Genomic DNA, 57,671 nt, shown 5'->3' with positions numbered 1-57,671 from the left:
GGGTGAGCCCTACCAGGACGGCTACGTCTTCGGCTACGGGCACGACTACAAGCAGGGGCTCGCGGACCTGGCCACCTTGACCGGGCCGCCCGCACTGCTGCCTGCGTGGGCCTACGGTGTCTGGTACTCCGAGTACATCGACCGCACCGCGGCGGACTACGAGAACACGATCCTGCCGGCCTTCAGGTCCGAGGGCGTGCCGCTGGACGTCCTCGTCACGGACACGGACTACAAGGCCGTCAACGACTGGAGCGCCTGGGAGATGGACACGGCGAAGTTCCCCGATCCGAAGGGGTTCTTCGACTGGTCCGCCGCACAGGGGTTGCACAACACCCTCAACGTGCACCCCAGCATCCTTGCCTCCGACCCCCAGTTCGCCCAGGCGCAGGCCACGGCGAAGGGCAAGCTGCACAAGGGCGGCTGCGCCTCGGGCGCCGAGGTCGAGGACAACTGCTACACGTTCGACTTCGGCGACCCGGACCAGCTCAAGGCGTACATGGACCTGCACCGGTCCCTGGACCGGGCGGGCAACGACTTCTGGTGGCTGGACTGGTGCTGCGACGCGTCGCAGTCGTCGCTGCCGGGCGTCAGTCCCGACGCGTGGATCAACCAGCAGTACGCCACCGCCGACGCCCAGACCCTCGGCCGTGGCTTCGTCCTCTCCCGTGCGTACGGCTCGCTGCAGGCCGGCGGGTACAGCGGCCAGCAGGCGCTGCCGACCGGCCCGTGGGCGGACAAGCGCACCACCGTCCACTTCACCGGCGACACCTCCTCCACATGGGGCACCCTGAAGCTGGAGGTCGGCTACACCCCGGGCGAGTCGGCCGCGACCGGGATGGCGGCCATCACGCATGACATCGGCGGCCACAACGACACGACGGGGCTGACCGGTTCGGAGACCTACACCGACGGCGGGCGGACCCTCACCACGCACAAGCTGCCCGACGACCTGTACGCCCGATGGGTCCAGTTCGGCACCTTCCAGCCGGTCGACCGTCTGCACAGCAACCACAGCGACCGACTGCCCTGGCAGTACGGCGACGCGGCGCGGAAGTCGGCCGACGCCTTCCTCAACCTCCGCGAGAACCTGCTGCCGTACACCTACACGCTCGCCGCCGAGGCGAACCGCACCGGCGTGCCGATCGTACGGCCCACCTACCTGGAGTATCCCGACGAGGCGCAGGCGTACGCGCGGGCCGACGACGAGTACTTCTACGGCTCGAACGTCCTCGTGGCACCCGTGACCACGCCCGGCGACTCGGCCACCACCTCGGTCTGGTTCCCACCGGGCACGTGGACGGACTACTTCACCGGCAAGACCTACACCGGCGGGACCACCCGGGACATCACCACCAGCCTCGACTCGATGCCGGTGTTCGTCAAGGCCGGCGGCATCCTGCCCACGCGCACCCACGACGTCACGGACAACGACCGCAACCCGTTGACCGACGTCACGCTGAGCGTCGCCACCGGTGCCGACGGCTCGTACAGCCTCTACGAGGACAACGGGGCCGGGCCGCAGCAGAACCGGAGCGCGACGACGACGGTCCGCTACCGGCACAGCGGTGCGCGCGGCACGGTGTCGATCGGTGCGGTGAAGGGCTCCTTCCCCGGCCAGGTGAAGGACCGCCGGTGGACGCTCTCGCTCATGGGGACGCACGCGCCCACCAAGGTCACGGCGACCGGGGTACGGCTCTCGCCGCACGCGTACCACTGGGACGGTGCCACCGGGATCCTGACCGTCACGCTGCCCCGCCACAGCGTCCACGCCCCGATCACCCTCACCTACGAGTAGCGGGGGGAAGAGCGCGGGAGCGACCTGGCGCGAGGACCGGGCGGGCCTGGGCACCGTGTGTCCCGGCCCGCCGGCTGCCCTTGGTGGGGGTGCCGCGGAACGGACCTGGCACCACGGTGGACGGACCTGGCACCACGGTGGACATGAAGCAGGTGGTGGTCCTGGGCCGCGGCGGTGCCGGGAAGCCGGCCTGGCGGCCCGTCCCGCCTGGGTGAGACCACCGGGCTTCCGGTCATCGAGCCGGACAAGCACTTCCGGCGGCCGGGCCTTGGAGCCGCGCCTTTCGACCAGTGGGCGGCCGCCCAGCGGGAACCGGCCGGTCCCAAGACCTGGAGCATGGACGGCGGCCTCGGGCCCCACGACGTACCCGACGTCCGCCTCCAGGCGGCGGACACCGTCATCCTGCTGGATGTTCCGTTCCGGCGCCGTGCCTGGCGGGCGATCAGGCCGTCCCGGGAGCGCGCCGAGTTCCGGCTCCGGACGTGGGCCTGGGGCCGCCCGGGCCGGCCTCTGCTTCGCACGGCGATCACGGGCCGGGCCGGCCAGGCAGATCTGCATGCACTGCGGGTTCCGCGGGCGCGGCGACGCTTCGTCGCGCGCGTGCCGGTCGACCGTAGCCCGGCCGGCCCCCTCAGGCGTCAGCCGGCCTCGGGCACCGGGACGGCGACCGGCAGCTCGGGGTCGGTCGCGGTGACGGCCCGGACGATCCGCCGGCGGTCCTCGGGGCGCTGCGAGAGCCACGCCCCGAGCTTGTGATCGGCTCCCTCCAGCACCATCTTGGTGAAGGCGGCGCGCCGTCGCAGTGATTGCTCGATGCGCGAGGTGACCCCCGGAGGAATCACGTCGTCTCGCTCGGGCAGCACCAGCACCGCCCGACCGGCGAAATCGGCGTAGTCGTCGAAGGCGAGGCTTTCCGCCCAGCTTTCCTGTTCACGCAGAACCGCGGTGAAGCCCTTGCCGAACGGCAACTCCCAGGCCCTGGGGGAGTAGACGCCCGGGGCGCACAGGCACAGTCCCGTCACCCGCCCTCGAAGGCGCGCGACCAGGTCGGCAACGGTCTGTCCGCTCATGCTGAAACCGACCAGAAAGAGTGGCGCGCCATCCGGCGCAAAACGATGCAGGACGCCGAGCGCCTGATTGAGGCGCCGTTGCAGACTGAGCTCCGACAGGGCACCGGAACTGGCCCCGTGACCGGAGAAGTCGAAGGCCAGAGTCTGATGGCCGGCCTCGGCGAAATCCCGGGCGAGAGGCAGATTGCGCTGCTTCGATCCGTTGCCCGCGCCATGCATGATCAGGATTCGCTCCGCCGCGGAAACCGTGTACGGGGGCGTGGCCAGGGCGCAGCTCAGCTCCTCACCGTCCACCTGCCATGTGAACTCCCGAATGCCGGTCACGTCCGATCTCCTCGTGTGCGCCGGCCGCGGGGCGTCCGGTGAGGGCCAACTCATGCGCCGCTGCCGGGATCGCGGCGCCTCGGCGGCGGATGACCGCAGCGGTTGCGGCCGGTGATCCACGGCTGCCGCAGCAGCTTACAAGGCGGTCGGCAGGACGGTGCGGTGTACCGAAAGGCTCTCCTCAAAGCTCTCCTCGCTGCCTCCCGCGTGCTTTCTTTGCCCCGCCCCCGGTGCAGCACGGTTTTCGAGTCGCTGTTACCGAGATCACATGGAAGCCTGTGTTGGCCAAGGCAACTCTCTGGGGCCCGCCCCTGCAACGGAGCCCCGTCAAGGAGGCGGTGCGCCCGCCGGATGTTTCGTTCCCGCTGCGACCTGCTCGGCCAGGGATCGAGGCGACCTTCAAGGCGGGACCCGGGGCGCGCCGCGTTCCCTCCGGGGTGAATTGAGCGCAAGCCCAAGCGGTTGTATACAGTTGGCGATTTCGACGATGTCGGGCGTTTGGTCCCTTCGGCGCGAGGCGCCGCTCGTCGGGGAATCTGTTGATCGGCATCGGCTGTACAGGTATAGTCGCCGACGCGTTCGAGAAGTTTCGAGGACTGAAGAATTCACTCTCCAGAGAGTCTTCCGTTTGCATGGTGCTCTTTTTGCATACCTGCAACGGCGTAACATCCATGCGTGTTGTTGCTTCGATCGACAAGATGACCCCAGTCGGGTGACTGGCGCGCAGGGAGGGGCTATGACTGGTTCTACGGGATCATTAGGAACTGATTCCGCAGGGTCATTAGAGGGAGTGGATCCCAGGCTTTCGACCTCCCGTTTTGCTGTTTTTTTCGGGGGTCAGATATTCTCGCTCATGGGCGACGGTCTTGCTTTCCTGGCAATACCGTTGGTCGTTCTGAGCCTGACGGGAAGCCCCTTCGCGGCTGCTCTCTCCTCGGCACCGCGCACAGTCGGCTACCTCGCGGTCGGTCTGATCGCCGGGGCCCTGGTGGACCGCTTCCACCCACGCCTGGTCATGATGCTGATGGACGTCGTGCGCCTTGGTGTCTTCCTGAGCCTGGCCCTGCTCGCCCACGCCGGAGCACTTCGGGTCTGGCTGGTGCTGGCGCTGGCCCTGCTGGCCTCGAGCGCGGGGGTTTTCTTCGACACCGCACTGGCCGTGATGGTACGGGACCTGGCCCGCGGTGAGCGCCTGGTACGCGCCAACTCCTGGCTGGAAGCGACCAATCAGACGTCCTTGGCGGTGGGGCCCGGCCTGTTCGGCCTGTTGACGGCGGTGTTCGGACTCCACACCGCACTGTTCGGCAACGCGGCCACCTACCTGTGCTCCCTGCTGGCGTTCTTCGCCATCAGCGGCCGGCAGGTACGGGTCATGGCCGGCGAGACCGGCAGGGCGCGAAGCTCCCTCGCCTCTCTGCGGCACGACATCGCGGAAGGACTGCGCTACCTGCGCTCCAGTCGACTGGTGTCACTGCTGACCATGAGCCAGGCATTCGCCAACTTCTTCCTCGCCGCGACGACGCTCATCCCGTACTTCGCACACAACGTGCTGGGGCTCGGCAGCTCAGCCGTGGGCCTGGTGGTCGGCGCCGGCGGTGTCGGAGGGGTCGCCGGTGCGCTTGCGGCGAGCCGGCTTGGGACGCCCCTGCGGCAGTTGCGGACCATCGTCGTCAGCACCGCCACGATGGGGCTGTCGCTCGGTGCCATGGGCCTGGTCGGTTCCGCCGCGGTCCTCGCGGCACTCAACTTCGGCGTCTGCGCCTCCTCGGTGCTCGCTCTCGTCCTCATCCGCAGCACCCGTCAAGCCGTGGTGCCGCGTGCACTGCTGGGGCGGGTCACCGCAACGGCTCGGATGACCGCACTGGCCGCCAGCCCGCTGGGAATCATGATCGCCGGCGGGCTGGCGGGCCTGCACGGCGGGAATCCGCGCCTGGTGTTCGTCGGAGCCGGCGTCCTCGCCGCCGCGGCTGCGCTGTTCGTATGGCTGGCCGGGCTACGCACCATCGCCCGCGCGGCGCAGCTTCCGCAATAGCACCTGAAGCACGCCCCCTCGACGCACGTCACCACGGGAAGGCCTGATGACGCACCTGCTCGCGCCCGGTTCCGGTAACGGCACGTATCCGACCGCTGACTGCGGGCTCTCCTTCACCTCGGCTGCGCAGCAGACGAGGTGGGTGGGTGGCGCAGCCCCGGGCAGCCGCGCGGCGGGCGACCCGGCGGCCGGAGGGCCGCCGTCCGGTTCCGCACTCCCTCACCATCCGCAACGACAGAAGACCGGGGATCTGTCATGACTGTTGGGCTGATCGACTCAGGGCTCGGCCTCGTGCCCACCGCCGGCTGGATCAGATATCTGCAGCCGGCGAGCGACATGGTTCTCGCGCTCGATCCAGCGGGTGCGCCGTGGGGCCCGCGGCCGGCGGGATTCATCGTGGACAGGGTGCTGGCCTGTGCCGAGCAGGCCGTTCTTCACGGGGCCCGTGCCTTGGTGCTGTCATGCAACACCGCCAGCGTCACGGCGCTCGAGGCACTGCGTCGGGAGTTCGAGCCGGCAATCCCGGTGATCGGGACGGTTCCCGCCGTCAAGCCTGCCGCGGAGGCAGGGCGGCCGTTCGCGGTGTGGGCCACCCGGAGGACCACGGCGAGCAGCTACCAAGCGGAGCTGCTCCGGCGCTTCGCGGCGGAGCAGACCGTGGTCCAGGTGAGCTGTCCGGGGCTCGCTGAGGCCGTGGACAGCGGTGACGCGGGTGCCGTCGACGCGGCGGTCGCGGAAGCGGCCGACCGGACGCCCGCACACTGCCGTTCGGTCGTGCTCGGCTGTACGCACTACCCGCTGGTGGCCGATCGGATCCGCCGTGTGCTTCCCCCGGAAACCCGGCTGTTCGACACCTCGCAGGCGGTGGCGCGGCAGACGCTGCGCCGACTGCGGAACACGGCTCGGGCGGTACCCGGGGGCGGGGGCGGCGTCAGGGTGCTGCTCAGCGGCGAGGAGGGCGCGCTCCCCCCTGCGGCGCGCGCCTATCCGCTCGGTTCTGCCCTGGCGGAAGGGGCGGCGGTCACCAGGGACCTCCTGCTGCCCACGCGCTCCAAGGCGCGATCCGGCGACGGAATCAGGGCGACACTGCACGGCTCTCCCCTTCTCGAACCCGAGGACGGACTCCTCGCACAACACAGAACAGGAAGGACATGGTGATGGCGTCAGGCGAACTGGACCGTCCGAGGCTTCTCTTCTTCGATGTCAGCACGGGCCCCCGTCCCGCCTTCTACCTGCCGCGGCTGTGCGCTCGTTACGACGTCCATGTGATGTGGATTCCCAGCGGCAACGAGGTCAAGGACCGGGCGAGGGCCGCGGAGTTCGACAAGTGGTGCGGTCATACGACGATGCGCGACCAGCAGGAGGCGGAGAGCCGACTCGTCGCCTTCGGCCGCTCCTGGGGAGCCCACGGCATCATGGGATTCGGCGAGATGACCATGGAGCCGGTGCACGCGGCGGCCAACGCCCTCGGGCTGCCGGCGAACAGCGCGTGGTCGATGCGCGCCCTGCGGAACAAGCTGGAGCAGAGGCGGATGCTGGCCAAGGCGGGTGTGCCGGTTCCCGCGTTCGCGGAGGTGCACTCCCTGGACCAGCTCAGGGAGGCGTTCGACCAGGTGGGTGCGCCGGCCATCCTGAAGCCGCTGGCCGGTGCGGGCAGCATGGCCACTTTCCGGGTGGACGATCCCGCCGAGCTGGCTGCCGTCTGGACGGCGGCTTGCGCCAGCTATGCGTCGGACCCCCGCGGCGGGGACGCCCAGGACTTCATCCTCGAGGAGTTCCTGATCGGTGTCAGCCCCTACACCGATCCGCGCTACGGTCCCTACACCAGCGTCGAGTCGCTCGTGCAGCAAGGCCGCATCCGGCATCTGGCGGTCACCGACAAGCTGCTGCTGATGCGGAACTTCCGCGAGAACGGCGGGATCCTCCCTTCGGTGCTGGGCGGTGAACTGGTCGAGGAACTGTACGAATGCGCCACCAAGGCCATCAACGCCATGGGCATCACCAACTCCGGGGTCCACACCGAGATCATGTTCACGGCAAAGGGGCCGCGGGTCATCGAGGTGAACAGCCGTCTGGGCGGCGGGGTCACGGAGATGCTCCACGACTCCTGCGGTTTCGACTCGGTCCTCGCACGCGCCGCGATCGCCACCGGGCGTCCGCAGCCCGAGTTCCCGAAGCCCGTCCGCAGCGCCGGTTACTACACACTGCAGGCACCTGACTTCGAGGCGGTTCTCGTGCAGGCACCGAGCGCCGACGAGTTGCGTGCCCTCCCGGAGATCACGGACGCCGAAGTCCCGTACGCGATCGGCTCGCGCCCTGCGTGGCAACAGGGAACTCCCGGCGGAACGATCGCCAGGATCACCGCAGTCGCCGACGGTCCGCAGCCGTTGCTGGATCTGTACGACTCCCTCAAGCCGGGAGGGATGTTCAAGTTCCGCCCCGTCGAGCCCTCCGTATGAGTCAGCCCCCGTTCACCAGCCCTGCGCAACAGCAGTACGAGTCCCACGACGAGAAAGGCCGCTAATGGCTACTGAAGTTCTTCGACTCGAGCTCACGTCCGAGGAGGCGGCGAAGACGCGGGAACTGCTGGAGGAGATCCTCGCGGATCCCCGCATGACCGATCAGTTCTTCTTCTTAGAAAAGGCCGCCGTGCTCGCCCACGAGCTGCCTCGCCGGGTGAGAGAGACCCTCTACGACTTCAAACGGCACGAAGCCGAGAGTGTGCTTCATGTCGTCGGTAGCCCGGTGCTGCTGAACGGCGCCGAGCCCACGCCGACACGGCACATCGAGATCGAGCCCGGGTACCGGATCAATGAGGCGCAGGTGCTGCACGGCCTGTACGGGTCGCTGCTCGGCGAGGCCATCGGCTTCACCTCGCAGCGGGCCGGCAGCGTGTACAACACGGTCGCCCCCCTCCCGAGCCTGGCCGGCGTCTCCAATTCGAGCTCGGGTTCCACGTTCGACTTCGGATTCCATGTCGAGGACGCGTTCCACGAGGCTCGGGCCGACTTCCTCGGCCTCGTCTGCATGCGCAACGACGAGCAGGCGGGGACGACGGTGTCCTGCGTGGACGGCATCGACAATCTGAAGCCCCAGGAGCGGGAGGCTCTCTTCCAGCCCAGGTTCGCCATCCGGCACAACCCCATCCACGAGAACGTGGAGGCACGCCCCGACGACCTGAAGCCCGTCTTCTTCGGCCGGCCGGACCGGCCTTATCTGAGGGTCAATTTCGCCGCGATGGATCTCACGCAGTACTCCGGCGTCGAACTCAGTGCCCTGGAGCGGCTCAGGGAACACCTTGAGCGGAACAAGGTGACGATCACCCTCCAGGCGGGTGAGTTCGTCTACGTGGACAACTTCCGCTGCGCGCACGCGCGCGACGCCTTCGACCCGCTGCCTCCGGGGCGCTCACGCTGGCTGTCCCGGGTGGTGTTCACCAGTGACCTGCGCAAGTCGGCGGCACTGCGAGCCGACACGATGAGCCGGGCCATCGCAGCCTGACGGACGGGGGACGGCGCACGCCGCGCACTGCCGCGTCCTGCGCCGTCCGCTTCCCCTGCGCGTCCCGGCCGCCCCGACCGGCCACGCTCGGGACTACGAACGGCTCGTCCCGCACTCCGAGACGCTGATCACCTGGGCCGCCGTCACCCTCATGACCAGACGGCTCGCCCGAAAAGGCGCCACCCCCAAGTGGCCAAGGTAACCGGCCTCCGCCACCGGCTGCACGTCACTCGCACTCAGAAGCTGTGTCAGGACCACTCATCTGTGACGTTCTGGAACGGCTGGACGGCGATCTCGTCAGCCCAACCGTTCGTCGCCGATTACTCGGCCGAAGGAGGAACAAACAAACAGAATTCATTGCCTTCCGGATCAGCGAGTACAACCCAGCGGAAACCGTGTTCAGCCTGTTCTCCGGAGAGCTGTCGGGCCCCGAGCCGTTCGAGTCGGTCGACCTCCGCGGCCAAATCGGCGGTGCCGACGTCAAGGTCGAGATGCATCCGGTTCTTGCCGCCCTTCCGCTCCGGAACCTTCTGCAAGAGCAGGGTCGGCGACGAAGCGTGCCCAGTGATGCTGAGGTAGGGAGGTGCGTCGAAGGCACGCCGGTACTCCAGCGGCGCGAGCGCAGCGAGCCAAAACTCCGATTGCGCTTCGGTGTCGACACAGTCCAGCGTCACGACAATCTGCATGACCAGACGATAGGGGACCCACGTCCGCGATCACGACCAAATTTCAGCAGCGGCGCATACAGGCACAGCCCCGACTCACGTGACATGCCCGCGGTGCACAGTGAGGTCTTTCAGCGTTGGCGCTCCAGAGTGAGGACGGCTTTGGCGATTGACGTCATCCGATTCGGGCTGCATCGCGCTCTGCGGAAGATCCGCCAGGACTTCAGACGGGCAACGCCACGCTCGACCGGGGCCCGCGCCTTGGAGGACGCGGACCTGGAGCCGAACGGGGCGAAGCGGCGATCCCGCAACCGGCTCAGCTTCACGGTCCAGCGGGCAACCGCGCGCTGTCTCAGGGCGTTCCTGGGCCACCCGACTGCTCCCCGGCCTGCCGTTCCTGCGCGACAAACACGCCACCGACGAATGCCCCGAGGCCGACAGGGCGGGCCGGGGGTCGTCACCCTTGCGACATCAGTTCTGCTTCCAAAATACAATATGTAACTGATCCAATACTTCTTGTGTTCGTCGTCCAATCTACGACGCCCGGACCGAGGAGAACCCCACGCAACGCGTGCTCACCAAGGCGGCCGGCCTGGCCGCCGTCGGCCTGCTGGCCTTCACCACAGCACAGCCCTCCGAGGCCAACACCCTCAGCAACCAGCCCGGCCGCGCCGCCGCCGGGAGCGCCCCGTACTTCGTGATGACCGACATCACGCGGGAGGAGTTCGTCGTCAAGCTGACCAAGCCCGGGACCATCGAGCACGCCCGGGAGCTCGTCAACGGGCAGACCACCGACCGTCCCCATCTGGCCGCGCGGATCATCAAGCGGACGGCCGTCTACAACCCGCGCTGGAGCTACCACATCAACCCCGACACCACGGAATTCTTCGACCAGCACATCGAAGTCTGTGACGCGACCATCCCGTACGTCGACGAAGCCGGCGACCCTTTCCTGCCCGGCCTGGTCTGGTGCGACTGGTCCTCGCGTCTCACGAGGGAAGTCCCCGCCACGTAGGTGACCGACCAGGCCGGCCGGCACCGTAGGCACCGCCCTACGCAGGACTGCTCGGGCCGACCGTTCACAGTCGGCCCGAACGCATGCGCCCGAGGGCACCCGCCCGACCAGACATTGAGGTCTTCCAGCGTGGCCACCACTCGGGTGACGGGCCTCGTGGCCAGAACGAACAAGGTTCCTGTGCCGTTGACAGAGGTGTTCAAAGGCTCAACCCAGCAGGCTCAGGAGCATTGTTGGCCCCTCATCCTGCCGCACTCGACCTGCCCCACGCGCTCGTCGAATGGCTCGCAATGCTGATCGTCACCCGCGAGGGTGACCGTCGCTGCAAGCTCCCCCCACACCAGCGCGCCCTGGTCGCTCTGGCGTACCTGCGCAAGCACGAGCCCCTCGCACGGATCGCCGCCGGGTTCGGCATCTCGGTGGGCACCGCACACGCCTACACCACCTCGGTCATCGATCTACTGGCCGACCGCGCGCCCGGTCTGCTGCGCGCCCTGCGCCAGGCAGAGCCCGAGTTCGTCCCCCGGCAGGGGTGAACGTCCAAGTGGTCACCGCCCCTGACGGCGAGGTGCTGTGGTTGTCCCCAGCCCCGCCGGGGCGCTGCCACGACCTCACCGCGGCCCGCGCTCACCGGATCATCAGGATCTGCGAGCGCCAGGGGGTGCCGATCCTGGCCGACCGCGCCTACATCGGTGCCGGTGCATGGGTGACCACACCGGCCAGACGGCCTGCGAGAGGAGAACTGGCGCTCACCCAGCAGACCGTCAACCGGGCCCTGTCAAAGGCGCGAGCCCCGGTCGAGCGTGGCGTTGCCCGTCTGAAGTCCTGGTGGATCTTCCGCAGAGCGCGATGCAGCCCGCATCAAATGACGTCAATCGCCAAAACCGTCCTCACTCTGGAACGCCAACGCTGAAAGACCTCAGTGCGTCACACCGCGCTCGGAATCAGGCTTCTCACGCGATCCCAGACTGTGACCGCACCGTCCGCAGGTTTCTTCAGCTCCACCCGCACTCGCTCTCGGACTCGCCCCTCCATAACGGGCCCAGCGATCCCTTCACCAGGCGCGTTACGAACCATGAGATCAGAAACGCGCACTCAGACAAATCGACGGCGGCCTCACGGATTTCCTGTGCCGCCACCATAGGCCAAGCTGTTCGAACCGGGTGTCAGTACGTCAAGACCCACAACTGATAGTACGATGTCAGGCTGCCGTACCGGCAATCCCAGTCCTGGTAGTATTGCGGGACCATGGAGTCGCCCACGTTATCGCACTGATACTCGAAGAAGTACTCGTTCGTGGTGTTGATCCATCGCGCTGCAGAAGGACCCGAGGGGGCGGACACCTGCGCCGGGGTCGCGTGAGCGGGCAGCGCGACAGAACCAAGAGCGAGGGTACTGCCGAGAACGGCGGTCACGAGGGTTCGGTGAAAACGCATGTACCGGCTCCTTGTCGAGAGAAGTTGATGCCTGGCTGTTCGCTATCCAGGATGTCGAGGGCGACAGCACCCGGCTTTGTCATTGCGCGCAGGGGTGTTGGCAATTCGCGCACGTCACAGCCGACAGGTGTCTGTAGTCGCGGGGTGGGATGCCGTAGGTGGCTCGGAAGAGGCGGCTGAAGTGTGCCGGGTCGGCGAAGCCCCAGCGTGCGGCTATGGCCTGGACCGGGACGGCGCGGAGGCGGGAGTTGGCCAGGTCGAGGCGGCAGCGTTCCAGTCGTCGGTGGCGTATCCAGGCTGCCGGTGAGGTGCCGTCGGCGGCGAGGAGCTGCTGGAGGTGGCGCAGGGAGACGTGGTGGGCGTCCGCGACCGTCTGGGGGTTCAGGGCCGGGTCGGCGAGGTGCTGCTCGACGAAGGCGCTGATCTGAGCGCGTAGGGCGTTTCTGCGGGCCTCTGGGGTCAGTGCGGCTTCGGCGTCCAGGCAGCGGGCGATAACGGACGCTAGGAGGTCCAGGGTGACCGAGGCGAGAGTGGGGATGTCGGCGGAGTCGAAGTCGTCGGCATCGCGTGTGTTGAGGTCAGTCAGCCACCGGGTGAAAACTCCGCCCATACCGTTGCGGCCGCTGATCGGGACCGCGAGTAGGGGGCGCACTCGCCTTTCCGGTAACGGAAGCAGGCTACGAGGAAAGTGCACGGTCACATGAGACCATCTGTTCGGGCTTGCGTGGACGTCTCCGCGATAGGGAATGCTGCTGTCCGTCACTACGAGGTCACCGGTGTGCAGCGTGGTGTCGCTCCCGTCCAGGGAGATGGCCCCGTCCCCGGCGAGAAAGTAGTTGATCAGGTATACCTCCGGGTCCGACTGCCGTATCAGCTTCGCCGTCCGCATTATCCCCAGATGCGGGTAGGCCAGAGCGGACACCTGCACCTCGCCCAGGTCCAGGCCACGCATCCTGGCACGGAAGTCGTCCTGGTCATTGCTGCGCATCAGATTGCGCATGTGCGACCGTGCCGTGGCCTCTTCCCACAGCGCGAACCGCTCCAGCGCCGCCACGACGTCCGTGCTGAACTCCGTCACCAGCATTCCCAGTCCTCCGTAGCCGGTTCCTTTACGGCTTCGAACGTGGCATGGGGAGATACGCCCAGTCCAGCAACACTTCGGGCAGATGCGCCGCCACTCATGACCTGGCAACATCGACGCCTCGAGATCAAGAAGCATGGGATCAGAAACACGCACTGAGCTTGTTGTTTAACGTCTCAGCCTTTGAGTGCTGTTGTCAGTGAGGGGTGGGAGGCTGCGCCCATGAGCTATGACCTTGCTGTGTGGGAGGGGGAGCGGCCGGCGGATGACGCTGCTGCGGCCCGTTGCTTCACCGATCTGTATGACCGGTACATCGACACGGAGGAGCCTGCGGTTGCTCCGGTGGAACGCATAGAGGCCTTCGTTGCCGTGCTCCTGGAGCAGTGGCCGGACCTCACCGAGGACGAGGACGACACCTCACCGTGGTCGACCGGGCCGCTGATCGGTGAGGCCCGCGGCCCGCTGATCTACTTCCCCATGCGCTGGAGTATGGCCGAGGAGGCCTCTGCTTATGCGGCAGGGGTCGCTTCGTCGATGGGCCTCAACTGCTTCGACCCACAGGCACGGAAACTCCGACCCTAGCTGGGGTTTGCGGCGTCCTGAGTCTCATTCCATCTTGTCGCCGCAGGTCGTATCCCCACCCGCGGGCCAGATCGGCGGGAGACATGACATCGGCCTCTGGGATCGGTGCGACAGCGGTGCGGCCTTGGTGTGATCATGTGCGTTGTCGAGACGCTATTGATCATGCCAAGGCCGCGAGGGTGAGTCTGCTGCACGACGCTGTCCGCGTCGAGTCCCTGGCCGTGTTGTCCCGGTTCCGGACCGACTTCTACGACTGCCTGACCGCACGCGCCGACGCGCTGTTCGAGCTGACCGACGCGGTGCTGTGCACCTGGACCGGTGCGGTCGCTGGTCGATCTCGCGCTGGCACCCGAACACGGTCGGGGCCACGGTGCCCTCTATGCCTACCTCAACCGCGGCGGGCTCGACATCGCGCGGCTGCGGCGGTCTTGCCGGGGTGCCGCTGCCGCGGGCGGCCGGCGGGCGGCTGGTCCTGGCGGTGGACGAATCGCCGTGGCTGCGGCCCGACGCAGGCACCGTGCCGGACCGATCGTTCTGTCGCACCTACGGCCGTGGCAACGCCAAGCACCAGATGATGCCCGGCTGGCCGTACTCGGTCGTCGTCGCCCTGGAGACCGGCCGCACCTCCTGGTCCGCTCTGTTGGACGCGGTCCGGCTCGCCCCCGGTGCGGACGGGGCCGCCGCCACGACCGACCAGATCCGCGAGGTCGTTGAACGCCTCAATCGCCGCAGGCCAGTGGGCCGAGGGCGATCCGGAGATCCTCATCGTGCTGGATGCCGGATACGACGGCCCTGCGCATCGCTCACCTGCTGGTCGGCCTGCCGGTCGAGATCCTGGGCCGGACGCGGTCGGGCCGGGTGATGCGCCGGCCGACCCCGCCGCGGGTCTACGACCCCAAGGGCGGTCGGCCGCCCAAGCACGGCGGGGAGTTCGTCCTCGGCGATCCCGCCACCTGGGGCGAGGAGCGGGCCGTCACGGTCACCGACACTCGGCTCTACGGCCAGGCCACCGCGCGGGCCTGGGACCGACTGCACCCGAGGCTGACCCGGCGGGCCGCCTGGCTCGACCACGTCGGGCCGCTGCCGATCATCGAGGGCACCGTCATCCGCCTGTCGGTCGAGCATCTGCCGTCCGACGGGGTGAACAAGCCGGTCTGGCTGTGGTGGTCGCGCACCGGCGCAACCGAAGCCGACGTCGACCGCTGCTGGCAGGCGTTCCTGCGGCGCTTCGACATCGAGCACACGTTCCGCATGCTCAAGCAGACCCTCGGCTGGACCCGGCCCCGACTGCGCGACTCCGCAGCCGCCGGCCGCTGGACGTGGCTGATCATCACCGCCCACACCGAGCTCCGCCTCGCCCGCCCCCTCGCCACCGACCTGCGACGGCCGTGGGAGAAACCAGCGCCACCCTACAAGCTCACCCCGGCCCGGGTCCGGCGCGAGTTTCGGAACCTCCGCACGACGACCGGTTCGCCGGCCGGTGCACCGAAAGCCACCCGCCCCGGCCCAGGACGCCCACCCGGATCGAAGAACCGCCGGCCTGCACCCCGCCACGACGTGGGACGAGTCCTCGTCGGCAGCGAGCCACACCAGCGACCGGGCGAGCACGACTCTCCCCGGGACCTTGATCCAGACCTGCCGGCCAGGGCTCCACATCATTCCGGCATCACCGGCGTCCGAGGCACGAGCGACGGGACGTTGAACAACAAGCTCACTGCTTCTCCCACACGGGCACCGATGGCAGACCGAGTTGCGCGCGAGCACGGTCGGTGAGTTCCTGCACCAGCGCCGTCTTGGCTCGCGCATACTCACCCGGTCCTGCACCAGCGGCGACGATCTCCCGCTTGAGCTGCGCGTACCGGGTCGCTTCCTCGGGATGGGCGCGCAGATGGTCCCGGAGGATCCGCTGGTTCCGGGTAGGCCAACTGTCCAAGGTCACCACGTGCAGGACATGGCTGCGGACTCCGCCGTCTGCGCGGACGTACAGCAGCCGGTCAGTCATCCCGTTGTCGTGCGGGTGAAAGCCGAGGTCGGCGAGCGCCGCCTGGTGGGGCGCGGCGTGCGTGAGGCCATGGACGGCGGCCATCAGATCGATGACGGGCTTGGCCGCCAGTCCCGGGACAGCCGTCGAGCCGATGTGCTCGATCCCCACGAAGAGCCCAGGTGCCGCTGCCCGGAGTGCGTTCATGGCGCAAGCGGCCTGCCGGGGCCAGCTCGGGTCATGGTCGGCTACCTGGATGGCGCTCTCGGACACGGCAGTCATCCTGGTCAACGCAGCGCTGCGATGTCCACCGGAGCGCCGCGAGCCACCACTTCGGCCCTCGCCGTCCGGGTGGGGAAAGACTCAGTGGCCGACCTTTCGGCGTAAGGTCGGTGCCGTACGTGGGATGCGCCGACGCCATGGTTCGGGCACCGAGGAGCCGACGATGCCGGACCGGAATGTGCTGCGTGCCGCGCGCCTGGCTGGTTACGGGACCGTGAGCACTCAGCTCTCCTTACTGAGCGACCACCGGCTCGGGGAGGTCGTGGCAGCCGCTACCCCGCTCGGGTCGGGCATCGGCGGCAGGTCGGCGGAGCTGGACGTCGGCGGAGCGCGCGTCTTCGTCAAGCGGATTCCGTTGACGGACACCGAACTGCGCCCGGAGAACGCACGGTCGACGGCGAACATCTTCGAACTGCCGATGTACTACCAGTACGGGGTGGGCTCGGCCGGGTTCGGTGCCTGGCGGGAGCTTGCCGTGCACACCATGACCACGAACTGGGTTCTCGGCGACGAGTACGCGGGATTTCCCCTGATGTACCACTGGCGGGTGCTGCCGGACTCGCCTCCCGAAGGATTCACCGACGAGTTCGGGGGCCTGGAGGGGGCCGTTGCGCACTGGGAGGGTTCACCGGCCGTTCGGGACCGGCTTGAGGCCATCGGCCGGTCCTCGTTCAGCCTGGTGCTCTTCCTGGAGCACGTGCCGCAGACACTCGCCGGATGGCTGGCCGACCACGGCAGGACCGGCGTGCCGGATGGCGGGGACGGCTCGCTCCTGCGCTGGGTGGAGGAAGCCCTGACGGGCGGAGCTGCCTTCATGAGTTCCCGCGGACTTGTCCACTTCGATGCCCACTTCGCCAACATCCTGACCGATGGCCGCCAGCTCTACTTCGCTGATTTCGGGCTCGCCCTGAGCTCCCGCTTCGACCTTTCGGCGGACGAGTCCGACTTCCTCTCGGACCACCTCGCGTACGACCACTGCTACACCGCGAGCCACCTGCTCCGACACCACGTGCTCGACGGTGTGCGCGGTGACACGGAGCACGAAGTCTTCCTGCACGACTGGATCGCGGGCCGGCGGCCCGGCGGCGTCCCGCCCGAGATCACGGCCTTCATCGACCGGCACGCCCGCTCTGCCGTCGTCCTGGACTCCTTCCACCGCCGTCTGCTCACCAGGAGCAAGCAGACACCGTTCCCGGCAGCGGAGATCGAGCGGCGGCCGGGCGCCGGCGCCGGGGGCCCGAGCTGATCAACGCCCCGTGTCCGGCCCGAACCGGCCGTACCGATGGCACACGGCGCCGGAACAGCGGTGACACCGTCCGACGGGCACGGCTCCCCGTCGTGTGGTCACCGCCGCGTGACGGACGTCCGGGACGGAGCGGACCGGGTCATGCGGCAGGGCCCGTGGAGTCACGGACGTTGAGGGTGGTCGCCAACTGGAGGTGCCGGGAGACGGGCTGCACGCCGTCCGCCATGCCGAGGGCGGTCTCGACGGCCATCCGGCCCATCCCGACGAGGGGCTGCCCGACGGACGTCAGCCGCGGAGTCGTCCATTGGGCCTGCGGCGTGTCGTCGAACCCTGTGACGGACAGGTCCCCCGGGACGGTGATGCGCAGTTCGTTGGCCGCCGCGAGCACGCCGACGGCGATTTCGTCGTTGCCCGCGACGATCGCGGTGGGCCGCTCGGGCAGCGCCAGCATGTCATGCCCGTGCCGACGCCCCGCTTCGACGGAGAACGTGTCGTGGCGGATCAGCGCGCTGTCCGGCGTGATGCCCGCCGAGTGCAGCGCGGCCTGGTACCCGTGGAAGCGTTCCGCCGAGGGAGTGGATCCCAGCGGGCCGCCGATCCAGGCGATCCTGCGGTGGCCCAGTCCGATGACGTGCTCCGTCGCCGAGCGACCGCCCGCCCAGTTGGTGGAGCCGATGCTGACGACACGCGAGTCGGTGGTGTCGATGGGGTCGATCGTCACCACCGGCAGATCGGCGTCCTCCGCGGCCATGAGCACCGAGTCGGGCACGGCGACGGCGAGCGCGACGATGCCGACGACTCCTGACCCCTGCAACTCCGCGATCCGGGCACGGGCCGCTGTACGGCTTGTGCCGGTCCAGCCGTCGGGCGGCAGACGTAGCAGGAGTTCGGCCTGCGCAGCGGTCGCGGCCGTGAGGATCCCTTGCAGCACCGTCCCGGCGTAGCGGGACTCGACGAAGTCGAGCACGGTGACGAGCGTCCGCTCCCGCTGCAGATCCTGTCGTGCCGTCGTCGGCTTGTAGCCGAGCTCGGCGATGACACCGAGCACGAGGTCGCGCGTGTTCGCCCCCACGTCGCTGCGCCCGTTGAGGACCTTCGAGGCGGTCGCCGGTGAGACACCGGCCAGCCGGGCGACATCCGCGAGGGTGGCTCGTTTGGAACGAGCTCGCTGACTCATCGTGACTCCGTCCGCGTCCGAAACATTTTCGTATGCCTGCGCACGTTACACACGTCCCGCCCTCGACGTCCATCGCGTCAGATTCCTTGACGCTCCTCGACGGCGCCGAGTACCTTGCCACGAGCTCCGAAAAAGATGCGAAATACTTTCGAGTCATCTCAAGGAGGAGGCGGCTCATGAGGTCCCGCAAGAAAGCAAGGTCCCTTTCCGCGGCGCTCGGGCTGATGCTCGTACTGGGCGCTTGCTCGAGTGGGGCGGCAGATGGCGGCAACAACCAGGTGAAGCTCACGGTCTGGAGTTGGGACGACACCGTCGCGAGGGCCGTTCCCGGTTTCGAGGCGGCGAACCCGAATATCAAGATCAAGGTGGTCAACGCCGGTTCGTCGTACGACGAGTACACGGCGCTCGACAATGCGATCCAGGCCGGTTCCGGCGTGCCGGACCTCGCCATGTTCGAGTACTTCGCGGTGCCCTACTTCGCCATCCCCGGCAAGCTCGAAGATCTCGTGGAATTCGGCGCCAAGAATCTTAAGAAGGACTACATCGACGCCTCGTGGAACGATGTGACAGTCGATGGCAAGGTCTACGCACTGCCTTCTGATTACGGTCCTTCGGTCATGTTCTACAACGAGGCCACCCTCAGGAAGGCGGGGGTGAAAGAACCGCCGGCCACGTGGGACGAGTACTACAACGACGCCAAGAAGGTTCGCGCGCTCGGTGGCGACTACTACATCGCCCAGGACACCGGGGACCTCTTCTTCCTGCTCTCGCTGATCTGGCAGGCCGGCGGCCGCCCGTTCAAGGTGGACGGCAACAAGGTGCACATCGACTTCACGGAGCCCGGCACGACCAGGGCCGTGGCGTTCTGGCAGAAGATGCTCGACCAGAACTTGCTCAACACCAAGGTCACGGCGTGGTCCGACGACTGGAACCGCACGCTCAACGACGGAACCCTCGCCTCCCAGATCATGGGCGGCTGGCTGACCTCGTCACTGCCGCAGCGTGCACCCAAGGCCGCGGGTGACTTCAGGGTTGCGCCGATGCCGCAGTGGCACCGGGGCGACGAGGTGGGGGCCGAGAACGGCGGAAGCAGCTTCGGTGTCCCGGCTGCCGCCGCGCACAAGGACGCGGCGTTCAAGTTCCTGAAGTACTTCACCCACGGCGGTGGCCTCGCGAAACGCGTCGACGCGGGTGCCTTCGTGCCGAACACGTCGGTACTGGCGAGCACGGACTCCCAGAGCAAGGTCAACAAGTACTTCGGTGACCAGAAGGTCGGCCCCGTGTTGGCGAAGGCATCGAAGAGCGTCGCGAGCGACTGGCAGTACCCGCCGTTCTTCGAGTGGGCTCGATCGACCTACGGCGACCTCGTGTCGCAGTTCTACACCACGGGCAAAGGCTCGCTCGCCGAAATCCTCGCGCAGTGGAGGCAGCGCATGATCAAGTACGGCAACGAGCAGGGTTTCAAGGTGGACTAGCGGTTCCCCGTCAGGGCGGCATGAGAAAGCGAGCCCGGCAAGGCGAAGCACCGAAAGGAACACCGCTCATGGGCCACGCAAAACGTCTCGACGCCACCGCCGGGATGTCGTCGAACACAGCGCAACACCGGGCACCGGCCAGAAAGCGCGGCAGGAAACAGATCGGACTGGCGTTCATCGCGCCCTTCGGGCTGCTGTTCGTGCTCGTGTACATCGTGCCGGTCGTCTACGCGGGATACCTCAGCCTCTTCCAGCAGAAGCTCATCGGGGGCAACACGTTCACCGGGCTCGCCAACTACACCAAGCTGTTCCAGGACGCGCAGTTCTGGGACGGTGTGGGCCGGGTCTTCTGGTTCACACTCGTCCAGGTGCCGGTCATGCTGGTCTTGGCCGTGGTGCTGGCGCTGGCACTGGACTCCGGGCGTCTGCACGGCGCCAAGTTCGTGCGGGTGTCGGTGTTCCTCCCCTATGCGGTGCCGGCGGTCGTGTCGACTCTCATGTGGGGCTTCATGCTGGGCGTCAAGTACGGCCTGTTCGGCAGCCTCAACAACGCTCTGGGCACCGATCTCAACCCCTTCGCGCCCAGTACCACGCTCCTCTCCGTCGGCATGATGGTGACCTGGGCGTTCACCGGCTTCAACATGCTCATCTTCCACGCCGTGCTCAAGGCCGTCCCGCGCGAGTTGTACGAGGCCGCGGCACTCGACGGGGCGAGCGAGTTCCAGGTGGTCCGCAGAATCAAGCTGCCGGCGCTGCGCAGTTCCCTGGTCATCGCGGTCATCTTCTCGATCATCGGTACGTTCCAGATCTTCAACGAACCGCAGATCCTGCCGTCCATGGTGGCCAACAGCGGCATCACCACCCACTACACGCCCAACCTGTACGCCTACAACCTGGCCTTCACGGGATCTCAGCAGGGCTATGCGGCAGCCCTCGCGCTCGTCATGGCCGCGATCACGATCGCGGTCGCCTACGCCGTCCAGATCAGAGGACTGAGAAATGCCTTCGATCACTAGCACGCGAACGGAAACAGGGGAATCCGGCATCGCGACCCGCGGCACATCGTTTGGTCATTCCCGCAGCCGCCGTCGCCTCCACACCGTGGAGAACCCCAGGAAGAGCGTGACCCTCACTGTCATGACGGGGTTGTCCGCCCTGTACTGCCTGCTGCCGCTCGTGTGGCTGGTCATCAACGCAACCAAGTCACAGGCCGACTTCGTCTCCTCGTTCGGGCTCGCGCCCGGTCACGGGTTCGCTCTGTGGGACAACATCGTCGAGGTGTTCAGGTTCCAGGACGGGATTTTCTCCCGGTGGCTTCTCAACACCGTCGTCTACGTCGTCGTGGGCGCGGCCGTGTCAACGTTCCTGGCCGCCCTCGGCGGGTACGCCCTGGCGAAGCTCCACTTCATCGGCAAGCGCCTGCTGCTTTTCGTCGTCCTGGGATCGATCGCGGTGCCTGGCATCGCCCTGGCGATCCCGCAGTTCCTGCTGTTCGCGCATTTCGGCATCACCAACACCCCGTGGGCCGTTCTCGTGCCGAGTTTCGTCAACCCCTTCGGGTTGTACCTGATGTGGGTGTTCACGGCCGAGGCCGTACCGACGGACCTGCTCGACGCAGCAAAGGTCGACGGCGCCGGCGAGTTCAGGACCTTCGTCCAGATCGCGCTCCCGATGCTCGCACCGGCAAGCGTGACGGTCCTGCTCTTCTCGTTCGTATCGATCTGGAACAACTACTTCCTTCCGTTGATCATGCTCAAGGATCCCAACTGGTATCCGCTGACCATCGGGCTCAACGAGTGGAACAAGCTGGGCTCGACGGCGGGGAACGGTGCCCTCATCCAGAATCTCGTGATCACGGCAGCCCTGCTGACCATCGTGCCGCTGATCATCGCGTTTCTCAGCCTGCAGCGGTATTGGCAGTCGGGCGTGTCGCTCGGCGCCGTCAAGGGCTGAGGGGCGATGTCTCGGCAACCTGATATCGATCCCGGACGGCGTGGACAGCCACCCGCGCACGACCTGGCGTCCGGACCGGCGCGCACGCCGGTACCGCCGCGAAGCAGAAATCCTTCATGAACGACTCCGCAAAGAATGTGAGACGATGACCGACCACGCTCCGAGCGAATCTCGGATCCGCATCGACGGCGACCTGCGCGACGAGAGCCCGCTCCCGCACATCTGGTCAGAGTGCGTCGGCGCCGGACGGGCGAACGAGGCACTGCGCGCGGACTGGCAACAGCAGTTCGGCGAGGTCGTCGATGCCTGCGGATTCCGTTACATCCGCTTCCACGGCGTCTTTCACGACGACATGTTCGTGTATCGGGAGAGCTACGGCCACGGCTTCGGCCCGAACACGCCGCTCGCCTCCCCGATGTACACCTTCAGCTACGTCGACAAGGTGTTCGACTTCATCCTGGAGTCCGGCGCCCGCCCCTTCGTCGAACTCGGATTCATGCCGCGCGAGTTGGCGACCGCACACGAGACGGTGTTCTGGTGGGGGGCTCACTGCAGTCCACCCAAGGACATGGCGCGCTGGGTCGAGCTGGTGACGCGTTCGGTCGAGCACTGGATCGACAGGTACGGTCTCGCGGAGGTGCGCGAATGGCGATTCGAGGTGTGGAACGAACCGAACCTGGTTCCGCATTTCTGGACGGGCACGAAGACGGAGTACTTCGAACTCTACGAGCACACCGTGACGGCGATCAAGAAGATCGACTCCCAGTTGAAGGTGGGCGGGCCCGCGACGAGCGTCTTCGTGCCCGACGACCGCTACAAGGGTGAGGTCGAGGACCGCTCGGCGATGCACGGAACGGCCGGCGCGTCCGACGTCGACGCACTCGACTGGCGTCCGGTGTGGATCGAGGACTTCATCGACTGGTGCGCGAAGCGCAGCCTCCCGGTCGACTTCCTCTCGACCCATCTGTACCCGACCGACTTCGCCTACGGCGCCGACGGCCGGGGCGTCCACATCGCCCGATACGTCGACGCGACGTTCGACGACCTGGTCCTCCTTCGTGATCTTGTGGCGAACAGCGCGTATCCGGACGCCGAGATCCACATCACGGAGTGGTCGACCTCGCCGTCCGCCCGCGACTTCGTGCACGACACCCTGTTCGCGGCCACGTTCATCACGCGGACGTACCTGAAATGTGCCATGCTCGCCGACTCGATCTCCTACTGGACCTTCACGGACGTGTTCGAGGAGGGCGGTGCCGGACTCGGACCGTTCCACGGCGGGTTCGGTCTCGTGAACGAGGCCGGATTGCACAAACCCACGTTCCATGCGTTCACGATGCTCCGACGGCTGGGCGACCGGCTGCTCCTCGCGACGCCCAACGGCGTCGTCACCCGGAACAGCCGGACATCGGCTGTGTCGGCGCTGTTCTTCAACTACCCCGACGAAATGGCCATGAAGGCACTCGGCACGGCGAACTCGTATCCGGCGACGCGCGCGCTGGCCGGGATGGGCCCGGACCGAAGGATCCGCCACTCGATCGGTGAACTCGAACCGGGGACCGCGTTCCTCGTCGAGATCATGGACTGGGAGCACGGGAACGTCGCCGAGGCGTGGCACCGTCTCGGATCCCCCGTCAACCTGTCCCGGACGGAGAGCACCTACTTGAGCGCGGTCGCCGACTCACTCCGCCAATTCACGCTGACCGTGCCCGACGATGGTGTGCTCCACATCGACGTCGACCTCCCGCCGTGGGCGGTGATGTCGGTGAGGCAGGCGGCGTGAGGTCCGCCCGCCGTGCCGCCTTCCCCTCGGGACTGGGCGAAGCCATCGCCTACACGGCTCCGCGGTGCCACCTCACGCGGTTGCCTCGCCAGGCGCCTCGTCCTTGAAGGCGCCTGCGCCCGGCCTTCATGCCCTCCCCGGTGGGTGCCGGGGGCACGGTGGGCGGTGCAACTGGGGGTGCGATCCACGGGGACCGAGACCGACCCACCTACAACGTAAGGAATCCGCATGTCCCATGCCCGCCTCGTCGTCGATCCCGCGTTCGTCGTCGGTGAAGTCGACCCGCGGCTGTACGGGTCGTTCGTCGAGCACCTCGGCCGGTGCGTGTACGGCGGCATCTACGAGCCGGAGCACCCGACCGCCGATGAGCACGGTTTCCGTGGCGACGTGGCAGACCTCGTCACCGGGATGGGGGTCCCGATCCTGCGGTACCCGGGTGGGAACTTCGTGTCGGGTTACCGCTGGGAGGATGGCATCGGCCCACGGGAGTCGCGTCCCACCCGGCTCAACCTCCCGTGGAAGTCGATCGAGAGCAATGCCGTCGGCACGGACGAGTTCTGCACCTGGAGCCGGCGGGTCGGCTCGGAGCCGATGCTCGCGGTGAACCTCGGCACCCGCGGGGCGGATGCGGCCGCCCGCCTCGTCGAGTACTGCAACCACCCCGGAGGAACGTACTGGTCGGATCTACGCCGCAAGAACGGGGCGCCCGACCCGCACGCGGTGAAGGTGTGGTGTCTCGGCAACGAGATGGACGGGCCCTGGCAGGTGGGCCACAAGACCGCGGACGAGTACGGGCGGCTGGCCGCCCAGGCGGCGCAGGCAATGCGGCTGGTGGACCCGGACATCGAACTCGTGGCGTGCGGATCGTCCGGTGGGCGGATGCCCACGTTCCCCGAGTGGGATGCCACGACGCTGGAACACTGCTACGAGCACGTCGACTACATCTCGCTGCACTCCTACTACCAGGAGAGGAAGGGGGATCGCGCGAGCTTCCTCGCCTGCACGACCGACATGGACAGGTACATCGACGCCGTCGTGGCCACTGCCGACTACGTACGGGCAAAGGGCCGCCACACGAAACGCGTCAACCTCTCGCTCGACGAATGGAACGTGTGGTACTCGCAGGAGACGACCGTCGAACGCGAGTGGGAACGGGCGCCGCGGTTGATCGAGGATCAGTACAACCTGGTCGACGCCGTCGTCGTGGGCAACATGCTGATCAGCCTGCTGCGGCACGCCGACCGGGTGCGCATCGCCTGCCTGGCACAGTTGGTCAACGCGATCGGCGCGATCCGTGCCGAACCCGGTGGCCCCGCCTGGCCGCAGACGACCTTCCATCCGTTCGCCCTGACAAGTCGGTACGGCCGCGGGGTGGTGCTGCAACCGGTGATCACCTCACCGACCTACGAGACCGCGTGGTTCGGCGAGGTGCCCGTACTGGACGCCGTGGCAGTGCGCGACGACGGCAGCGTGACGGTCTTCGCGGTCAACCGTGACCAGCACGAAACCCTGCCGTTGACCGTCGACCTGCGCGCCGTCCCGAGACTGCGCCGGGCCGCTCACACCTACATCGGCGGTGCGGACCCGCTGGCCGCGAACACCGAGGACGAGCCTGGTCGAGTCGTGCCCCGTACGGGTGCGAATCTCGCCGTCGACGCCGGCGAACTCGCCATCGCACTGCCGCCGCTGTCGTGGAACATGATCCGGATCAGCTAAGCCTGTTCCTTGACCTTCCGGCCGTTGCAGGGCGACAAGTGTCTTCTCGCGGCGGTCGGTTCTTCCCATGTCGTAGCGGATGCCTGGTGTCTGTGCCGGGGCACCAGGCGGTCGCCCGGGGCCGGGCCCGTGCGGTCCCGGTGCTCGGGCAGGAGCGTCGGCTCGACTGCCGAGCGCAGCGCACGAGGCGCACACAGCAGCGCATCCGCCGGCTCGAACGACCCATAGCCGCGGCCGGGCGGACACGCGTACAACGCGTACCGGAAGCGTGAGGCTTCCGCGAACCCCTCCCCCACAGCCGCATCAGGCAGCAGACTCACCCCCCACAGCTTTCGTCCTGGTCCTGTGCGCCTTGGTCGGAGCACATGACCGAACGAACGCCACGTCGGCGTCCGTTGAATGCCCGGCTGAGCCGCCAAGTTCGAAGCGCGTTCCGGAGCCGGTCCAACCACTGTCGACCCGCCGCCAGCGTGAGCGGCAGAAGGAACTCCACCGTCCGGTCTGTCTCCGACCGGCCGCCCGGCCGCTCGGCCCGTGCCGTTCGTGACGTGGCCGCCGGCTCGGTCGGTGGCCCGCTCCGGTGGCCCGGGGGCCCGCGGTGACCGCACCGCGGGCCCCGGGTGCGGTCAGGGAGTCCGCGTGTGCGGGGCGGAGCCCTTTGGCGCCGGGCCGGAGTGCCCGGTGGCGGCCCGCAGGCCGGGCTCGATGCCCGCCTGGTCCATGACCTGGCGGGCTGCCGCCGGCCAGTCACCGTCGCTCACCTGGACGTTGCCGCTCAGCACGTTGTTGTGCGGGGAACCGGTGGCCACCTGGGTGGCGCCGGTGTTGTACCAGTTCCCCGAGAACGTGTTGTCGTTGGTGTTGTTGGTCGAGCTGGCGTTGGTGAACGCCCACACCCCGGCGTCCTGGATCACGTTGTGCGACATCGTCACATAGCGGGAGCCCTCGTCCAGGTACAGGCCGACCGTGTTGTGGTTGTCGTAGATGTAGTTGCCCTCCATGACGGTGCCGGGGCTCGCCGAGAGGTTGTAGAGGCTTCCGCCGTCGTGGAAGACCTTCTTGGTGCCGTGGATGAGGTTGTAGCGGACGATGTTGTCGGCCAGCGTGGTCGGAGTGCTGTAGACCGGCTGGTAGTCGTACAGGCCGCGGTTCTCGTAGTCCGTGCTGCCGCCGGGGTCGTTGGCGCCCCAGCCCCAGCCGACGTCGATCCCGTCGTAGGCGAGGTCGGAGACCTCGTTGTGCTCGATCACGGCGTGGGTGACGTAGGTGGACAGGATGCCGGACATGTCCTTGTAGTCCTCGGCGACCTTCGTCACCAGGTTGTCCTTGATCGTGATGTCCTTGTTGGCCATCGCCGGGTTGGACGGGTGGTGCGCGTCGGGCTGCACGCCGCCGGCCACGATGCCCGCGCCCGAGTCGTCGGAGAAGGTGTTGTCGTAGACGGTGATGCGGGAGGCGCCGAGGCCGACGCCGGAGGCGTGGGCGTTGGCGTCGTTGCCGATGCCGAGGGCCACCTGGCCGAGATGTGTGAACGTGTTCCCGGTGAAGGTGATGCCGCTCGCGGCCGAGACCTGGACGGCTGCGGGTATCTGGTGCCAGTCGTTGCGCGCCGCCTCGAACTCCCGGCAGCCGGACTGGCAGGAAGTCAGGACATCCGCCGGCTGCGGGTAGGCGGAAGCCAGGAACGCACCGTTCTGCTGATCGGCGTAGCCCGTCGAGGTGCCCGGCTGGAGCCAGGTGGAGTACTCGAACCGGATTCCCTGGACCGCGACGTCGTGCACCGGATGGTCGTAGGTGCCGCCGATCTGCAACAGGGAGGTGAGCTGCGGCAGTTCGACGTCACTGGCCTCGGGGTCCTGACCGGCGGGCGCCTTGTAGTAGAGGCTCCCGGCCTGCGGGTCGAGGTACCACTGCCCGGCACTCCTCAGGAAGGCGTAGGAGTTCTGCAGCATGAGCGTGCCGCCGGCGAAGGGTTTGGCAAGGGTGTCGTAGCCCCAGTTGTTGTTGTTCCACGCCGGCTGCTGCATCGTGATGGTGCTGCCGTCGATGCTCTGCACAGGTGCGAAGCGGTCGGTGAAGGAGTTCTGGCTCTCCACCTCGATCCGGTTCTGCTGCGGAAGAGACGCGAGGTAGTTCAGCGCGGGGTTGACGATGGTCATCCCGGACCGGGTCACCTTGACGTCGTCACGTGAGATGGTGAGGGAGGCGCGGGGTGCGAGGGCGCCGTCCACGTAGAGCTGCCGCGCATCCACGCCCTTCGGCACCCGTGCGACGTAGATGTTCGACGCCTGGTCCCTGAGCTTCCAGTGGGTCACCTTCAGTCCGCCCGAGAGGACCGGTGTCTGCCCGGGCAGGGCCCGCCAGGTGACGGTGTGGCCGTTGCGGCCGGAGTCCGCGCCGGTGAGCCGCCACGGCTTCGTCAGACTGTAGGTACCGCCGGTCAGCTCCACGACGACATCGGAGGTCTGCGACGACTCGCGGGCGAGGTGCTGCGCCCTGGTGAGGGTGGCGACCGGGTGGTCGGCCGTGCCGGAGTTGCGGTCGTTGCCCTCCGGAGCCACCACGATCGTGGTCGTACGGCCGGCCATGGCGCCGGCGGCAGCCGTGGACAGCGCCGTCCCGGTGAGGGCGGTGAGGGCCGCGGTGATGGCGGCCACTGCTGTTCTTGGATATCGGAGCATGAGCATCCTAGGGTGAGAAGGTGAGCCGGTGTGGTGCGGGCGGGGTGAGCCGCTCGTGCGGTGGGGCGCGGGATGAGCCGCTCGTACGGTGGGGCGCAGGGTGAGCCGCTCGTACGGTGGGGCGCGGGGTCGTGCCGTCCTTGGTCCCGGCCGTGGCGGACCCGTGGGGGCATTGCCCACCGGTGGCCGACGCGCGAGCTGCGGCGCGGCTGGCGGTGAGGCGGCCTCCGCCGTCCCTGCGGCGCGGCCGTACGGGCCAGGCGTACCTCTCCCGCCGTGCCGCCGAGCGTTCCGCGGGTGCTACGCGCGGGTCAGCGGCCGAGCCAGCCTCCGTCGACGGGGATCAGCGCCCCGTGGACGTAGTCGGAGGCGGCGGAGGCGAGGAACACGGCGATGCCGCCGAAGTCCTCCGGCCTGGCCCAGCGGCCTGCCGGGATCCGGTCGAGGATGGCGGCGTTCCGGTCCGGGTCGTCCCGCAGTGCCTGGGTGTTGTCGGTCGCCACGTAGCCGGGGACGATCGCGTTGACGTTCACACCTTGTCCCGCCCACTCGTTGGCCAGGGCTCGGGTCAGACCGGCGAGCCCGGACTTCGCGGCGGCGTATCCGGGCACGTTGATGCCGCCCTGGAAGCTGAGCAGCGACGCGGTGAACACGATCTTGCCGTGCCCTCGCTCCAGCATGCGGCGTCCGACCTCGCGGGTGAGGATGAACTGGCTGGTGAGGTCGACGGACAGGACGTGGTCCCAGTCGGCGTCGGAGTGCTGGGCGGCCGGTGCCCGGGCGATGGTGCCTGCGTTGTTGACCAGGATGTCCACCGGCCGGTCCAGACCGCCGAGCAGGGTGGAAAGGCGCGCCACGTCCGCGCGGTCGGCGAAGTCGGCTCGCAGCACCGTGCAGCGGCGGCCGAGCGCCGTGACGCGCTCCGCCACCTCGCTGCCCGTGGGCTCCACGTGTGCGCTGACGGCCACGATGTCGGCGCCGGCGGCCGCCAGGGCCTCGGCCACGGCCAGGCCGATGCCGCGCCGCGCGCCGGTGACCACGGCGAGTCGCCCGCTGAGATCGAACGCCGGGATGCGGCTCGGGTCGGTGGGGTTCATCGCCTGTCCTCTCCGCGGGCACGGCAGTCGATCAGCACCTTCATGACGCCGCCGCCCTCCTCCAGTGCCTCGAATGCCTGCGCCGCTCGTTCGAGCGGTTCGATCCGTGAGATCAACCGGGCCGCGGGGATCTCGCCGTCGGCGATCAGCCGCACCGCCGTCTCGAAGTCACCGCGGTCGTACAGTCGGGCGCCGACGAGGGTGAGTTCGCGCCAGAAGAAGCGGTGCAGGCTGATCTCCCTCGGCACCGGGTGGATCGCCACCTGGACCAGGCGTCCGCGGGTGGCGAGCGCCTCGACCGCCGTGCCCACACCGGCCTGGGCTCCGGAGACCTCGAAGGCCACAGCCGCGCCGGCGCCGCCGGTCCACCTCGCGATGCTCCCCGCCCCGTCCTCGGCGCTGGGGTCATAGGTGGGCAGGCCCACGTCCTCGGCGACGGCCCTGCGGTAAGGGTCGGGCTCCGCGAGCAGGACGTCGGCTCCGGAGCGGTGGGCCACGATCGCGATCAGCAGTCCGATCGGCCCGCCGCCGACGACAAGGGCCTTCTCGCCCGCCCGGAGGTCTGCCCGGTGCACGTCGTGCACGGCGACCGCGGTGGGTTCGACCAGCGCGGCGTGGTCCAGTCGGAGGTCCGCGGGGAGCCGTACCAGTGTCGTGGCGGGCACGGTCCAGCTCGTCTGCATGGATCCCGTGGCGTCGATACCGAGGAAGACCAGTCGGTGGCAGATGTGGTCGTGGCCCGCCGAGCAGGCGGGGCACTGCCCGCAGGGCACCAGTGGCATGACGGTGACCTGCTCGCCGACGTGCCATCCGGTGACGTCCGGGCCGATCTCGGCGATCCGTCCGGACATCTCGTGTCCGATCACGCCCGGCGGCTCGACACGTGCGTCCATGGCGCCGTGGTAGACGTGGAGGTCGGTGCCGCAGATCCCGGTGTAGGCGACGTCGATGCGGACGTGTCCTGCGGGCAGCGGTGGTGTGCCGGCGGTCTCCACGGCCAGGGACCGGGCCCCGGTGTAGGCAACACGTCGTAGGGTCACGCGGGTGTCTCCTCGTCCAAGTGCCATATCTCGGTCAGGTCGGACCACTGCCCGCCGGTGCCGGTGTCGGGCCACGGTTCCTGGCAGGGGTCGGTGAGCTCCCACCAGCGCCGGGTCTCGGGGTCGTCGCCGATGGCGGCCATGTCCCCGGCGAAGTCGGAGCCGTGGTACTCGAAGTAGCCGAACAGTGTGTCGCCGCGGAGGAAGATGCTGTAGTTGCGGATGTGCGCGGCACGCAGAGCCGCCTCGACACCGGGCCACACCTCGCGGTGCAGCGCCAGGTACTCCTCGCGGTGTTCGGGCCGTAGCCGAATCGTCTGGGCCACGCGTTTCATGCCGGTTCCTTGCGCGCCCGGCCTCCGGTGGAGGCGTCGGCGCGATCGAGCCGGTAGACCCGGGAAGCGTTCCCGTGCAGGACGGCGTCGGCCGCGGCGTCCCCGAAGGGGACGAGTGCGGTGCACACCAGGTCGAGCCATGTTCCGTACCCGGTGGCCAGAATCATCACGGGCCAGTCGCTGCCGTACAGGCACCGGTCGGGGCCGAACGTTCCCAGGGCCTCGCGCAGCACTGCGGCCATGGGCTCGGGACCGGTGCCGGGAGCGGCCTCGGTGGCCAGCCCGGAGAGCTTGCAGACGACGTTGGCGTGCTCGGCGAGCCGGCGCAGTGCCTGCCGCCAGGAGGCGGACGGGTTGTCGGCGGACGGTTTGCCGAGGTGGTCCAGGACGATCACGGTGTCCGGGCACGCCTCGGCCAGTTCGATCAGTTCCGGCAGTTGGTGCTCGCGCACGCAGGCGTCGAAGGGGAGCCCGGCCTCGCCCAGGAGCCCCACCCCTGCGCGGAAGCCCGCGTCCCGGGTGAAGCCCGCCGGCTCGTCCTGGATGTTGCGCCGTACCCCGACGACAAGGGGGTCGTCCGCGTAGCCGCGGACCACGTCGGCCGCCTCGGAGGGATCCTCCAACGGCGCGTGCGCGACCACACCGCGGATCCACGGCCGCTCGCCCGCCTCGCTCCTGATCCAGGCGATCTCGTCGGCCGCCCTGTGCGTGGCGCACCCCGCCTCGACGAAGACCACGTCGGTCGGTTCCGGTGTCTCGTCGGCGAGGTGGCGAGGGGTGAAGGGGCGGTCGAGCGGGGGGAGTCCGGCCAGCCAGGGGTAGTCGAGCCGGGTCGGGTCCCAGAAGTGGACGTGGGAGTCGATCAGCGTGCGGCGGCCCGTGTCAAAGCCGCCGTCCGGTGCGCCGGGCGGGGTCATGGCTGTCCTCCTGGGTGCTGGTTCTCGGGACGTCCACTCGTCCAGCCACGGTCGCGTGCCGGAGCCAGACAGTGCTCGACGTCGTGCAGCAGGTCCTCGTCGAGTGGTTCGCGGATCCACCGGAGGGTGCGGCGCACCTCCTCCGCCTGGGCGGCCCCGACGATCGTGGTCGCGAAGCCGCCGGTGGTGACGGAGAACTGGAGGGCGAGACGCGCGATGTCCTCCCCGCGCGAACGGCAGAGCTCGGCCGCGGCGGCGCAGGCGTCCAGGACTTCCGCGGGCGCCGGGTGCCAGGGCGCCGGGCCCCGGGAGGTGAGTGCGCCCATCGCCAGCGGTGCGGCGTTGAGCACCGCGGTCCCGCACCGCGCGAAGCGGTCCCGCCAGCGGGCCAGCCGACGGTCCTGCACGGTGTACTGGCAGTACGACAGGACCGCGTCGACGTGCACGCGCTCGGCCACGTGTGCGAGCGCGGGCAGCGGGTACCCCGTCACACCGACGGCCCGCACCAGACCGGCCACCTGCAGCTCCCGCAGGGCGGGCACGGTCTCCTCGACGATCTGGTCCAGGTCCCCGAACTCGATGTCATGGCAGTGGATCAGGTCGATGTGGTCGGTGCCGAGGCGCTGGAGGCTCTCCTGCACGCTGCGTCGAACCCGTGCAGCGCTGAAGTCGAACGCGGTGTCGCCGTACCTGCCCACCTTCGTGGCCAGGAGGTAGCCGGACCGGTCGGTGCCGCGCAGCGCCTTGCCGAGGACCGTCTCGGCGAGAGTTCGCCCGTAGTACGGCGAGACGTCGAAGCAGGTGATGCCGAGGTCCAGCGCGGTGTGCACGGCGGCGATGCCGTCCCGTTCGGCGAAGGCCCCGTACACCGCGCCGAGCGGTGACGCTCCGAAACAGATCTCGGAGAGCCCGCGGAGCGCCCCCGGCGGACTGTCCGTCATGGCGTCTCCCCCTCGCTCTCCCCCTCGCTCTCCGCGTCGAACGGAGTGCGGTAGGACGGTGTCCGAGTGCGCAGGTCGAGTCCGAGGGTGAGGCGGATCCGGGTGGAGCGGGGCAGGTCCACCCGCAGCCACGGCCCGTCTGCCAGGACCGTGGCCGAGGTGACGGCCGGTCGGCCGTGGCCGTAGTCGTAGAGGTCGCCGATCCAGGAGGGGTCCTCGCACACGGTGTGCTCGACGGTGCGGATGGTGTGCTCCGCGTACGCGCCCGCCTGCACGATCACGGAGCGCCCCGAGGCCGGGTCGAGGTTGACCAGTTCCACGACGGTGGCCTCGGGATCGATCCGGGAGACCAGGGCTGCCACCGACGGCGGCAGACCGGGACGTTCGGTTTCGGCGTCGTGGTAGCGCAGGCGCGCCTGCTGGAGGCCGCCGTTGTAGACGACCTGTGGCCCGCCCCAGGTCAGTTGCACCAGTGCCTCGGTGACCACGGGGTTCGACTGCTGCCACAGGTGGATGTCGGCCTCGGGCACGTCCTTGCCGCGGTAGCGCTCCATCCGGGTCAGCCGGTGGCGCACCTGGGCCTGCGCGGCGGCCAGGATCCGTTCGGGGTACTCCGGGTCGTCGCCGCTGAGGAAGGCGAACCAGGGCTCCTCGTGTCCGGCCTCCTCCTTGCTGCGGAAGGCCCGCACCGTGCGCCAGTCGTAACCGCTGGCCGCACGGAGCCGGTCGAGGCGCTCCCGGTCCGCCGTCGAGGCGGAGTGGTGCCACAGGGCCATCGGGACGGCCATCAGCATCGGGTTGTAGTCGAACCATCCCCCGTCGGCGTACCGGAAGGGCACGTGGAGCGTGGGGGTGGCCACGTCCTCGCCGAGCTGGACGGCCCACTTGGACTGGAGGCTGGAGTCCGCCTCCACGAAGGCCATGGTCTTGCCGTGCGAGATGATTTCGTCCAGTGCGGGACGCACGAGGTCCAGGTAGGTGTCGTCGCCCGTGGCGGAGGCCCCGGCCAGCGCGGCGACCACGGCCGCGTGTCCGACGCTGTACCACCCGTGCGGCCAGGACCAGCCGTAGTGCCCGCCGTACCAGCGGCCCCCAAGCAGCCCGCCCACGGTCCCGTCCGGCGCGACGTTGTCGGGGAGGACACCGCCATGGGCAGCGGCACGCTCCCGCCACGCCCCGACGTATTCGGCGATCCACTCGCGGTAGCGCTGCTCTCCGGTCAGGATGAGGGCATTCTGGACCAGGCCGGCCACGGACAGGTTCACCGCGGTGTCGCCCGAGCCCATTCTCCGGCGCATCTCCTCCCCCAGCCGCGGGTCCCGTTCGAGTGGCGGGTCCTCGGCGCCGGCCGGCAGCGTCCATTCCAGGGGGTACCCGTACATCCGGGCCTCCTGAGGCAGCCAGGGGTAGGCGTCGCCGTCGAACAGGCCGTCGCGCTGCGGGTCGCTGCCGTTGTGCGGCCGGCGGATGATGCGGTGCTCGGGGTCGTAGTTGCCGTGCTCCGCGTCCACGTAGAGATCCGCGAAGCGCCGTGCCCGGCCGGCCCAGCGCTCGGGAGCCGCCATGCACAGGAAGTAGAACAGCAGCAGGCTCTCGCCCTGGTGGAACCAGTCGTAGCCGCGCTCGAACTCGTCCTTGAGCATGCCGAGTTCGGTCAGTTGCCGGGTGACCCCCTCCCAGTGCCGCTCGGACTCGGCCAGCAGGTCGTCGTGCCCCCCAAGCAGGTAGAGCTGCGGCCAGTTGAAGAAGACCTCGTAGAAGTCGTCGGCGCCGTCGCGGGAACTGAGCCGACCCCGGTACCTCAGCCGCCCGTCGGCCTCGGTGAAGTCCCGGGCGAAGCGCCGCCAGGCGTGGTCGAGCAGGTCGAACAGCTCGCGCTGTGCCGTGGCCCAGCCCGGCGGCTCCAGCAACGGCACCGAGGCCGTGATGACGGGGTGCATCGGATCTCCATTCGGGCAGGGCGGTCTCCGGGACCGGTTCGGCGGCCGGTTCCGGGGTCCGCCGCATGCAGAGGGGGCCAGTGCCTCAGCTCTTGGTGGCGCCGGCGAGCATGCCGGCCACGAGGAAGCGCTGGGAGAAGAGGAAGATGATCAGTACGGGAGTGATCGACAGGAGTGTCGCAAGTGCCAGCTCGGGGCGTTGTACCGCGAGTGAGCCGACCGTGGGGTTGAACTGCGGGACGTCGTTGAGCAGTGTCCCGAGGCCGACCTGTACGGGGAACTGGCGGCTCTCGGGCAGCATGACGTAAGGGAGGAAGTAGTTCGTCCAGTTCGCCACGAAGCTGAAGAAGGCGACCAGGGCGACGACTGGGGCGGCCAGGGGAAGGGCGACGCGGCGGAACACTCCGAACTCCGAGCAGCCGTCGAGCCTCGCGGCGTCCAGGAGCTCCTTCGGCAGCGCGGTGCTGAAGTAGATGTAGGTCAGGTACACGCCGAACGGGTAGAAGGCGTACGGCAGGATGATCGACCACATCGATCCGATGAGGTGCACCGCGTTGACCTCGAGGAACAGCGGAACGACCAGGGTGGCGTTCGGCATCAGCATCACCACGAGGGTGGCGATGAGCAGGGTGTGCCTCCCCTTGAACTCGGTCATCGCCAGCCCGTATCCCGCGGGGATCGCGACGCACAGGGTGATGACGAGGGCGAGGAACGAGTACAGCGCCGAGTTGCGCAGCCACAGGAAGACCGCGTCGTCCTGGTACGCCGTCAGGGCGTTCCAGTTCGCCCGCAGCGCCTGCCAGGACCCGAACGACAGCGGGTTGCTGTGCACGAGCTGGTGGTCGGTCTTCGTTGCGGCCAGCAGCAGCCACAGCGCCGGCAGGACGAAGAAGACCAGGAACAGCGCGAGCACCGCAGCGGGAAGCGGATTCACACGGAGTCGACGGCCGTGGTGGCGCGGCCGTGCCCTCCGGTGTGCTGGTTGCGCGGAGGAGAGCGCAGGGGAGACGGGCCGCCGGACATCAGTCTGCATCGAAGAACCCCGATCTGGCGACGAAGACCCCGGCAACGGTGAGTCCCACCACCAGCAGCTCCACGGAGATGGCCGCCGCGGTGTTGATGTCGTTGTTCTGGAAGGCGAAGTCGTAGGAGAGCTGGTTGAGGGAGTAGTCACGGCCGGCGACGCCGACACTGGCCTGTGAGAGGAGTTGGGGCTCGACGAAGAGCTGTGTGCCGCCGGCGAAGGCGAGGATGACCATGTAGACGATCCACTTGCGCAGCAGGGGGATCTGGATCCGCCGAGCGGTCTGCCAGGGGCCCGCGCCGTCGATCCGTGCCGCTTCCAGTACGTCCGGTGAGATGTTGTTGAGCGCCCCGTACATCACGACGATCCATCCTCCGGCGCCGGTCCAGAAGGCGATGAGGGTGAAGAGCACGGGCAGGTGCGACGGGGCGATGACCTGGCTGAAGGTCTGGAAGCCGAGCCCACGCAGCAGGAATCCGACCGGGCTGACCGCGGGGTCGAGCAGGAAAAGCCACACCATCACGCTCGCGGCGCCGGCCAGGGCACCGGGGACGTAATAGAGGAAGCGCAGCAGTCTGCTCATTCCCTGTGCGGCCAGGCGGTGCAGCAGCAGCGACAGACCGACGACGAACACCACCAGCATCAGGAGCCAGAGGACGAGGTAGAGCGCCACGTGCCCGACGGCGGAGACGTACCGGAAGTCTGAGGCAGCCGCGGCGAAGTTCGACAGGCCCACGAAGGCGCCGCCCGCACCGGTGAACGCGAAGTAGACCGCGTAGCAGGTCGGCACCACGCCGAACGCGATCAGCAGTACCACATAGGCGGCGACGAATCCGTGACCGGGCCGAAGGCGCCGGAGCACTGACCGGGCGGGCAGTGCCCGCACCCGGCCGGCTCCCGTGCTCGGCACGCTCATCGGGACACCTTGTATCCGTCGGTGCGTGCGTAGTTGGCGATCGCGTTCTCCCAGGCCGGCAGCATGGAGACGATGCTCTTGCCCGCGGTCAGGCCCGGTGTGACCGTGGCCGCCCAGATGGCCTCCTGGCTGAACTGTCCGTACCCCCAGCCTGTCCACACCTGGTCCGCCGCCGTCCGCAGGGGGCGCGTGATGTCGCCCGCGTAGTAGCCGGAGGACGCTTTGTGCGCCAACCAGGTCCTGGCCGCGGGCGCGTACGCCGGATAGCCGGGCGCCTGCTTGCCCTGGTAGTCGTCGGAGGTGGTCGCCCAGGTGAGGAAGGCGGTCGCCGCCTTCAGATGCGCGCTGTGCGCCGACAGCAGCCAAGTGCCCCCGCCGACGTCGCCGACCGACGGGTGGGAGTCGCCCGCCCACTGGGGCATCGGGGCGACGGCGATCCGGTGTGCCGGGGTCTTGAACGATCCCTCGAACAGCGAACCGCCGTACCAGGAGGGCCCGGGCATCATGAGGATCTTGTCAGCGGCGTTCTTGTCGAAGTCCGAGCTGAACACACTGCTCAGCGACAGCGCCTTCTTCTCGATCAGGTTGTCCAGCAGCGTGGCCATGCGCTTGCACGTCGCACTGCCTGTGTCGACGGTGACCGCCTTCGGTCCTGTGATGTGGTTCGCCCCGCACTTCGCGGCCCAGAGGTAGATCTCCGGAGTGAAGACGTCGCCCGCGGAGCCGACCAGGTAGCCGGGGTGCTCGCTCGCGACCTTCTTCCCCAGTGCCTCGTACTGCTCCCAGGTCGTGGGCACCTGGTAGCCCCATTTCTTCATGAGGGGGGCGTTGTACCAGAGCACGGTCTGCGCCAGGTCGTTGCGCAGGCAGTAGAGGGTTCCGTTCACGGTGCACGGGTCGTTCGCCCCCTTCGCCCAGCCCGCGAGGGTGGACTTGGGGATCAGCCCCTTGTCCAGCGGCGCGGTGAAGCCGGCCTGCACGGCCCAGGACGTCTCGTTGTTCTGCGTGCTGAAGACCACGTCCGGCCAGCCGTGCCGGGTGCGGTCGAACAGGCTCACCTTGGTGCGCAGGTAGTTGGAGCCGTTGGCGTCCCCGTCGTAGGTGACGATGTCCATCTTCACCGAGGGATGCTCCTTCTGGTACAGCTTCGCAGCCGCCAGGCGCGAGGAGTCGACCCACACCGTCAGCGTTCCGTCCGTCTGCTTCACCGGACGGAAGTCGTTCTGCGCCCCGGCGGATCCGCTTCCGCAGGCGGCCGTGGCCATCAGGACCAGGGCGCCGCCGGCGGCCAGCAGCCCCGTGCGCCCGAGGCCCTTTCCTGATCTCTTCGCGCCGACCGCGCGGATCTTCGCTGTCATGAACGACTCCACTCATCCTTGTGACGGCCTGCTGGCTGCCCGGCAAGCAGGCGGTGTTCCGTCCCGCCGACCTGGACAGCGGGTCCGGCAGGCAGGGAGGACAGGCCCCTCGTGAGCACCACGGAATGGAGCGCTCACCTTGGTCACACATAAGAACGGTCAGAAGGAAGGGAGTCAACGGTATGAGCGTGCTTATTTTCGAGATGCCTTAACAACGAGGACCCATACTCCGGAGCTTATGCCGCTTATGAGCCGTATTAGGCGATCAGCGAACCGTAATGAGTACGACTCATTCTTGGGATCGGCGGGCACAGGTGTATGCTCACGCGAACAGAGGACCGCTGCGTACGGGCGATGGCCCGGCGTCGAAGGAGGCAAGCCGTTGGACGGAAAGCCCGTACTGGCGGCAGGCGACGCGGCAGCGCCGCGGCAGCGCACCACCACCCCGGCGGCTCCCTACCGCCCCGGGTACGAGCTGGTGGCCGAGCAGATCCTCCAGCTCATCGCCGAGTTGCAGCTTCAGCCTGGTGACCGGATGCCGACCGAGAACGAGTTGGCCTCACGCCTGGGAACCAGCCGCACAGTGGTGCGGGAAGCCGTGAAGATCCTCTCGGCGATCGGGCGGGTGCGCGCACAGAAGGGGCGCGGGCTGTATGTGACCGACGACGAGGGGCTGTTGGGGTCCTCCCGGTGGGGAGGCTTCTTCCTGCCGACCGACCTGGAGCACGTCTACCAGCTCTTCGAGTTCCGGCGTGTGCAGGAGACCGCGGCAAGCCGACTGGCCGCCACCCGGGCGACCCCCGCCGAGCTGCGGTCGATCGAGGCCGCGGCCACGACCTGCCGGGAGGGGCACGTGACGGGACGGCGCGACCTCTTCGACCGCGGCGACGACGACTTCCACATCAGCATCGCCACCGCCGCGCACAACCCCTTCCTCGTCGCGGCAGTGCGTGAGGCCCGCCGGCTGCAACGCCAGTCGAGCACGATCGGGTTGCACGGCACCGTCGGCGGTCATGCCGCGGAGGCGGTGGAGGAGCATGAGTCGATCTGCCGGGCGATTCGCGAGGGCGACCCGGAGGCAGCGGCTGAGGCCGCCGCCGTCCACCTGGACAACACGCTCGACGACTACCGCCGTGAGATACAGCGCCGCCTTTTCGGCTGATCGGCCGCCGCCCCCGGAAGACAACGGGGGCGGCTCCTCGCACGGCACGCGCTGCTCGCGGGTACTACCGCCGGACCGCCGCTGCCTGCACCGCGGTGAACTGCCACCAGTCCACGTTGGCCAGGTAGCCGCTGCCGCCCGCGAACCCCAGGTAGAGGTCCTGGGTCCCCCGTGCACCGCTGACCGGGCAGGACACGGTCGTCCAGGTCTGCCACCCGCCGGTGCCAGGCACGCCGCACCGGCCCACGACCGTGCCGGTGGGGCCGCCCAGGCGCAGCTCGATGGTGCCACCGCCGGCCCCCGACGCCACACGCGCGGTGAAGGACGACGCACCCGCGCCGAAGGCCACGCCCTTGACCTTGAGGTAGTCGCCGTTGTCGATGTAGCCGACGTCCATCCCTCCCCCGCTGGACGGCTCGGTCTCGATCCCGGACTCCCAGGCGGTCGTCTCCGCCTCCTGGCGCGTGTACGGGTTGAGCGTGCCGACCTGAGGGGCACCCGTACTGGTCATGTTGATCGTCGGGATGGTGCCGTCGGGGTTGTAGGAGAACTTCTCCACGGCAACCGAGCGGGTGAAGCCGCCCCCACCGGGGAGCGCGCCGTTGTGGTAGAAGAAGTAGGAGTTGCCCTTGAAGTCGATGATGCCCGGGTGGTTGGTGAAGCTGCCGCCCTGCGTGGGCATGACGGTACCGCGGTAGGTCCAGGGGCCGGTGGGGCCTGGCGCGGTGGAGTAGGCGATGAACTCCGAGCAGCACTTGGCCGCGTACACGAGGTAGTACAGATCGCCCCGCTTGTAGACCCACGGCGCTTCCTCGAACAAGGTGGGCCTGTTGGGGTCGCCGGTGCGCGTGCCGAAGCCCGCGGTGGTGAGCGGGATCCTGGTCGGACTGCCGGAGTAGGAGGTCATGTCGGCGTTCAGCTTGACGTACCACAGGTCGGGGTTGCCCCAGTACAGGTAGGCCTGGCCGTCGTCGTCGACGAAGACGGTCGGGTCGATCCGGCCGTTCTCCACCAGCGGGTGTCCGAGTGCGTCGTGGAAGGGCCCGGTGGGACTGTCCGCCACCGCCACACCGATGGCCATCTGGCCCGTCGCCCGGTCCGTCATCGGCACGTACCAGTAGAACCTGCCGTTGCGGTACACGGCCTGGCCCGCCCATGCGTTGGCGGAGGCCCAGCCGAAGGAGGCCAGACCGAGCGGGGAGCCGTGGTCGGTCCAGTTGACCATGTCGTCCGAGGACCACACCCGCCAGTCGTTCATGGTGTAGTAGGTGGAGCCGTCCTCGTCGTGGCCCGTGTAGAGGTACGCCCGCCCGTTGTACACCAGTGGAGCGGGATCGGCGGTGTAGACGGACTGCACGATCGGATTGTCCGCTCTGGCCGGTACGGGATGCGCCACGGCGGATAAGAGGGCGAAGGCCAGCATGAGGCCCGCGAGCCGGGCGACTGCCCGTCCGAGTCGTGTACGGCTGCGGTGCTGTTGTGCCGGGGTCATCGTGGTCTCCGGTGGGTGTGGGGTGCTGGGTGTCGGGCCGGGTTGCTGCGGCGGTCGTGGTCGTCGGCGAGCAGCAGGTAGCTGCTCGCCGTCCATGTGTAGGCGCGGTCACGCAGGCCCCGGCCGGTCAGCGCGTCGAAGTTCTCGGCGAAGCCGAACGTCTCGCACAGCGAGCGGAAGCGGTGGCTGATGTCGTCGGCGAGCTCGGTGTGGCCCGCCCGGCGCAGACCGTCCTCGATGAGCACGGTGGAGGGGGCCCAGATGGGGCCGCGCCAGTACCCGTCCGGCTCGTAGTGCGGGGAATCGGGGTGCTCGGTGGCAAGGCCGTGGCCCGTGAGGTGGGAGGCGATGTTCTCGGCGAGCCTGTCGCCGACGTCCCGCGGCAGGCGCTCGCCCAGCACGATGGGCATCAGGTCGAGCAGGCTGCGGCTGGTGGAGAGGTGCCCGGTGTCGGGTGACAGGCCGTGGAAGCGGCCGCCCGACCACAACTGGTCGAGCAGGGCCTGCTGGATCGAGTCCGCGGTGCGCAGATGCCGGTCGGCGTCCTGCCCGCGGCCCAGTTCCGCGGCCAGCTCCGAGAGCTGTGTCAACTGCAGCACGAGGAACGCGGCCAGGTCGGCTGTGATCAGTACCCGTCGGCAGTCGAAGGTCGTGGCGTTGTCCCAGCCGCTGTCGTTGCCGTGCTGGTAGTGGGGCAGTCTCTGACCGGGCGCCGTCCGTGCCACGAGCCAGAAGTCCGTCCAGCGCCTCAACCGCGTGTAGGTCTCGGTGAGTTCGCCTGTCCCGAGACGGCGCGGAAGGCGTTCGCGCAGGCGCCGCAGGGCCCAGCCGTGGATGGGGGGCTTGACGAAGTTGTAGAGGATCTCCGAGTGGGTGACGGAGTCGGGGAGGGCCCCCGTTCCGTCCTGGTGATCGAAGGGGAGCTGGAACTGGTCCCAGGCCAGCTCCGGAAGGCCCGGCGCCAGAGCGAGGGCGTTGAAGCAGTGGTCCCAGCTCCAGACCTTGTCCATCCAGTGCTTCGACATCAGAACCGCCGGGCGGCGGATGAACCCGGCGGGGCGGACGGTGGCGGACCACAGCACGTATGCGGCCAGCTCCGCCGCCGGGGCCTCGCCGGCTTCTCCCGGGACGACGGAGTCGGCGAAGCCCCGGAAGGCCGCCTCGCTGCGCGCCAGGGCGGTGCTGAAGTCGACCGCACCGGTGTACGGCGGCCGTGCGCTGTCCATCTCCTCTATGACCGCCTCCCACTGGTTCGGCCCGGACAGGGTGAGGCGACGTGCGGTGGCCCCCAGGCCCTCGGCACCCAGCGGACCGGCGACGGCCTCCCCCAGGAGCGTGACCCGGTACCGGCGCCCCGTCTCGTAGGAACTGAACTGGTGGGAACCGTCGACGGGGTCCCGGTAGAAATACGTCCCGCTGAACGGGGTCAGTTCGGCGACCGCGGGCTGGACGAGCAGGGCGAGGCCCTGGCCGCGCAGCCGGACGGTGTCGGGGGTCTCGTAGACGAGGTCGATGCGCCCGCTATCGCTGGTCCAGGTCAGCCTGGCGGGGCTGGCCTGCCAGGTCGTACCGGCACGCTCCCCGTTCCCGGGGTGGAGCGGTACCAGGCGCAGAACGGGGTGCATGCCGTTCTGATGGGAGACGAGGTACAGGTCACGGCCCCGGTCGTGCTGGGAGATGACCGGTGACAGGTCGAACCACGATCCGTGGTGACTGAAGGGAATGTCCTGGACGGTGAAGGCACAGCCGAGGGAGGAGTCGGTCATCGGCAGGAACCCAATCCTTCGAGGTCGAGGGAGGAGACACCGGTGGGCCGCTCAGTCCTTGACCGCGCCGGCGGTGACGCCGGCCGCGACGTAGCGCTGGGCGAGGACGAGGATCAGGGCAGCGGGGAGTGACGCGACGACGGCCGTGGCCATGATCGCGTTCCACTCCTGGTTGTTGTTGCCGATGTAGTGGTAGATGCCGAGGGTGATCGGCCGGTGGGCACCGCCGCCGTCCAGGGTGCCGGCGAAGACGAAGTCCGACCACGACCAGAGGAAGGCGAACAACGAGACGGTGACGACCGAGTTCCGGCTCATCGGCAGCACGATGGACCAGAAGGTGCGGACGGTGCCTGCGCCGTCCGTCTTCGCGGCCTGCACCAACTCCCGGGGAAGCCGCGACATGAACGCGGTGAAGACCAGTACGGCGAAGGGCACCGCCAGGGTGGAGTCGGCGATGATCAGCCCCACCGTGGACTGGAGGAACCCCAGGTCCAGGTAGATGGCGTAGAAGCCCATCGCCATGATGATCCCGGGAATCATCTGGGCCACCAGCATCAGGAAGCTCAGTACCCGTCCTCCGTACGGCCGCAGTACGGCCAGGGCGAACCCGGCCGGTGCCGCGAGTGCCACGGTGACCAGGACGGTGCCCACACCGACGACGAGGCTCGTGCCGAGGTAGGGCATCTGCTGGTCGAGCACCTCCCGGTAGCCCTGCAGCGTGCCGTGGACCGGGAAGAGGTTCGGCGGGGACCTGCGCATGTCCTGGTCCCGGGTGAAGGAGACGTTGACCATCCAGTAGACGGGAAAGAGCATCACGGCGGTGAGCAATACGCCCAGTGCCGTCCTCCACCGCGTGCCGCGCCGAGTCGGCCGCGGCCGCCGGGCCGGAACGTGATGCACGGTGGTGGGAAGGGCGCGTGGGCTCATGAGTCCGTCTGCTTTCGCTGGGCGCGGATGTGGAGCAGGCCGAAGACCAGGGCGATCAGCACCAGGAGGTTGCCGACGGCCGCTCCGGGGCCGAACTGCGGCAGGAGGTCTCCGAAGCCCAGCCGGTAGGACCAGGTGGCGAACGTAGTCGAGGAGTCGCTCGGACCGCCCTTGGTCATGATCCAGATGATGTCGAACACCTTGAGCGTGTAGACGAGGCCGAGGAGCAACGTGATGGCGGAGACGGGGCGCAACAGGGGGAAGGTCACCCGCCAGAACCTCTGCCACGCGTTCGTACCGTCCAGCGCGGCCGCCTCGTACAGCGACCCGGGAATCGTCTGAAGGCCGCTGTACAGGAGCACCAGGTTGAAGGGAACGCCGATCCAGACATTGGCCAGGGTCACCGAGACCAGCGACCACGAGGGTGAGGTCAGCCAGTCGACCGGACCAGCGCCCCACCAGCCCAAGGCCGCGTTGACGACCCCGGAGTCGGAGTTCAGCATCCACGACCACGTCGAGGCCGACACGATTAGCGGCAGGAGCCAGGGCACGAGGAACAGCGCCCGCAGCGTCGTGGACAGCCGGAAGTGGTGGTTGAAGAACACCGCCAGCGCCAGGCCGGCGGCGTACTGGAAGAACAGGGAGACGGCAGTGAAGAGGACGGTGTGTTCGAGCGCCGGCACGAAGGTCGGGTCGGCGAAGACCTTCCGGTAGTTCGCCAGGCCCGAGAAGGGCGCGCCGCCCTGCACGAACGACCGTACCGTGTAGTCACGCAGCGACAGATCGGCGTTGCGGTAGAGCGGGTAGGCGTAGAAGGCGGCCAGATAGGCCACGACGGGGAGCAGGAATCCCCATGCGGTCCACTGCCGGGAGCGCGGTCCCCGCCGTGGCCGCCCCGTGCCGCCGGTGAAGGGGCGGGGCGCCGCCACCGGTGCGTGCCCGCTGGGCGCGGCGTCGGCGTGCGGCATCCGTGCGGTGGTGTTCATCGGTGGTCAGTCCTTCAGTGCGCAGGCCCCGCCCGCCCGGGCGGGACCCTGAAGTCGACGTGCTACTTGGCGGCGGACTGCGCTGCGGCCAGGGCGTCCTTCGGCGACTTGGCTCCGGTCAGCGCGGCCTGCACCGCTCCCCACAACTGCTTCGAGATCTTCGGGTACGCCGTGCCGAGGTTGTCACCGGTCCTGCCCCTGGCCGCGCGCGCCGCCCGCACCCATACCGTCAGCTCCGGGTCCGCGCCGACCTGCTGGGCCTGCACCGACTTGGTCGGCGCGACATAGGACAGGGCGGTGTCCGTGGCCAGCAGGTTCTTCGCGCTTGTCAGGCAGGTCACGATCTTGTCGGAGGTGGTGTAGCGCCCCGTGTCCTTCTGTACGGGCACGGTGACGAACTCCCCGCCGGTGGGTGCCGGTGCCGTACCGCCGGAGGCGGCCGGGATGGCAAGGGTTCCGTAGTCGAAACCGGCCTTCCTGGCATTGGCCAGCTCCCATGTGCCGTTCTCGGCGAAGGCATAGGCACCGGTGGCGAACTCCTGCCAACTGGTGGTCTGGCTGTTGTTGATCACCGAGTTGGGCGCGTATCCCTTCTTGAGCCAGTCGGACCACAACGTCACCGCGGACACGGCCCGCTGTGAGCTCAGGTCGGTCAACCGGGCGCCGGCGCCCCAGAACCAGGGCAGGAACTGGAAGCTGCCCTCCTCGGTGCCGATCGCCGAGAACGTGATGCCCTTCTTCCCCGCCGCCCTGACCTTCGCCAGCGCCGCGGTGAGCGCCGCCCAGCTCTTCACGGAGGCGGGATCGACACCCGCCGACCTCAGGATCTTCTTGTTGTAGAACAGCGCCAGGGTGTTCACACCGATGGGCGTGCCATAGGTCTTTCCACCGATCCGCCCCGCCGCCAGGAGGTTCGGCTCCACCCGCGAGGTGTTGATCCTGTTCTCGTCGGTCGTGGTGAGGACGCCCGCCTCGGCGAGGGTGGACACGACGGGGTTGTCGAGGACGAGTACATCGGGGGCGTCGGCCTGCTGGGCGGCGAGCAGGGCCTTACTGGTCAGGTCACTGGTGTCGAAGCCCGTGCGCTTGATCTTCACCCCGGCCCGGGCGCCGCAGCCGTCGACGAGCCTGCCCCAGGGGGAGGCACCGTCGAACTGCGGGTACGGGTCCCAGAGGGTGTAGGTGCCGGCGGACCCGGATGAGCCCGTCGAAGAGGCCGACGATCCGCATGCGGCCAGGCTGGACGCGACCGCGAGAGCGGCCAGTGACGCGACGGGGATCCGCCACCGTGGGGCCCTTATCATGACACCTGTCCCTCTCGCTCCGTGCCCGCCCCTGGCAGGGGCAGGGCCGCGTTCGTCATCCGGACGGGTTCACACAGCCGAGTCGAATACATGAGACGAATCGGTTCGACTCGAACGTAAAGCTGCCTCTTGAGGCGCGTCAAGACGCAATAAGCCTGGTAATTCGGGGATTCAACCGGGCCCACCGCATGGGTCGCCACCCCTGCCGCACACCGCATGCGACCCATGGAAATCGAACCGATTCGCCAGGCAGTAGCATGAAGCACCGAGGCGAGGACCTTGAAGGAGCTGCATGAACATCGGGGAGATCGCCCGGCGAGCGGGAGTGTCGCGCAGCACGGTGTCGTACGCGCTCAGCGGCAAACGCCCCGTCGCGGACACCACCCGCCGGCGGATCCAGCAGGTCATCGACGAACTGGACTACCGACCCAACGCAACCGCGAGGGCCCTCGCGGAGGGCCGGACGCGGACGATCGGTCTCGTGATCCCGCCCGCCGGCAACCGGCTCACCCATATGCAGCTCGAATTCGTGGCCAGCGTGGTCGACGCCGCCTCCCGTGCGGACCTGGACGTACTGCTGTCCCCTTCCGGAGGCGACCACGACCGCTCCTTCGAACGGCTCGTCTCCGAGAGGCGCATCGACGGGGTGATCCTGATGGAGATCAGGTTGGAGGACGCCCGCGCGGTCCGGCTCCAGCAGGCGCGCGTGCCCTTCGTCGGTATCGGCCGCACCGCCCGGGACCGGGACATGTGCTGGATCGACATCGACTACGCGGGACTGATCCATCATTCCGTGTGCCACCTCGCCGATCTCGGCCACCACCGGGTGGCGCTCGTCAACCGTTCTCCGGAACTGATCGCGGCCGGCTACGGGCCTGCGCACCGCGCCCGGCAGGGCTTCCTGAACGCCGTACGGGAGCGCGGCCTGGACGGCGTCGAGGTGCCGTGCGAGGACGACGCCCGCTCCGGCCAGGAATGCATCGAGCGCCTGTTGAGGAGCCACCCCGGCCTCACGGCCGTCGCCACCGTCAACGAAGCGGCACTGCCCGGCGTTCAGCGCGCGCTCGCCGATGCGGGCCTGAAGGTGCCCCGCGACTTCTCGGTCATCGGTGTCGCGGCCCGCCTCTGGGCCGAGGACTTCCGCCCGCCGTTGACAGCGGCCGACGTACCGGCGCAGGACATGGGTGCACAGGCGGTGTCCCTGCTGTTGGAGAGGATCGCCGCGCCGGGCACGCCGCCCCGCCAGATCCTGCTGGCCCCGCCGATCTCGCTCCGCTCCAGCACGGCCGCCGTTCCCGCCGGCCGGCTCGCCCGGGCGGACGGCCGCGCCGCCGGGGACCGCGGGTGAGCACACGCGCGGTCACCCGTGCGGTTGCCCCGGCGGGCCCGGCCGGTCACCCCGCCGCAGGCAGCAACGTGATCGTGTAGCCGTCCTGCGCACTGCCCCACGGCACTGTCAGCGAGGCCCTGCCCGCGCTCACGTTCAGCACCCGGTCGGATACGGTGGTCGGGCCCGTGACCGCGTTGCCCGCGTTGTAGGGAATGCGCTGGAGAACGGCGCGCACCTTTCCCCCGGACACCACCGACGTGGTGTCCAGCCCGGTGAGACTGACGGTCACCTCCCCGGTGTTGCCGTTGGAGCCGAGGAGGATCTTGGCGTTCCCGGCCGCGTTGTCCTTGGTCGCGAACCCGTCCGTGTTCGCCCCCGGTACCAGGTTGACGACGTTCCCCGTCTGGGACCCGTAGTAGCGGTAGGTGAACCACTCGCCGCGGGGCTGGTACCGCCCCGCGCTGTCCTTGGTCAGCAGGCCCGCCTCGTAGTCGTGGAGCGACTGGCCGCCGGCCCAGTTGCCGCGCAGCCCGTCCGCGCCCGCCCGCTCCAGCCGGGATATGAACCATCCGCCGCCGCCGGGGGTCTGCATCGACGAAGTGGCGTACTCGTTGATCTGGTAGGGCCGGGTCCTGGTGAGACCGCCGGCGGCCAGGAGCGCATCGGCCCTGCCGACGTCCGCCACGGGGTCGCCGGGTTCGTCGTGCCAACTGTAGATGTCCGGCACCGTGCCGTCTGCCTTGGCCCGGTCCAGGAACGTCTTCCACCAGGCATTGCCCGAGGAGGGCTGGGAGGCCGTACTGGGACCGACGATGAGCTGGTCGGGAAACGCGGACCGGACGGCGCCGTAGAAGCGGGACCACATCTGGAGGTACTGGGCCTGCGACGGCTTCCAGAAGATCGACAGGTCGGGCTCGTTCCACAGGTCCCACTCGACCCTCATGCGGTTCGCGCGGACGTCCGCGATGAGTTGCCGGACGAAGCCGTCGAACTTCGTCCAGTCACCGTTGTCGCCGGGGAACGCCTGGCTCGTGGTGCCGTCGGCCCCCCACAGATCGTGCGGCAGCAGGATGAACGTGCCTCCGAGGGCCGTCGTCCGTTTGTACTGGGCGAGCGTGGCGGCCCAGCGGGTCCGGTAGTCGGCCGGGCTGGTCGCGTAGCCGCCGCTGTTGAGCTGTGCGCCTCCGGCCCGCTCCAGGTGCCACTTGATGTCCGTGTAGAAGGCGTCCCCGGGACGGGACCCGTCCGGTGACATCCCGTACAGCGTTCCCGATGCGCGGTACGCAGGTGCTCCACCGGCCGTGGCGAAGTCGACGGTGACACCGGTGTCGACGGCCCGAGCGGTCGTCGGCGGCACCACGCAGCATGCCAGTGCTGCGGCAAGGGTTGCCATCCCGGCGAACACCCTGCGCGTGACGATACTCATGAGCGGCTCTCCCTGATGTCTGGCGAGGCGGAGCGGACGGACGTGGGCGGTCCACCGCCCCTGCACGGGGTTGCGGGTTACGGGGCACGGGGCTGCGTCCAGCAGTCGGATCGGTTAGGCGAACCGGTTCGATTCGAGAACGTAGAGCGCGCTACGACGCCCGTCAAGGCGGAAACCCGTGCTTTCCCGGGAGACAGGCTTCCACGAGCACGGGCGGGGCCTTGTGCCATGTGACGGTCTCGCCCTTTGCGCATCGAATCGATTCGCTGACGGCTTGTCACAGAGACCACCTGCCGGCGATCCAGCGGGTGATGCCGACGGGGCGGGCGGTCGGACCGGGGCGATCACGGGGCAGCGCGAAGACGGGCGGACGAGGACCGGCGCAGCGCTCAGGCGGCGCGCGCCCCGGAGCCGCCGGACCCACCGGAGCCGCCGGGCACGAGGGCGGGGATGCGGCCGGCGAAGGTGAACTTCAGTACGTAGGCCAGTGCACTGTGCGGTGCCGTGGCCGAGGGGAGGGTGATGTGCAGTCCGTCGCCGCTCTGGGTCGGGCGGGGCAGGTCGGTGTACGTGCCCGGGGTGCCGCCCAGCAACTGCAACGACTTCAGGGCGTGCATGTCGATACGGCCTCCGGCCAGGGTGGTGATGGTCGTCGAGGTGCCCGGCCAGCCGAGGATCGTGGCATAGAGGACGGTGTTGTCCTTGCTGCGGGTGAACCTGACGTCCTTGGCGGTGCCCGCGCGCGGCTCGGTGAAGGAGCCGCCGCCCATCTTGGTGGGGCCTTCGCCGTAGACGCTCCAGGCGCGGGTGGCATAGAGGGATTCACCGAAGCGCTTGAGGTGGTCGCCGATACCGAGCAGGACGTCTTTCTGCGTCTGGGGGATGGCGCCGTCCGCCGTGGGCGCGATGTTGAGGAGCATGTTGCCGTTCTTGCTGATGCGGTCGATCAGCGAGTGGAGCATCTGCGGTGTGGAGTAGTAACCGATTCCCTGGGTGTAGCACCAACTGGAGCTGCTGATGCTGTCGTCGGTGAGCCAGTACGGGGTGGTGGTCTCGGCCGGGCCGCCGCGCTCGTAGTCGAAGACCTCGCCCCTGTTGTTGTAGCCGTCCTTGTAGGTGGCCACGACCTCTCGGCCCCAGGAGAGTGCCTGGTTGTAGTAGTACGACAGGAAGTCCAGGCGCTTGGCCTCGTCGACGCGGGTGAGGTCGAAGTCCTCCCAGATGATGTCGGGCCTCGCCTGGTCGACCACCTCCTTGAGCTTGTCGTACCAGAGCTGGTTCTCAGCGGCGGTGTCGAGCTGCCCGTAGAGCTTCCTCAGACTGGCGGTGGACTGCGCGGGCACGTGGTCGTAGTAGCCGTTGAAGTTGTAGGCGTGGTGCAGGGACACCAGCAGCTTCATGCCCTGGGCGCGGATGGCGTCACCGAAGAGCCGCAGCAGGTCCAGCCGGGGGCCGTGCCGGACGGAGTTCCATTCGTTGACCGCGCTGTTCCACATCGAGAAGCCGTCGTGGTGCTCGGCCACCGGGCCGGCGAACCTGGCCCCTGCGTCGGCGAACAGCCGGGCCCAGGCATCGGGGTCGAACCTGCCGCCCGCCGAGACCAGCCTCGGCGCGAACTGCACGAAGTTGCCCGCCTTGTCACGAGCCCCGTCGATGAAGTTGTCGTAGGGCCATGTGGAGGGATCGCCGTAGGTGGCGACGTGGTGCGCGTTCGCGGCACTGCCGCCGACGTACATGTTCCGCGGATACCACTCGTTGTCGTAGGCGGGCACGCTGAAGGCGCCCCAGTGGAAGTAGATGCCGAACTTCGCGTCCTGGAACCACTCGGGTGCCGCGGGATGCTGATCGACCGACGACCACGTGGGCGAATAGGACGACGGGGCGGCGTGCGCGATCCCGCCGCCCGGTCCGAGGTTCACCGCCGTGGCGGCGGCTGCGGTGGCGACTCCCGACAGGAACAGGCGCCTGTTGATCGTCATGAAGTGACCTTCCGGTGACGCGTACGGGGGTTGGGGTCGCGACTTGGGAGAGCTGGATGATGCCCAGCGATACATCCCATGTCTTTCCAGGGGTCCCACGTGATCTTGGGAACTGTCAATAGTTCTGACGTGGACTGGAGAACGGGGCCGTGCGGTCCATTCGCCTTGACGGCGGCGACCACCGCTCCTCGCGATCGAAGACATCACATGTCAAGGAGGAGTCCTCAGCCCGCCGACTCCGCCGCTCACTCGTGTGCGGCACGTATTGACACGCTTCGGCGTCCCTCTATCATCCAGAGACCGTCCGACTTTCCGAATGGCGTTCGAGATATCGAATATTGGCATGTCTACGTCATGCACGTCATGCACTACGTCATGCACAGCTCGCATCCAGGAGGACGCTGATGCAGTCTTCACTCGTTTCCGCGCCGGGCCGGGTACCGCACGGTCGCCGTGCTCCCCTTGCCGTGGCCGCACGCGTGGCGCTCACCTTGGTCGCGGTGCTGGCAACCGCCTTCGGCTGGTCGGTTCCGGCGTCCGCGGCCGGCACGGGTCCCTGCGACATCTACCGCTCGGGCGGTACGCCCTGTGTGGCGGCGCACAGTACGGTGCGGGCACTCTACGGGTCCTACAACAGCCGTCTCTACCAGGTCAGACGTGCCTCAGACAACGCGACGAGGGACATCGGTGTGCGGTCCGCGGGAGGAGTCGCGGACGCCGCGGCACAGGACTCGTTCTGTGCGAGCACGTCGTGTGTCATCACGGTCGTCTACGACCAGTCGGGACGCGGGAACGACCTGTGGTACCAGGGGTCGAGCGTGGTCCCGGGATCGAGCCAGAGCAGCCCGGCGAAGGCGACGTCCGAGTCCCTGACGGCCGGCGGCGGCAAGGCGTACTCGCTGTACATCAACCCCGGCAACAGCTACTGGAGGGACGGCCACGCGAGCGGTGTCCCCACCGGGAGCGCGCCTGAAGGCATGTACATGGTGACCAGCGGCACGCACGTCAACAGCGGCTGCTGCTTCGACTACGGCAACAGCGAGACCACGCGGAAGGCCGATGCCGCCGGTGCCATGGACGCGATCAACTTCGGCACCGAGTGCTGGTTCGGCGGCTGCTCCGGAAGCGGCCCCTGGGTACAGGCCGACCTCGAGTGGGGCCTGTACCCCGGCGGCAGCCAGTCATGGAACCCCAACCAGCGGGCCTTCACCAGCAAGTTCGTGACCGCGACGCTGAAGAACAACGGCACCTCCCGCTTCGCCGTCAAGGGCAGCAACGCACAGGCCGGGGCCCTCACCACCCTGTGGGACGGCTCGCTGCCCAGCGGATACAGCCCCATGAAGAAACAGGGAGCCATCGTCCTGGGCAGCGGCGGAGACTGCTGCAAGCCGGGTGGCGGCGCCAACCTCAGCGCGGGCACCTTCTACGAGGGGGCCGTCGTCTCGGGTTACCCCTCCGACCAGACGGAGAACGCCGTCCAGGCGAACGTCGTCGCCGCCGGCTACCGCTGAACCGCACCGGCGGGAGGTGGACGGTGGTGCGCGGGACACCGTTGAGCCCTGCGCACCTCCGGCACCCGGCCCGCACCGCACGACGACCAACCCGCCGGCACTCATCCCGGAAAGGCATCCCCTTGTCCTTACCAGCACACAGACGTCTGCTCTGCCTCGTTGCGGCAGCCGCCCTGGCGGCCACCGGATTCATCACGGGGGCCCGCTCGACCGCACAGGCGGCAGCGGGTAGCCCCGCGCTCACCCCGCCGCTGGGCTGGAACAGTTGGAACAGCTTCGGGTGCGGCGTCACCGAGACGCAGGTGCACCAGGCCGCCGATGCGATGGTGTCCTCCGGCATGAGGGACGCCGGCTACCGGTACGTGGTGGTCGACGACTGCTGGTTCGATCCGCAGCGCGACGCCGCGGGCAACCTGCGTGCCGACCCGGCCAAGTTCCCCGGTGGGATGAAGGCACTCGGCGACTACATCCACGCCCGGGGCCTGAAGTTCGGCATCTACGAGGCCCCGGGCGAACGCACGTGCGCGCAGGGCGTGGGCTCCTACCCGGGAGCCACGGGAAGCAGGGGCCACGAGGTCCAGGACGCACGGGCCTTCGCCGCGTGGGGCGTGGACTACCTCAAGTACGACTGGTGCTCCTCGGCCGGCACGCGGGACGAGCAGGTCGCACGGTTCTCGGTCATGCGCGACGCCCTGCGCGCGACCGGGCGCCCGATCGTCTACAGCATCAACCCGAACAGTCTGCACGCCATCACCGGTGCCACCTACAACTGGGGCGAGGTCGCCGACCTGTGGCGGACGACGGAGGACCTGCTCGACACCTGGCAGAACGGCAACACCAACAGCTACCCGATGGGCGTGGGCAACGTTCTCGACGTCAACGCCCCGCTGGCCGCGCAGGCGGGCCCCGGGCACTGGAACGACCCCGACATGCTCGTCGTCGGCCGACCGGGCCTGTCGCCGGCGGAGTCCCGCTCCCACTTCGCCCTGTGGGCGCTGATGGGGGCGCCCCTCATGGCGGGCAACGACATCCGCACCATGTCCACCGACGTCAGCGCGATCCTGCGCAACCCGCGCCTGCTGGCGGTCGACCAGGACCCGCTGGGTGCCGGGGGGCGCAGGGTCCGCGACGACGGCAACACCGAGGTGTTCGCCAAAGCCCTGTCCGACGGCTCCGTGGCCGTGGGCCTGTTCAACCGGGGCGGCAGTGCCGCGACAGTCACCACGACGGCCGCCGAGGTCGGTCTGTCCGGCGGGTCGTTCGCCCTCACCGACCTGTGGACCGGAGCCGCCTCGGGCACGTCGGGCCAGATCTCCGCGAGCGTACCGGCGCACGGTGTCGCCGCGTTCCGGGTGAGCGGCGGCACCCCCCTCACCGCCACGACCTCCCGGCTGCGGGGCAGTGCGGCCGGCCGCTGCGTGGATGTGGACCAGGCGTCCACGGCGGCCGGTGCGACGGTGTTGCTCTGGGACTGCCACACGGCCGCCAACCAGCTCTGGACCACATGGGCGGGCGGCGAGATCCGTGTCTTCGGGGACAAGTGCCTGGATGCCTACGACCAGGGAACCGCCAACGGCACACGCGTGATCACATGGCCCTGCAACGGGCAGGCCAACCAGAAGTGGACCGTCAACGCTGACGGGTCGATCCGCAACGCCCACGCGGGACTCTGCCTCGACGCCTCCGACGGGGGCACGGCCAACGGCACACCGCTCATCCTGTGGACCTGCAACAGTCAGGCGAACCAGAAGTGGAATCGCGCCTAGGGCCTTTCGTGGGGGCGGCGGCCCCGGCGTGCCGGGCGGCGGTGGCCCCCAGGCTGGATCGGGGAGCGGGGTCCGGTGCGTGCGGCCGCAAGGCGCAGGAGGAGTCGGCGCGGGGCGTCGGGGACCGACGACACCGCCGCAGACGCGCGTGCCAGGGCCCGCGAGCCCAGCATGATCCGAACCGACAGGTTCTAGGAGCACCCGGAACTCGGCGGCAGTACGCCGCGGCCGCCACGTCGCTCCGTGCATCGACCACCGCCCTCCACGGGGCGGTGGTCGATGCACGGACGGCGCTGTGTCGGGGGGCTGTCCGGGCCTTCGTCACGTGTCATCGGCCACCGCGACACGCCCGGCGTCGCCCGCTTCGCGCGTGGACCGCCGTGGTGGTGCTTCATCCGGCCCGGTCCCCGCAGGACTCGTCGTAGGCCAGGTGCTCGCGCAGCCACCGCTCGGTCGTGCTGACGTGGACCAGGGCCGTCGCCTGGGCAAGAGAGGTGTCCCTGGCCGCCAGGGCCGCGTAGATCGCCTCGTGTTCCGCGATGGTCCGGCCGCCGGCGTTGTCGTCGACCAGGCCGCGCCAGACACGGGCACGCACGGTCCTGCTGGAGATGCCCTCCAGCAGGGTGGCCAGCGTGGCGTTCCCCGTTGCCCAGACCACCGCTCGGTGGAAGGCGGCGTCGTGCTCGTTGAGGAGTTCGACGTCGTCGCGGGCGCGCCTCATCACGTCCAGATGGTGCCTGACCTCGGCCAGTGCGTTGTCGGAGATCCGTGCGGCGGCCAGGGAGGTGGCGATGGGCTCGAACAGGCGTCGCACCTCGGTCAGCTCCAGCAGTGTGTCGCCCCGGAGCAGTTCCACGGCCGAGCTCAGGCCCTCAAGCAGCAGAGCCGGCTCCAGACTGGTGACATAGGTCCCGTCGCCGCGTCTGATCTCCAGGACCCGGGCCACCACGAGCGCCTTCACGGCCTCGCGCATGAGGTTCCGTGACAGCCCGAGTTCCGCGGCCAGTTGCTGTTCCGGCGGGAGTTTGGCACCCGGCGGGAGTGCACCGGACTGGATGAGCTCCCTGATGCGCGTGATGGCCTTGTCGGTCAGTGACATCGATCGACTCCACACCCCCCTGCCGTAGCGGGGGAGACTACCAGGGCATCCCATGTCCCGGAAGAGACCGCTTCACTCTCCGCTCATCTGCTCCCCGATCACTTGTGGGCCTCCGCCACCACCTGCGCCCCCTCCCCTTCGGCCGGCATCGCCATGGCCGGCCGTGCCCCGCGCGACATGGCGACATCCCATGTCCGGCAGGTCGACCCGGGCACCCGGACGGCGTGCGCGTCAGCAGACGACAGGGGCCGGGTCAGGGCGCGGACAGCTCGAACCGCTCGACCTTCACCGAGCCGCCGAGCGCCTGGGTGGCGTGGTTGAAGACGGCGTACCGGTGGCCCATGAAGAACTGCCAGGCGTTGCCCATCGCGAACGTCGGGCCGAGGGTGCTGAAGGTGCGGCCGTCGGTGCTGTAGGAGAAGGTGACCGGACGGCCGGAGCCGGGGCGGATGTCGGCGTGGGCACGCAGCCAGATCCGGGTGCCCGGGACGGCGGCGCCCGCCTCCTCGGTGCCGGTGCCGGAGGTGTTCCAGTTGCTGTCCATGGTGATGCCGTCGACCATGCAGACCCGGGCCCTGCCGCCCTCGCGCTTGATGCCGATCCATGCGGAGGAGTTGCGCAGGACCGCGAGGCCGGCCCGGTCGCCGTCCTTCATGTGCGCGTGGTCGAGGACGACCGTCGCCGTGGAGGTGGGGCCCTGAATGCGGTGGGTGAGCGTGTTGCGGGCCGAGTAGAGGTCGTCGGTGACGGTCGCCGTGTGCAGTGTCAGGCCGTTGCTGACGGAGAACCTTCCGGTGTCGGGGTTGTGGTTCCACTCCCACTGCGGCTTCAGGGAGGTGCCGTCGAAGGTGTCGACGCCGACGAGCGGGGTGACCTGGCGGGCCGGGAGGTTCGGGGCCGGGTACGAGGTGCCCCAGGCGCCGTCCACCGTCTTCAGGACGGGCCAGCCGCCTGAGTTCCAGGTGATGGGTGCCATGGCGGGCACCCGGCCGCCCGGGTAGGCGTCGACGAAGGCCATGTAGTACCAGTCGCCGTTCTGGGTCTCGACGAGGCCGCCCTGGTGCGGAACCCCGCCCCCGGGGATCGGTCCCGGCAGGTCGAGCAGGACCTGCTGCATCGTGTAGGGGCCGAAGGGGCCGCCGGTCGACTTCAGGATGTACTGGCCGTTGGCCGGGCGGGTGAGGAAGATGTAGTAGTTCCCGCCCACCTTGTAGAAGCGGGACCCTTCCAGGGTTCCCACACTCGACGGCGTGGTGAACACCTGTTGGGCCCTGACCTGGGTCTTACCGTCCGCGGACAACTGGGCGACGCTGATCTCGGTGTTGCCGTACGACACGTACATCGTGTCGTCGTCGTCGATGAGCAGCCCGCAGTCGTAGTAGGCGTTGTCGATCGTCGTGAGCCTGGTCCAGGGTCCTTCGACCCTGCTGGCCGTGTAGATGTACGACTTCGAGAACTCGATGCAGCCGATCCAGTAGAACGTGCGGTTGCTCGGGCGGTAGTTGAGTGAGGACGCCCAGATGCCCTTGACGTACGCCCGCCCGCCGTTCAGGTCGTAGGCGGGGCCGAAGTCCAGCTCCGGTACCGAGTGGCCGGCGAACTCCCAGTCGACCAGGTTGTACGAGCGCAGGATCGGCGCGCCCGGCGAGTAGTGCATCGTCGAGGCCGACAGGTAGTACGTGTCGCCTACCCGGATGATGTCGACGTCGGCGAAGTCCTGCCAGACCACCGGGTTCGAGAAGGTCGCCCGGACGCCGGGCCGCGGCCCCGCGGCGGTGGGGGCCGCCGCCTGCGAGGTGAACGGGATCGGCAGGGCACCGGCCGCGGCCACCGAGGTGGCGGCCTTCAACACCTGACGGCGGCTGTGCGGGTGGGGAAGCGGGGACACAGGCGATCGTCTCCTTGGTGGAGGTGTCGGACGGACAGGGGGTGACGCGGTGGCCCCGAGGGAACGGGGCTGTTGCGAGGACGGCCTCCCAGGTGACCGCCACGGGTGATGGCGGCCGTGCCGATGGCCACCGGGCCCGCCGGTGGGCTGTCGTGTGTCCTTCCAGGTCTGCGCGAGGCGCGTGTTCACGGCCGACCTGTTTGAGATATCGAACGCTTTTCAGTAGGTCGGACAGCCAGCGATGATAGGCGTCCCCCGCAGGACGTCAATACCCCTCGCCGCACGTGCTCTCCGCCGGAATCCGCCGTCCGGTGTTTCGGTCACGCCCCGTCCCGCGGCAGGCCGCGGTTCACGCGGACGGGCCGGGCCAGATCGCGGAGGCATCGTCACGGTCCGGGTGCGGAAGACGGACGGGGCGCACCGGCACGGCACGCCTGCCGGCCGGCGTGCCGAGCGTCCATCGTGCGGGGTGGCCCGTGTAGCTCAGGCCGGTCAGGACGAAGGCGCCGTCCGCGTAGACCTCGACGTACTCCCCCACGGTGAGGATCCGCAGGGTGTCGGGCGTACGGGACAGGGCGGTTCGCTCCAGCGTGGTGCCGTGCGGGCCCGTGATGCGCAGGTCCTGGCCGTCGTACCGGACGGCCAGGGCGGTGGCGTCACCGCCGGGCCGGTCGGTGCGCAGCGTCACCTCCAGGGGGCCCGTGACGGGGACGTCGGCTACAGCGTGCAGGGCGGGTTCGCCGCTCTCCTGTCCGAGCCAGGTGTCCAGGCCCGACCACCAGGCGAGGTGGGGAGCGCCGTCCTGCGGGGTGACGAGGAGCTTCGGCTGGGCGAGCATGCCCCGGCAGCGGTCTCCGGTGTCGGTGAGGCCGACGCGGCGGGGCGTGGTGTGCAGCACGACGCGGGAGCCGTCGGCGGTGGTGGTGACGCGGGGGGCGTAGGTGCCGGTGGGGCCGAGCGGACCACGGCGGGTCCAGGGGCCGCGGAGCCTCGGCGCGGTCCAGGACTCGAAGCCGCGGGTGGCGCCTATGGAGCCGAGGAGCAGCCAGGATCCGTCATCGAGGCGCTCCAGCGTCGGGCACTCCAGTTCGTCGACGTCCCCGGGGGAAAGGAGCGGGGGGTGCACGGTCCAGTGTTCCAGGTCGTCGGAGGTGGCGAGACCCACGCATCCACTGCTCTCCACGGGCAGGCCCGCGTCGCTGGCGCACACGGCCATGAGCCAGCCGTCCGACTCGTCGTCGCGTACGACGAAGGGGTCCCGCCAGGCCATGCGTTCGCCGGTGCGGTACCAGCGCGGGTCGGCCTCGACCACGGGCACAGTGCCGTGCCGGCGCCAGGAGGTGCCGTCCGTGCGGTCGGAGAAGGCCAGGCCGACCGACTGCAGTGGCCAGCCGCCCGGGGTGAGCCCCGGGACCCCGGTGTAGAACATGGCGAGGCCGTCGCCGTGGACGAGGGGGTGCATGGTCCACACGGCCTGCTGGTCGAAGCGCCCCGGCAGTCCGTTGCCGAACGCGGTGCCCTGCGTCTCCCAGTGCACCAGGTCGGTGGTGGTGGCCCGCCCGAAGGAGGTCTCCATCCGCAGGTGGTCGAAGTCCCGGGTCCAGGGGCCTTGGAGGTGCAGCACCGTGTGGCTGGTGTCCGGGTGGCGGATGAGCGCGAAGTCGTTCACACA

40 protein-coding genes and 6 pseudogenes (2 of these 46 cut by a window edge) are annotated in these 57,671 nt (G+C 68.8%); 20 read left to right on the top strand and 26 right to left on the bottom strand.

Annotation, left to right across the window (positions count from 1 at the left end; all coding sequences use genetic code 11):
* Positions 1-1,795: the 3' portion of a TIM-barrel domain-containing protein gene (locus IE313_RS03735; protein WP_506005224.1), read on the top strand. The gene continues 1,496 nt to the left of window position 1, outside the view; 1,795 of the gene's 3,291 nt are visible here — the last part of the coding sequence; the start codon falls outside the window, past its left edge; its stop codon occupies positions 1,793-1,795.
* A gap of 638 nt (positions 1,796-2,433) precedes the next feature.
* Here IE313_RS03735 and IE313_RS03730 read toward each other — a convergent pair.
* The gene (locus IE313_RS03730; protein WP_229924357.1) at positions 2,434-3,189 is read right to left on the bottom strand and encodes an alpha/beta hydrolase; all 756 of its coding nucleotides are present in this window, start codon (positions 3,187-3,189) and stop codon (positions 2,434-2,436) included.
* Between the two features lie 268 nt (positions 3,190-3,457).
* Here IE313_RS03730 and IE313_RS03725 point away from each other — a divergent pair, with 268 nt between their 5' ends.
* From IE313_RS03725 to IE313_RS36295, 5 genes and pseudogenes are all read left to right on the top strand, one after another.
* The gene (locus tag IE313_RS03725; protein ID WP_308439132.1) at positions 3,458-5,221 is read left to right on the top strand and encodes an MFS transporter; all 1,764 of its coding nucleotides are present in this window, start codon (positions 3,458-3,460) and stop codon (positions 5,219-5,221) included.
* Between the two features lie 255 nt (positions 5,222-5,476).
* Positions 5,477-6,379: a glutamate racemase gene (locus IE313_RS03720; protein ID WP_189929434.1), complete on the top strand. Its 903-nt coding sequence runs from the start codon at positions 5,477-5,479 to the stop codon at positions 6,377-6,379.
* A complete protein-coding gene (locus tag IE313_RS03715; protein WP_189929433.1) occupies positions 6,379-7,680 on the top strand; it encodes an ATP-grasp domain-containing protein in 1,302 nt (433 codons plus the stop codon). Before IE313_RS03720 ends, IE313_RS03715 begins: the two co-directional genes overlap by 1 nt.
* Before the next feature lie 64 nt (positions 7,681-7,744).
* On the top strand, positions 7,745-8,722 hold the full coding sequence (locus IE313_RS03710) for a TauD/TfdA family dioxygenase (RefSeq protein WP_189929432.1): 978 nt from the start codon (positions 7,745-7,747) through the stop codon (positions 8,720-8,722).
* An 82-nt stretch (positions 8,723-8,804) separates the two neighbouring features.
* Positions 8,805-8,906 (top strand): annotated as a pseudogene (locus IE313_RS36295) (IS5-like element IS4811 family transposase); the annotation flags it as partial.
* Positions 8,907-9,042: 136 nt separating this feature from the next.
* On the opposite strand, the gene IE313_RS03705 reads toward IE313_RS36295, so the two are convergent.
* The gene (locus IE313_RS03705; RefSeq protein WP_189929431.1) at positions 9,043-9,408 is read right to left on the bottom strand and encodes a VOC family protein; all 366 of its coding nucleotides are present in this window, start codon (positions 9,406-9,408) and stop codon (positions 9,043-9,045) included.
* Between the two features lie 110 nt (positions 9,409-9,518).
* Positions 9,519-9,653: pseudogene (locus IE313_RS03700) on the bottom strand (IS5/IS1182 family transposase); the annotation flags it as partial.
* Positions 9,654-9,958: 305 nt separating this feature from the next.
* On the opposite strand from IE313_RS03700, the gene IE313_RS03695 reads away from it, so the two are divergent.
* Together IE313_RS03695 and IE313_RS03690 are read left to right on the top strand one after the other, a co-directional pair.
* Entirely contained in the window at positions 9,959-10,402 is a 444-nt protein-coding gene (locus IE313_RS03695; protein WP_229924355.1) for a BP74-related protein, read from the top strand.
* 233 nt (positions 10,403-10,635) lie between these two features.
* Positions 10,636-11,315 (top strand): annotated as a pseudogene (locus IE313_RS03690) (transposase).
* Positions 11,316-11,917: 602 nt separating this feature from the next.
* On the opposite strand, the gene IE313_RS03685 reads toward IE313_RS03690, so the two are convergent.
* Complete coding sequence (locus IE313_RS03685; RefSeq protein ID WP_189929430.1) at positions 11,918-12,922, bottom strand: AraC-like ligand-binding domain-containing protein; 1,005 nt, start codon at positions 12,920-12,922, stop codon at positions 11,918-11,920.
* A 219-nt stretch (positions 12,923-13,141) separates the two neighbouring features.
* Between IE313_RS03685 and IE313_RS03680 the strand changes: the two genes are divergently transcribed.
* Together IE313_RS03680 and IE313_RS03675 are read left to right on the top strand one after the other, a co-directional pair.
* Positions 13,142-13,501, top strand: a complete 360-nt coding sequence (locus tag IE313_RS03680; RefSeq protein ID WP_189929429.1) for a hypothetical protein — start codon at positions 13,142-13,144, stop codon at positions 13,499-13,501.
* Positions 13,502-13,680: 179 nt separating this feature from the next.
* A pseudogene (locus IE313_RS03675) lies at positions 13,681-15,109 on the top strand (NF041680 family putative transposase); the annotation flags it as partial.
* 103 nt (positions 15,110-15,212) lie between these two features.
* Here the strand turns inward: IE313_RS03675 and IE313_RS03670 are convergent.
* Entirely contained in the window at positions 15,213-15,764 is a 552-nt protein-coding gene (locus IE313_RS03670; RefSeq protein WP_189929428.1) for a GrpB family protein, read from the bottom strand.
* A gap of 163 nt (positions 15,765-15,927) precedes the next feature.
* On the opposite strand from IE313_RS03670, the gene IE313_RS03665 reads away from it, so the two are divergent.
* On the top strand, positions 15,928-17,010 hold the full coding sequence (locus IE313_RS03665) for a protein kinase family protein (protein WP_189929427.1): 1,083 nt from the start codon (positions 15,928-15,930) through the stop codon (positions 17,008-17,010).
* A 139-nt stretch (positions 17,011-17,149) separates the two neighbouring features.
* On the opposite strand, the gene IE313_RS03660 is transcribed toward IE313_RS03665, so the two are convergent.
* Positions 17,150-18,187 carry a LacI family DNA-binding transcriptional regulator gene (locus IE313_RS03660; protein ID WP_189929426.1) on the bottom strand — a complete coding sequence of 346 codons (1,038 nt, stop codon included), beginning with the start codon at positions 18,185-18,187 and terminating at the stop codon, positions 17,150-17,152.
* Positions 18,188-18,363: 176 nt separating this feature from the next.
* Here IE313_RS03660 and IE313_RS03655 point away from each other — a divergent pair, with 176 nt between their 5' ends.
* The 5 genes from IE313_RS03655 (at position 18,364) to arfA (ending at position 25,114) form a co-directional block, all read left to right on the top strand.
* Positions 18,364-19,662 carry an ABC transporter substrate-binding protein gene (locus tag IE313_RS03655; RefSeq protein WP_189929425.1) on the top strand — a complete coding sequence of 433 codons (1,299 nt, stop codon included), beginning with the start codon at positions 18,364-18,366 and terminating at the stop codon, positions 19,660-19,662.
* Positions 19,663-19,766: 104 nt separating this feature from the next.
* Complete coding sequence (locus tag IE313_RS03650) at positions 19,767-20,678, top strand: carbohydrate ABC transporter permease (protein WP_373316922.1); 912 nt, start codon at positions 19,767-19,769, stop codon at positions 20,676-20,678.
* Positions 20,662-21,615 (top strand): carbohydrate ABC transporter permease, encoded by a 954-nt coding sequence (locus tag IE313_RS03645; protein WP_229924354.1) that lies wholly within the window; start codon positions 20,662-20,664, stop codon positions 21,613-21,615. Before IE313_RS03650 ends, IE313_RS03645 begins: the two co-directional genes overlap by 17 nt.
* A 145-nt stretch (positions 21,616-21,760) precedes the next feature.
* Positions 21,761-23,398, top strand: a complete 1,638-nt coding sequence (locus IE313_RS03640) for a GH39 family glycosyl hydrolase (protein WP_189929423.1) — start codon at positions 21,761-21,763, stop codon at positions 23,396-23,398.
* Positions 23,399-23,626: 228 nt separating this feature from the next.
* On the top strand, positions 23,627-25,114 hold the full coding sequence (arfA, locus tag IE313_RS03635; RefSeq protein ID WP_189929422.1) for an arabinosylfuranosidase ArfA: 1,488 nt from the start codon (positions 23,627-23,629) through the stop codon (positions 25,112-25,114).
* 626 nt (positions 25,115-25,740) lie between these two features.
* Here arfA and IE313_RS03630 read toward each other — a convergent pair.
* From IE313_RS03630 to IE313_RS03585, 10 genes are all read right to left on the bottom strand, one after another.
* Positions 25,741-27,795: a right-handed parallel beta-helix repeat-containing protein gene (locus tag IE313_RS03630; protein WP_189929421.1), complete on the bottom strand. Its 2,055-nt coding sequence runs from the start codon at positions 27,793-27,795 to the stop codon at positions 25,741-25,743.
* Positions 27,796-28,106: 311 nt separating this feature from the next.
* Positions 28,107-28,868 (bottom strand): SDR family oxidoreductase, encoded by a 762-nt coding sequence (locus IE313_RS03625; RefSeq protein ID WP_308439142.1) that lies wholly within the window; start codon positions 28,866-28,868, stop codon positions 28,107-28,109.
* Between the two features lie 20 nt (positions 28,869-28,888).
* The gene (locus IE313_RS03620; RefSeq protein ID WP_189929419.1) at positions 28,889-29,932 is read right to left on the bottom strand and encodes a zinc-dependent alcohol dehydrogenase; all 1,044 of its coding nucleotides are present in this window, start codon (positions 29,930-29,932) and stop codon (positions 28,889-28,891) included.
* A complete protein-coding gene (locus IE313_RS03615) occupies positions 29,929-30,267 on the bottom strand; it encodes an L-rhamnose mutarotase (RefSeq protein ID WP_189929418.1) in 339 nt (112 codons plus the stop codon). Before IE313_RS03615 ends, IE313_RS03620 begins: the two co-directional genes overlap by 4 nt.
* Complete coding sequence (locus tag IE313_RS03610; RefSeq protein WP_189929417.1) at positions 30,264-31,184, bottom strand: amidohydrolase family protein; 921 nt, start codon at positions 31,182-31,184, stop codon at positions 30,264-30,266. Before IE313_RS03610 ends, IE313_RS03615 begins: the two co-directional genes overlap by 4 nt.
* A complete protein-coding gene (locus IE313_RS03605) occupies positions 31,181-32,125 on the bottom strand; it encodes an aldo/keto reductase (protein ID WP_189929416.1) in 945 nt (314 codons plus the stop codon). Before IE313_RS03605 ends, IE313_RS03610 begins: the two co-directional genes overlap by 4 nt.
* Positions 32,122-34,065 carry a DUF8034 domain-containing protein gene (locus IE313_RS03600; protein WP_189929415.1) on the bottom strand — a complete coding sequence of 648 codons (1,944 nt, stop codon included), beginning with the start codon at positions 34,063-34,065 and terminating at the stop codon, positions 32,122-32,124. The genes IE313_RS03605 and IE313_RS03600 overlap by 4 nt, the downstream gene beginning before the upstream one ends.
* Before the next feature lie 85 nt (positions 34,066-34,150).
* Positions 34,151-34,999 (bottom strand): carbohydrate ABC transporter permease, encoded by an 849-nt coding sequence (locus tag IE313_RS03595; protein ID WP_229924353.1) that lies wholly within the window; start codon positions 34,997-34,999, stop codon positions 34,151-34,153.
* Positions 35,000-35,087: 88 nt separating this feature from the next.
* Positions 35,088-36,005 carry a carbohydrate ABC transporter permease gene (locus IE313_RS03590; RefSeq protein WP_189929413.1) on the bottom strand — a complete coding sequence of 306 codons (918 nt, stop codon included), beginning with the start codon at positions 36,003-36,005 and terminating at the stop codon, positions 35,088-35,090.
* A complete protein-coding gene (locus IE313_RS03585; RefSeq protein ID WP_189929412.1) occupies positions 36,002-37,363 on the bottom strand; it encodes an ABC transporter substrate-binding protein in 1,362 nt (453 codons plus the stop codon). Before IE313_RS03585 ends, IE313_RS03590 begins: the two co-directional genes overlap by 4 nt.
* 400 nt (positions 37,364-37,763) lie before the next feature.
* On the opposite strand from IE313_RS03585, the gene IE313_RS03580 reads away from it, so the two are divergent.
* Positions 37,764-38,525: a FadR/GntR family transcriptional regulator gene (locus tag IE313_RS03580; protein WP_229924399.1), complete on the top strand. Its 762-nt coding sequence runs from the start codon at positions 37,764-37,766 to the stop codon at positions 38,523-38,525.
* Positions 38,526-38,589: 64 nt separating this feature from the next.
* Here IE313_RS03580 and IE313_RS03575 read toward each other — a convergent pair whose 3' ends face one another.
* The 5 genes from IE313_RS03575 to IE313_RS03555 all read right to left on the bottom strand — a co-directional run bounded on the left by IE313_RS03575 (position 38,590) and on the right by IE313_RS03555 (position 45,000).
* Complete coding sequence (locus IE313_RS03575) at positions 38,590-40,017, bottom strand: glycoside hydrolase family 43 protein (RefSeq protein ID WP_189929411.1); 1,428 nt, start codon at positions 40,015-40,017, stop codon at positions 38,590-38,592.
* The gene (locus IE313_RS03570; RefSeq protein WP_189929410.1) at positions 40,014-41,783 is read right to left on the bottom strand and encodes an amylo-alpha-1,6-glucosidase; all 1,770 of its coding nucleotides are present in this window, start codon (positions 41,781-41,783) and stop codon (positions 40,014-40,016) included. The genes IE313_RS03575 and IE313_RS03570 overlap by 4 nt, the downstream gene beginning before the upstream one ends.
* Before the next feature lie 51 nt (positions 41,784-41,834).
* Positions 41,835-42,596, bottom strand: a complete 762-nt coding sequence (locus tag IE313_RS03565; RefSeq protein ID WP_229924398.1) for a carbohydrate ABC transporter permease — start codon at positions 42,594-42,596, stop codon at positions 41,835-41,837.
* Between the two features lie 110 nt (positions 42,597-42,706).
* Positions 42,707-43,696, bottom strand: coding sequence for a carbohydrate ABC transporter permease (locus IE313_RS03560; RefSeq protein WP_189929408.1), 990 nt, complete (start codon positions 43,694-43,696; stop codon positions 42,707-42,709).
* A gap of 62 nt (positions 43,697-43,758) precedes the next feature.
* Positions 43,759-45,000 (bottom strand): sugar ABC transporter substrate-binding protein, encoded by a 1,242-nt coding sequence (locus tag IE313_RS03555; protein WP_189929407.1) that lies wholly within the window; start codon positions 44,998-45,000, stop codon positions 43,759-43,761.
* A gap of 292 nt (positions 45,001-45,292) precedes the next feature.
* Here IE313_RS03555 and IE313_RS03550 point away from each other — a divergent pair, with 292 nt between their 5' ends.
* Entirely contained in the window at positions 45,293-46,348 is a 1,056-nt protein-coding gene (locus IE313_RS03550; protein ID WP_189929406.1) for a LacI family DNA-binding transcriptional regulator, read from the top strand.
* 46 nt (positions 46,349-46,394) lie between these two features.
* Here IE313_RS03550 and IE313_RS03545 read toward each other — a convergent pair whose 3' ends face one another.
* Entirely contained in the window at positions 46,395-47,756 is a 1,362-nt protein-coding gene (locus IE313_RS03545; RefSeq protein WP_229924352.1) for a beta-xylosidase, read from the bottom strand.
* A 434-nt stretch (positions 47,757-48,190) separates the two neighbouring features.
* Positions 48,191-49,735 (bottom strand): annotated as a pseudogene (locus tag IE313_RS03540) (alpha-L-fucosidase); the annotation flags it as partial.
* Positions 49,736-50,280: 545 nt separating this feature from the next.
* On the opposite strand from IE313_RS03540, the pseudogene IE313_RS03535 reads away from it, so the two are divergent.
* Positions 50,281-51,246, top strand: a pseudogene (locus IE313_RS03535) (arabinofuranosidase catalytic domain-containing protein); the annotation flags it as partial.
* Between the two features lie 173 nt (positions 51,247-51,419).
* The gene (locus IE313_RS03530; protein ID WP_229924397.1) at positions 51,420-53,012 is read left to right on the top strand and encodes a glycoside hydrolase family 27 protein; all 1,593 of its coding nucleotides are present in this window, start codon (positions 51,420-51,422) and stop codon (positions 53,010-53,012) included.
* A gap of 391 nt (positions 53,013-53,403) precedes the next feature.
* Here the strand turns inward: IE313_RS03530 and IE313_RS03525 are convergent, their stop codons facing one another.
* The 3 genes from IE313_RS03525 to IE313_RS03515 all read right to left on the bottom strand — a co-directional run.
* Complete coding sequence (locus IE313_RS03525; RefSeq protein ID WP_189929403.1) at positions 53,404-54,111, bottom strand: FadR/GntR family transcriptional regulator; 708 nt, start codon at positions 54,109-54,111, stop codon at positions 53,404-53,406.
* Between the two features lie 253 nt (positions 54,112-54,364).
* Complete coding sequence (locus tag IE313_RS03520; RefSeq protein WP_229924351.1) at positions 54,365-55,999, bottom strand: glycoside hydrolase family 43 protein; 1,635 nt, start codon at positions 55,997-55,999, stop codon at positions 54,365-54,367.
* A gap of 349 nt (positions 56,000-56,348) precedes the next feature.
* On the bottom strand, positions 56,349-57,671 hold the 3' portion of the coding sequence (locus tag IE313_RS03515) for a glycoside hydrolase family protein (RefSeq protein ID WP_189929402.1). The gene runs 24 nt beyond the window's last position; the window shows 1,323 of its 1,347 coding nt (coding positions 25-1,347); the start codon falls outside the window, past its right edge; the stop codon is at positions 56,349-56,351.

This window comes from Streptomyces sulfonofaciens (genome assembly GCF_014656295.1).
Taxonomy (GTDB): domain Bacteria; phylum Actinomycetota; class Actinomycetes; order Streptomycetales; family Streptomycetaceae; genus Streptomyces; species Streptomyces sulfonofaciens.
Note: the sequence above shows the minus strand (reverse complement) of the source record. Positions and strands in the feature narration are given on the sequence as shown.

Excerpts from the sequence above, each read along its gene's own strand:
- IE313_RS03525 (WP_189929403.1), bottom strand. The coding sequence starts at position 54,111 with ATGTCACTGACCGACAAGGCCATCACGCGCATCAGGGAGCTCATCCAG.
- IE313_RS03640 (WP_189929423.1), top strand. The coding sequence starts at position 21,761 with ATGACCGACCACGCTCCGAGCGAATCTCGGATCCGCATCGACGGCGAC.
- IE313_RS03550 (WP_189929406.1), top strand. The coding sequence starts at position 45,293 with ATGAACATCGGGGAGATCGCCCGGCGAGCGGGAGTGTCGCGCAGCACG.
- IE313_RS03555 (WP_189929407.1), bottom strand. The coding sequence starts at position 45,000 with ATGATAAGGGCCCCACGGTGGCGGATCCCCGTCGCGTCACTGGCCGCT.
- IE313_RS03570 (WP_189929410.1), bottom strand. The coding sequence starts at position 41,783 with ATGACCGACTCCTCCCTCGGCTGTGCCTTCACCGTCCAGGACATTCCC.
- IE313_RS03610 (WP_189929417.1), bottom strand. The coding sequence starts at position 31,184 with ATGACCCCGCCCGGCGCACCGGACGGCGGCTTTGACACGGGCCGCCGC.
- IE313_RS03615 (WP_189929418.1), bottom strand. The coding sequence starts at position 30,267 with ATGAAACGCGTGGCCCAGACGATTCGGCTACGGCCCGAACACCGCGAG.
- IE313_RS03605 (WP_189929416.1), bottom strand. The coding sequence starts at position 32,125 with ATGACGGACAGTCCGCCGGGGGCGCTCCGCGGGCTCTCCGAGATCTGT.
- IE313_RS03660 (WP_189929426.1), bottom strand. The coding sequence starts at position 18,187 with ATGAGTCAGCGAGCTCGTTCCAAACGAGCCACCCTCGCGGATGTCGCC.
- IE313_RS03585 (WP_189929412.1), bottom strand. The coding sequence starts at position 37,363 with ATGACAGCGAAGATCCGCGCGGTCGGCGCGAAGAGATCAGGAAAGGGC.
- IE313_RS03655 (WP_189929425.1), top strand. The coding sequence starts at position 18,364 with ATGAGGTCCCGCAAGAAAGCAAGGTCCCTTTCCGCGGCGCTCGGGCTG.
- IE313_RS03705 (WP_189929431.1), bottom strand. The coding sequence starts at position 9,408 with ATGCAGATTGTCGTGACGCTGGACTGTGTCGACACCGAAGCGCAATCG.
- IE313_RS03575 (WP_189929411.1), bottom strand. The coding sequence starts at position 40,017 with ATGACCCCGGCACAACAGCACCGCAGCCGTACACGACTCGGACGGGCA.
- IE313_RS03680 (WP_189929429.1), top strand. The coding sequence starts at position 13,142 with ATGAGCTATGACCTTGCTGTGTGGGAGGGGGAGCGGCCGGCGGATGAC.
- IE313_RS03590 (WP_189929413.1), bottom strand. The coding sequence starts at position 36,005 with ATGAGCGTGCCGAGCACGGGAGCCGGCCGGGTGCGGGCACTGCCCGCC.
- IE313_RS03545 (WP_229924352.1), bottom strand. The coding sequence starts at position 47,756 with ATGAGTATCGTCACGCGCAGGGTGTTCGCCGGGATGGCAACCCTTGCC.
- arfA (WP_189929422.1), top strand. The coding sequence starts at position 23,627 with ATGTCCCATGCCCGCCTCGTCGTCGATCCCGCGTTCGTCGTCGGTGAA.
- IE313_RS03720 (WP_189929434.1), top strand. The coding sequence starts at position 5,477 with ATGACTGTTGGGCTGATCGACTCAGGGCTCGGCCTCGTGCCCACCGCC.
- IE313_RS03670 (WP_189929428.1), bottom strand. The coding sequence starts at position 15,764 with ATGACTGCCGTGTCCGAGAGCGCCATCCAGGTAGCCGACCATGACCCG.
- IE313_RS03630 (WP_189929421.1), bottom strand. The coding sequence starts at position 27,795 with ATGCTCCGATATCCAAGAACAGCAGTGGCCGCCATCACCGCGGCCCTC.
- IE313_RS03650 (WP_373316922.1), top strand. The coding sequence starts at position 19,767 with ATGTCGTCGAACACAGCGCAACACCGGGCACCGGCCAGAAAGCGCGGC.
- IE313_RS03715 (WP_189929433.1), top strand. The coding sequence starts at position 6,379 with ATGGCGTCAGGCGAACTGGACCGTCCGAGGCTTCTCTTCTTCGATGTC.
- IE313_RS03725 (WP_308439132.1), top strand. The coding sequence starts at position 3,458 with ATGGAAGCCTGTGTTGGCCAAGGCAACTCTCTGGGGCCCGCCCCTGCA.
- IE313_RS03560 (WP_189929408.1), bottom strand. The coding sequence starts at position 43,696 with ATGAACACCACCGCACGGATGCCGCACGCCGACGCCGCGCCCAGCGGG.
- IE313_RS03710 (WP_189929432.1), top strand. The coding sequence starts at position 7,745 with ATGGCTACTGAAGTTCTTCGACTCGAGCTCACGTCCGAGGAGGCGGCG.
- IE313_RS03565 (WP_229924398.1), bottom strand. The coding sequence starts at position 42,596 with ATGCTCTTTCCCGTCTACTGGATGGTCAACGTCTCCTTCACCCGGGAC.
- IE313_RS03685 (WP_189929430.1), bottom strand. The coding sequence starts at position 12,922 with ATGCTGGTGACGGAGTTCAGCACGGACGTCGTGGCGGCGCTGGAGCGG.
- IE313_RS03665 (WP_189929427.1), top strand. The coding sequence starts at position 15,928 with ATGCCGGACCGGAATGTGCTGCGTGCCGCGCGCCTGGCTGGTTACGGG.
- IE313_RS03600 (WP_189929415.1), bottom strand. The coding sequence starts at position 34,065 with ATGCACCCCGTCATCACGGCCTCGGTGCCGTTGCTGGAGCCGCCGGGC.
- IE313_RS03645 (WP_229924354.1), top strand. The coding sequence starts at position 20,662 with ATGCCTTCGATCACTAGCACGCGAACGGAAACAGGGGAATCCGGCATC.